Origin of the sequence: Tunturibacter empetritectus, assembly GCF_040358985.1 — a bacterium.
Lineage (GTDB): Bacteria > Acidobacteriota > Terriglobia > Terriglobales > Acidobacteriaceae > Edaphobacter > Edaphobacter empetritectus.
In genome coordinates this window covers 2,932,277-2,989,947 of record NZ_CP132932.1, presented here as the reverse complement: position 1 = coordinate 2,989,947, position 57,671 = coordinate 2,932,277, and the positions used below count along the sequence as shown (strand labels likewise).

Here is a 57,671-nt window from a genome sequence, read left to right as displayed (position 1 = left end):
CAGCAATCTTGCCACGATGCGAAACGTTGGTTGGATCGTCCAACCAACGTTCGAACAGTATTTATGCCCGGAAGATTTGCTTCCGGTCTGTGCAGCTTTTACACTAAGGGTTCAGCTATTCAGCGGTTGCGGTGTGACCGTTCAGCTTGAGTTCTGGTTGGACGGGGAGGTTCAATGCGTCGGTTTCTCACGTTAGTCTTTCTTTTGCTTTTCACGATTCCTTTTGGTGTCTCGATCTCGGGTTGCTCCAAAAAAACAGCCGCGGTCTTCTGCAACGGCGGTGACACCGGCCCTGTCGTCGGTCAGATAGCGACCATTAACCTCCAACCCAAGATCTTCGGCATATCGTTGAACTTTGCGCAGATCGGTCAGGTCAGCTCACCGTCCGCCATCGATTGCAAGGGCACCACTGTAACGGTGTCCGGCTACACCTACGCCACCTTCCTCCCCAATGGACAGCCGGATATGACCATCGCCGACGTGCAGCCAACCACCGGCCGGCTCTGCGCAGGCACCTGGAACAGGAACACCGGCGGCGGCATCGCCGACTTCACCACCTGCAACCCCACCAACAAATCCGGAACAGTCTACGTCGTAGTCAACGGCAACGGAGTCAGCAGCAATCCGCTCCCGATCTTCATCCATCCCGTGGTCACCAACGTGACCCTTGGAGCGCTCTCAACCGACTGCGCCAATGATCCGGCCACCAACTGCAGCCCCGCCGCGTTCGATACACAGACTTCGACCTGCACGCAAACCACCAACGGCAACGGCTGCTGTGCCGTCCCCGTCACTCCAACCGCCAACGCAGTCGCGGCAACCGGTTGCGTCTCCCAGTCCGTCACCAGCCAACTGGCGGCCAGAGTGCTAGCCGGAAATGGTGCCAACATCAGCTGCCAGGTCGGCCATCTCTCCTACGCCCCGCAGACCGCATCCGTCGTCACCATCGACGAGAACGGCGTCGCCACCGCGCAGCAGCCCGGATCCACCGTCATCACCGCAAACATCTCAAACGCAGGAAGCTCCGCTGGCTTCTTCTCCACCTGCCCTCCGACCTCGATCGCTCTCACCGCTCCCATCGGAACAGGCAACGCCACCAGCGTGACCGTAAATCCCAACAATGTGCAACCGATCAACGCGGTGGCAACGGATCAGTACGGAACCATCCTCACTGGCCTCACCCTTAACTTCGAATCCACCACCCCTACAACCATTCCCGCTGCGTCAGCCGCCTCGGTGACCCCCATCTTTCCGGGCGCAGCCGCCATCACCGCAGTCTGCCAGCCCCCCACCTGCAATCCGTCCCCGTTCAACCAGATTGGCCTCTTCGGCAACGGAAAAGCAGTCACCTCGAATCCAGTCCTCGTCACAGCCCCTGGCGTCAACAGCACCAACCTCTATATCGCGAGCACCAACTCGTTCTATCTCGTACCCGTCGACTTCACGCAGCCTCAACTCGGAAACCCGGTGCGCCTGCCCTATCAGCCCAACTCCATGGTCATCAGCAACGACGGCAGCTCCATCTACATGGGAAGCTCCTTCGAACTCATGACCTTCAGCGCGACCACAAACAGCTTAGCCGCTCAGGACATCACCGTACCCGGCAATGTGATCGCACTCTCGCCGGACGGTACCACCCTGGTCATCACCGACCCCATCCGCCAGTTCGTCTACCTCTACAACACCAGCGGCAAAAGCACCGGAACCACCGGAACCACCACCAGCAGCGCCGGCATTCAGACTCAGTACGGCGGCGTCGCCACCCATGCCGTCTTCTCGCCCGACAACTCCACCGTCTACATCACCCTCGGCGACTATAACTCCTCCACCGGCGTCACAACCCCCAACAACACCCTGCTAGTTCACTCCACCTTCACCGGCTGGTACCAGACCACCTCCTCTCAAGCCACCACCGACGTTGCAATCGGGGTCCCAAGCGTCGGAGCCTTCTTCGGCGGCAACCCAACCACAGCCCGCTCCTACTGCCCGGTGACAACGATCGTCGGAGGCGCCGCCACAACCTCCTCGACCACCACCAACCTCTTCTATCCTGACGCCGGCGTCCTCGGTCCGCAGACCGACCGCATCGCCACCACCAACGATGGCCTCCATGTTCTCGGCGCAACCGTTACGCCCGCGCCGACCCTGACGGACCTCGCGATCGGAGTTCCACCCGGCGGTACCGTTCCGAGCCTGCCTATTGGTGCCTGCCCCGGTCAAACACCCATAACGACACCGCAGAAGTTCACCACCTCCACCGCCTTCACCGGCGCGCTCCCCGGCGTCACCGCCTCGGCCATCACCGGCGTCTTTCCCACCTCTGACTCTAAGATCGCCTTCGTCACCTACCAGGGCAGCGGAGCCGTTGTACCCACCTACATCCCCCAGACCACCGGCGCCGGAACCCTGAGCAGCATCCCCCTGTCGACCGCGCTCGGAACTCCCATCGCGCCGATCGTCGGCGTGGTCAGCGCAGACAACCAGACCTTCTACGCTGGCACCACAGGAGACAACGCCGTCCACCTCATCACCAAACAGGCCGACGGCACCTACAAGGACACGACAACCCCACTCGCACCGAAGTTGCCGGATGTGAATGGAAACATCGTCGCTCCAAACCTGCTGGTGCAGAAGCCGCGTAAGGCGACCTCCTAGAAACTGGTCCTGCCGGACGAGCGCCCTGCGCGGGCGGCGGTCACTTCGTGACGCGTATACCGGTCTAGGCAGCACATAACACTAACGGTCCTCCCGTTGGTCGGCACGAAATCCATCTTGCGACCAACGGGAGCACCAAGCGAAGCGGTATACAAGTCACGAAGTGACCGCCGCCCGCGCAGGGCGCCCGTCCGGCAGGACAGCTTCTACGCTAGCCGCCTCTTCAACAAATCCCGCGCAATCGCATCCAGCACGCCATTCAGAAAGTGAATCGACTCCGGCGCCGCGTACCGCCGTCCAATCTCCAGCGTCTCGTTGATGATGATCGCAGCAGGCGTATTAGGAAATCCCAGCATCTCCGCCACCGAAGCCCGCAGCAGATTTCGATCCACCACCGGCATCCGCTCCAGCCGCCAGTTCTGCGCATGCTCTTCAATCAGCTTGTCGATCTCCTCATCCCGAGTCGTCGCAATGCGGTAAAGATCCTCCGCAAACCCACGCGTCTCGGCATCCACATCTTCCACCGATGCCCAGAAGAGCTTCTGCACCTGCTCGGGCGACTGCTTGCCCAGATCACCCTGAAACAACATCTGCATCGTAAGTTCGCGCGACTTGCGGCGTGTCCCCATTATTTTTTCCCCTGGCCGTTCTGCGCCGCGAGCTTGCGCTGGATCGACACCATCTCAATCGCCGCGCTGGCCGCCTCAAAGCCCTTATTTCCCGCCTTCAACCCCGCGCGGTCCAGCGCCTGCTCCAGCGTCTCGCAGGTCAGCACCCCGAACGCATGCGGAACCCCAGTCTCCTGCTGCGACTGGCCAATCCCCCGCGCCACCTCGTTGTAAATCGCTTCATAGTGCGCCGTCTCCCCACGCAGCAAACACCCCAGCGTGATAATCGCATCGAACCTCTTCGACTCCGCCAGTGTGCGCGCAGCCGACGGCACCTCCCACGCCCCAGGAACCCGAAAAATCTCAATGTCCGCTCGCGCCGCGCCGCTGCGATGAAGCGCATCCAGCGACCCCTGCAGCAGCCTGTCGGTAATCACCGTATTCCAGCGCGTCGTCACCACCGCGAAGCGCATATCCACCGCGCTCAGGTCGCCCTCCACAGCCTCAGGCTGGCCATGCAGCGGATTCTCCGACTGCCAGAACCCAAGCCGCAGCTCAGTCGTAATTTGAACCGTGAACAGTCTGCTGTTCCAGTGCGTCAGCTCCGCAGCAGAGAGAATCTCCGGAACCTCCTCCGTGCGATAGCTTGCGAGCAGCCACTTTTCTACGAGCGAACGGATGTGGTCCAGCTGCGTAACCTCGATCAACACCGTCGGCACCGCGGGCTCTCTACCCGTAACAAACTCAAGGTTGCCGATCGGCGCAAGAAAGGCAGCGCCGCGACCCTGCGCATCCTGCCATCCGTTGCCCTGTTCGAAACCAAGAGCGGAAAACAGGCTCGAGACACGGTCAAACTCAGCCCCCGATGCAATCGCGCTGACGTGCGTAATTCCCTTAATCATAGATTCGATTGTATCGTCTGGAGTGCGGGCACCACATCGCCCACGAGATCGCCCACGAGATCGCCCACGAGATAGCCAGAGGAGAGGTCTGTGAACTACGAGACGTTGCTGTACGAGGTAAAGGATCAGGTAGCGCGCGTCACGCTCAACCGCCCCCAGGTGCTCAACGCCCTGAACACCCAGGTCTTCAACGAACTAGAAGCCGTATTCTCAACACTCGCCGCAGACCCCGCCGTCCGGGTCATCCTCCTCACCGGCGCAGGCGAAAAGGCCTTCGCCGCCGGCGCAGATATCAAAGAGCTCGCCGCCACAGACGCCGCAGCAGGAGAGGCTAAAGCCCGCCGCGGCCAGAGCGTCTTTCGCCTCATTGAGACCTGCGGCAAGCCCGTCATCGCCTGCATCAACGGCTTCGCCCTCGGCGGCGGCTGCGAACTGGCCATGGCCTGCACCATGCGCCTCGCCAGCGAGAATGCGCGCCTCGGGCAGCCCGAGGTCAAACTCGGCCTCATCCCCGGCTACGGCGGAACCCAGCGGCTCCCACGCCTCGTCGGCCAGCCCATGGCCCTCAAACTCCTGCTTACCGGCGAGATGATCAGCGCCGCCGAAGCCCTGCGAATCGGTCTGGTAGAGGAAGTCCTGCCCGCAGAAAAACTCATGGAGCGCGCCGAAGCTCTCGCCAAAACCATCGTCACCATGGCCCCCCTGGCCGTCGCCGCATGCCTCGAGGCAGTCCGCGACGGCAGCGAGATCGGCCTCGAAGAAGCCATCGACATGGAAGCAAAGATCTTCGGAAGGCTCTGCGGAACCGCCGACAAAGAAGAAGGCACCAAGGCCTTCCTGGAAAAACGCCCCGCCGTGTGGACAGGACGATAACCACTCGTCTTCATCAAAAATTGCCAGGAACTTTGACCTTTTGATCGTCGCCATCGCTTGATATGCTGGTGTTCGTGCCCTCGCTATCCCGACATTCGCTGTCCAGACACTCGCCGCCCGAAAGCTATTCGCTGCTACGAGACGCGCTCCTTCCCGCCGCTCTTCTGCTTTCGCTCGCCCTCTCCGGCTGTTCCCGGCCCGCGATCCCAGCCATTCCCAACGTCGCCGAGCAGAACGCCCTCGCCGCCGAACACCAGCAGGAGAACAACCTCGCTCGCCAGCAGATGGAGCTGATCCCGCCCCCATCGAAGACCCGCTACATGGCCGTCAAGAGCCTCACTCTCTGGGAGAATCCCTACCTCACCGTGCAGGGCGAGATGGCAACCCTTCACGTAGTCGTCGCCGACAGCAACACCAGCGGCCTCGGCGTTGGCGGAATGCTGCGGCCCATCGGCGCCCGCCGCCGCGACCTGAACGTGCGCGTCATCGACCTGCCTACCGCGCTCAACGCCATCCCCGAAAACTCCTGGCCCTATGGTCGCGTCGTCGCCGTCGAAGAGGCCCACTCAGTCCCTGTAGCCGCACGCCCCGAGGTTCGCCGCAACGTGGAAGCCGTCATCAAAACCCTCAACGACCTAGGCGTAGTCGTCTACGAGTGGAGCGACAACGGACGAAGCTAACCCAGCAATCATCCCTCTTCCTGCACCGTTGCGCTAACCTGTGAGTACCGCAAATCTCAAGAGCTGGGTGAACGATTGCAACTCCATACGACGGCACTGATAGTCTTCTGTTTTTTCTTCCTGCTCGTAACGCTCGCCGGATTCTGGGCCGCGCGATGGCGAAGGCCGAAGGCAGGAATGGGCTCCCTCGAAGAGTGGGGCCTCGCCGGCCGCAGCTTCGGCACCTGGATCACCTGGTTCCTCATCGGCGGCGACCTCTACACCGCCTACACCGTCATCGCCGTGCCGGCCGCACTCTACGGAGCAGGCGCCATGGGATTCTTCGCAGTCCCCTACGCCGTCATCGCCTACCCTTACATGATGCTCGTCCTGCCGCGCCTCTGGACAGTATGCCACCGCCACGGTTACATAACCTTCGCCGACTTCGTCAACGGCCGCTACGGCAACCGCTGGCTCACCATCGCCATCGCACTCACCGGCGTCCTCGCCCTTATGCCCTACATTGCACTGCAACTGGTCGGCATCCGCGTCGTCATCGGAGCCATGGGCATCCACGGCGAGTGGCCCCTCGCAGCCGCCTTCGTCATCCTCGCCGCCTACACCTACTCCAGCGGCCTCCGCGCCCCAGCCGTCATCGCCATCGTCAAGGACGTCATGCTCTACATCATGGTCCTCGCCGCGCTGATCTACATCCCCCACAAACTTGGCGGCTACGCACGAGTCTTCGAGATCGCCAACCAGCTCCTCGCCCATCACACGCCATCCGCCACGATTAATTTGAAACAAGGCCAGTTCCTCGGCTACTCCACCCTCGCCATCGGCTCCGCCATAGCGCTCATGCTCTACCCCCACACCGCCACCGCGGTCCTCAGCGCGCAGAGCGCCAACGTAATCCGCCGCAACGCCGCCATGCTGCCTGCCTACAGCTTCCTCCTGGGACTCATCGCCCTCCTCGGCTATCTCGCACTAGCCGCCGGAGTCGTCACCAAAGATCCCAATCAAGCCGTACCGCTGCTCTTCCTCAAGATGTTTCCCGAGTGGTTCGCTGGCTTCTGCCTCGCCGCAGTTGCTATCGGAGCACTCGTCCCCGCAGCGATCATGTCCATCGCCGCCTCCAACCTCTTCACCCGCAATCTCTACGGCGCACTGATCCGACGAAAGATGCTCCCCGAAGAAGAGTCCCGCATGGCCAAGATCGTCTCGCTCGTCGTAAAGTTCGGCGCACTCATCTTCGTCCTCAAGCTCCCCGCACCCTACGCGATCGAGATGCAGTTGCTAGGCGGAATCTGGATGGGACAGCTCTTCCCCTCGGTCGTTCTCGGAGTCTTCACGCGCTGGTTCAATCCCTGGGCACTGCTCATCGGCTGGGCGGCAGGCATGTTCAGCGGCACAGCCATGGCGGTGGCGCTAGGGCTGAAGAGTTCGGTCTACCCGCTTCATCTCTTCGGCAGCACCTACCCCATGTACGCAGCCGTACCCGCACTGCTGCTGAACCTCGCCGTCTCCACAGCATTGACGATCTTATTCCGCGCAATGAAGTTGAACGCAGGAACCGACGTCACCGACGCCGCAGCCTACATAGGCTAGCTCTGTCCCGGACGGGCCTCCTGCGCGGAGAGCGGTCACTTCGTGACGCGTGTACGATCTTGGCGAACCAGACAGCATCGCCCTCTCGTTGGTCGGCACGAACTCCAGCTTGCGACCATCGGGAGCACCAACCGAAGGGGTATACAAGTCACGAAGTGACCGCCGCCCGCGCAGGGCGTACCTACTCCCACTCAATCGTCCCAGGTGGCTTCGAAGTAATGTCATACACTACCCGATTAATCCCCCGCACCTCACTCACAATCCTGCTCGAGATCGTCCGCAACACCTCATAAGGCAGCGGAGCCCAATCCGCCGTCATCCCATCCTCGCTCTCCACCGCCCGCACCGCACACGTATTCGCATACGTCCGCTGATCCCCCATCACACCCACACTCTTGACCGGCAGCAACACCGCAAAGCTCTGCCAAACCTTCCGATACAGCCCAGCCTTCTTGATCTCATCCACCACAATCTGATCGGCCTCCTGCAGCATCGCCACGCGCTCCGCCGTCACCTCGCCCAGAATCCTCACCGCCAGCCCAGGCCCAGGAAAAGGCTGCCGCTCAATGATCTCTTCCGGCATCCCCAGATCCCGCCCTATCCGTCGCACCTCATCCTTGAATAAATCCCGCAGCGGCTCAATCAACTTCAGCTTCATATCCGCCGGCAGCCCACCCACATTGTGGTGGCTCTTGATCGTATGGCTTGGCCCATGCACACTGCTCGACTCAATCACATCTGGATACAGCGTCCCCTGCACCAGCCACGCGACCTCATGCCCCGCGCTCTTCTCCGTTTCAGCACCCGCGGCAGAGGACTCCCAGATCTTCTTAGCCTCATCATCAAACACAGCAATAAACTCGTTCCCAATCACCTTTCGCTTCCGCTCCGGATCGGTCACACCCGCAAGCTTCTCCAGAAACCTCTGCGAAGAGTCCACCGCGACAACATTCAGCCCCAGCTGCTCGCGCATCGTCGTCTGCACCTTCAGAAACTCGTCCTTCCGCAGCACGCCGTTATTCACAAAGATACAAGTCAGCCGATCCCCAATCGCACGCGCCACCAGCACCGCAGCCACACTCGAGTCCACGCCTCCACTCAGCCCGCAGATAGCATGCCCCGTTCCCACCTGCGCCCGCACCCTCTCCACCGTCGACTGAATAAAATGCTCCGGCGTCCAATTCTGCTCCGCCCCGCAGATATCCAGGCAGAAGTTCTTCAGCAGCTCCATCCCCTGCCGCGTATGCGCCACCTCTGGATGAAACTGCACCGCCCAGATCCTTCTCGCCTCATCCGCAATCCCCGCCACCGCATTCGAGGTCTTCGCCGTCAGTTGAAATCCCACCGGCAGCGTCTCCGCCTCATCCCCATGCGACATCCACACATCTAGCGACCCGGGGAGCCCTTTGAATAAAGGAGTCTCCGCCACCACTGTCACCTCAGCATGCCCATACTCCCGCGCCGCCGCTCCTACCACCTTGCCACCCAGATGATGAACAATAAACTGTAGCCCATAGCAGATCCCCAGCACCGGCACGCCCATCGCCAGCACACCCTCATCTGCATTCGGCGCATCCGCGTCATACACAGAGCACGGCCCACCCGAAAGAATCGCACCCTTCGGGTTCAGCGCCTTCACCTGTTCCAGCGGGGCCGTACAAGGCAACACAACAGAAAATACATTGAACTCACGAATACGCCGCGCAATCAGCTGCGTATACTGCGACCCAAAATCCAGAATGACGATCGTTGAGGTATCCACTTACCCAGTGTAAATGCGGCGGCGGCGACGCCGTCTTCTCAGTAGAGCCCCGGCCTGCGGCGATACTCTGAGTTCCTCAACCTCGCACTCTCCATCCCGCTCACCACGCCAATCGCCACCATGATGATCGCGATAGCAACAATGTAGGACTCAGGAATGTGACTCAGATACGCCATGTAGGAGACACCGGCGATCAGCAACAGATAAGCGGCAGCATAAAGGGCAGAGGACATGATCTCTCTCCAAAGGGGGAATGAGGGGGCCCATGCACAGATAGGATGCCGGATTTTCCGCCCGTAGAGGAAAAACTTTAGTACCCGAAACGCCCGCAAATCCCGCTAGCTCGGGTCTCTACGTCGAGTCGTCTGCACACCGGTCACGATCCCAACTCCCAGCATGATCACCGCAATCGCAACAATGTAATGCTGCGGAATATGCATCAGGTGTGCCAGATAAACTACACCCGCGATCAGAATCAGATAGCCAATCGCATAGATCCCAAACGACATAGTCAATCTCCCTCGCTAAGCAGATTCCCGTATGATGCAGAATCGCCGTCCCGGCGAGAGAAAGTCTTCTTAGAGACTGTCCTGCCGGACGAGCGCCCTGCGCGGGCAGCGGTCACTTCGTGACGTGTGTACCTTTTCTTGCACCTACGATCTCTTGTGGTCCTCCCGTTGGTCGGCTCGGAATTTAGCCTGCGACCATCGGGAGCACCAAGCGAAGCGGTATACAAGTCACGAAGTGACCGCCGCGAACCGGGGTCCCCACAAACAGGTCTTCGTTTGAGGGGTGGCCTAGCGCAGGGCGCCCGTCCGGCAGGACATAGTCTCTCAATCTTCGTAAGCTCGCCAAAGCTGCAGATAAGCCACCTGCCGCGCCACATGGAAGAAGTCAGATCCAAGAAAATAAAGGACCGTAACCCCCACCCACCACCAAAACAAAAACTCCGGCGTCGTCACACTCTCAAACGGCAGCGGAGTCGCCGAAAACACCATCGCCAGCACAATCAACGCGATCTTCACAATCCCCATCACCAGGTTGATCTCCACCAGCTTCGACTTCAGCGGTCCCAGCCGAAACGCCGCCACCAAACTCCCCACCACCCCCAACCCACGCAGCATCGCCACCAGCGGAGCCACCGACAGCGCCCAACTCACCACCGCCCACAGCGTAAACAGCCCCAGCGTCGCCACAATCACCAGCGAAAAATATCCCACCAGGTTCGGCTCCCCACCCAACGCAATCGGCCCCGTCACCGTCCACTCCGCCACCCGCTCCATGCACCAGAACCACACCGCAAAACTTCCCAGCAGCGCCACCACCCGCACCGCCTGCAAAACAATCAGCGTCCCCACGCGGGCATGCAGCCGCTTATCCGCCCGCCGCAACACCACAGTCCGTCCCACAGCCGACACAATCACCCACACGACTACCAACAACGGCGCCAGCCACAACGCCACACCCATCACCTGCGGCAACAACAACGCCATCGCCTTCGCCAGCGTCTGCGCCGACCCCAGCGGATCCACCACCGTCATACTCTTCAGCGCCGCATAGTCCAGCGGCGTAGCCTGCAAGATCTTCAGCCCCTCATACCGCAGCAGCAGCAGCGCCGGAATCCCATAAGCCCACCGCCACAGCACCTCCAGCGCCGTCAGCGAAGGCCGCCGCCAGCACTCCGACAGCGTATGCACAAACGACTGAGTCCCCCGCACCGGCGTTGCCACATTGCCCTGAGCCCTGTCCCCTAGGCCCTGCACCTACTTCACCACAAGATTCACAAGCTTACCCGGCACCACAATCACCTTCACCACAGTCTTCCCTTCAATCCGCGCTATCACCTTAGGATCAGCCAAAGCCTCAGCCTTCACCGTAGCCTCATCGCTCCCCGCCGCCACCTTAACCACCGTCACCAGCTTCCCATTCACCTGCACAGGAATCTCAATCTCCTCATCCCGAGCAAGCTCCTCATTCACTTCAGGCCACACCGTGCGAAACACCACACCCTCGCCACCAATCTCCTCCCACATCTCCGCCGCAAAGAACGGCGCAAACGGAGCCAGCAACAAGATCAACCCGCGAAACACCTCAGCCACAGCCGCAGGAGAGATCTCTCCCGCATCCATCGCCGCTTCGTTCGCCGTAATCTCGTTCACCAAAATCATGATCGAAGAGATCGAAGTATTGAAGTGCCACCGCCCATCGAAGTCCTGCGTGATCTTCGCAATCGTCTGGTGCAGCCGCCGCAACAACGCCTGCTCCTTCGCAGAACTCTCTCCCCCGCGCGAACCACCAGCCGCCGCCCGAGCCGCACCGGAGTACTTCGTCGTCAGCCTATACACCTTACTCAGAAACCGCGAGATCCCCGCAACTCCTTCCTCCTGCCACTCCAAGTCACGATCCGGCGGAGCCGCAAACAGCGCATACATCCGCGTCGCATCCGCGCCATACCGCGCAATCATGTCGTCGGGCGACACCACGTTGCCCTTCGACTTCGACATCTTCGCGCCGTCTTTGATCACCATCCCCTGCGTAAACAGCCGCTGCGCAGGCTCATCGTTCTTCACCAACCCAAGATCCCGCATCACCTTCGTCCAGAACCGCGAGTAGATCAGATGCAGAATCGCATGCTCCACCCCGCCGATGTACTGATCGATCGGAAACCAATAGTTCGCCTTGTCCGAATCAAACGGAGCCTTCGAGTTCTTCGCATCCGTATACCGATAGAAGTACCAGCTCGAGTCAACGAACGTATCCATCGTGTCCGTCTCCCGCCGAGCCGCCCCGCCACACTTCGGACACTTCGCATTCACAAACTCAGCCACCCGTCCCAGCGGCGACCCGTTCGTCTGCGTAATATCGATCTGCTCCGGTAGAAAAATCGGCAGCTCGCTCTCAGCCACCGGCAGCGGCTCCTCCGGCGAGCACCTGTCGCAGTACACCATCGGAATCGGCGTCCCCCAGTACCTCTGCCGGCTCACCCCCCAGTCCTTCAACCGATACGTAACCGTAGGCGTGCCAAATCCCTTCACCTTCGCAAACGCAGCCATCTTCTCCTGCGCCTCCACACAACCCAGCCCAGTCCACTTCCCCGAGTCGATCAGCACCGCCTCGTCCTCAGCGAGATAAGGAAGCTCCCCCACCACATCCTCAGCGCCGTCATCCTGAGCGGAGCGAAGGATCCCCGTATTTTGTTCTTGTTTCTCCTTCGTCGCGTCAACAGAAGCATCAGCAGGAGCAATCACCCGCCGCACCTCTAACCCATACTTCCGCGCAAACTCAAAGTCCCGCTCATCATGCGCCGGCACGCTCATAATTGCGCCCGTCCCATAGTCCGCCAGAATGTAGTTCGCCACCCAGATCGGCACCCGCTCGCCATTGAACGGATTCACCGCAAACCGCCCCGTATTCACGCCATGCTTCTCAATCGCACCCAGCGCATCGGACTCTCGCGCCTTCTGCTGCTCAGCCAGTAGCTGCTCAATCTGCACCCGCAGCTTGTCATCCTCCAGCGCAAACGCCTTCGACACCGCATGCTCCGGCGCAAGCTGCACCGACGTCGCCCCAAAGATCGTATCCACCCGCGTCGTAAACACCGTGATCTTGCCTTCTACTCCCTCTTCCCTACCCCCTATACCCTGATCGACCGCAAAGTCGATCAAAGCCCCCTCGCTCCGCCCAATCCAGTTCCGCTGCATCGTCCGGACCTTCTCCGGCCAACCCTCCAGCTTATCCAATCCCTCCAGCAACTCATCCGCATACTTCGTAATCCGCAAAAACCACTGCGTCAGATCCCGCAGCTCAACAACCGTATCCTCATGCCGCCAGCAGCGCCCACCGATCACCTGCTCATTCGCCAGCACCGTGCAACACTCCGGACACCAGTTCACCTTGCTCTTCTTCCGATAGGCCAACCCCTTCTCAAACATCTTCAAGAAGAACCACTGATTCCACCGGTAGTACTCCGGCAGACAGGTCGTCACCTCAGTCGTCCAGTCGAACCCCATCCCCAGCCGCTGAAACTGCTTCTTCATCGCCGCAATATTCGCAAACGTCCACTCCCGCGGCGGCACGCCGTTCTTCAGCGCCGCATTCTCCGCCGGCAGTCCGAACGCATCCCACCCCATCGGGTGCAGCACGTTATACCCACGCATCCACATATGCCGAGCCAGCGCATCGCCGATCGCATAGTTCCGCACATGCCCAATATGCAGCGCGCCGCTCGGATACGGCAGCATCTCCAGGCAGTAGTACTTTGGCTTCCCCGAATCATGCGCCTCTGCCGCATACAGCGTCGCATCCGCATCCCACCGGGCCTGCCACTTCGGCTCGATCTCAGCCGGGTTATACCGCTGCGGCTGAGTCAACTCCGCACCGGAAGAACTATCCTCAATATTCAATGTTTTCCCGCCGATTTCGCTCGTTCGTCTCTCAGGCATACTCTTACGATTGTACCGTCCACCCCACCTCTCCAGGCGACCTAACCACACAGACTCCCTCCCACACAACCACTCTCTCTGCGCTCCTGCTCGGCGTGCCGCTTGCGTTGAAGCCGCCAAATCCCTATAAAGGCCTGACCGGCAACCGGAGTAGCGGCACGCTCCTTTCCAAAAACCAGTCACAGGCTTCCACCGAATCGAGTGTGCGACATGAATAAGAGACAGTTCCTCAAAGGCTCCGGCTCCATCCTCACCGCCGCCATGCTCTCACGCTTCGCCTCAGCCTCCGAGCAAGACGCCGCCCACCAGACCGCCCCGCGAACCAACTGGGCCGGCAACCTCACCTTCCACACCGACACCCTCTACCAACCCAAAACCGTCGAAGAAGTCCAGCACATCGTCAAAAGCTGCGACAAGCTGCGCGCCCTCGGCCGCGGCCACTCCTTCAACGCCATCGCCGACAGCACCCACGCCCAGATCTCCCTCAAGCAGCTCGACTCCATCGACATCGACGCCAAAGCCCGCACCGCCACCGTCGGCGCAGGCGTCACCTACGGCAAACTCGCCCCCATCATCGACGCCCAGGGCTTCGCCGTCCCCAACCTCGCCTCGCTCCCTCACGTCTCCGTCATCGGAGCCTGCGCCACCGCCACCCACGGCTCCGGCAGCAACAACGGCAACCTCGCCACCATCGTCTCCGGCCTCGAGCTCGTCACCGCCGACGGCACCCTCCACACCCTCTCACGCACCAAAGACCCCAATGACAACAACGACCCCTTCCTCGGACAGATCGTCAACCTCGGCGGCCTCGGAGTCGTCACCAAAACCACCCTCGACCTCCAACCCACCTTCCAGGTCGCACAAGTCGTCTACGAAAACCTCTCCTTCTCCCAACTCGAACACCACCTCGAAGAGATCTACCTCAGCGGCTACAGTGTCAGCCTCTTCACCGACTGGCAAAACCATCGCGCCACCCAGGTCTGGGTCAAACGCCGCGTCGAACCCGGCGCTACCTCCGTGAAATTCGAGCCCGAGTTCTTCGGCGCAAAGCAAGCCACGAAAAAACTCCATCCCGTCGCCGGCCACTCCGCCGAAGCATGCACCGAGCAGTTCGGCGTCCCCGGCCCCTGGTACGAGCGCCTCCCCCACTTCAAACTCAACTTCACCCCCAGCAGCGGCGCCGAGATTCAAACCGAGTACTTCGTCCCCCGCGAGCACGCCTACGAAGCCATCCTCGCCGTCGAACAGCTCCGCGACCGCATCACCCCGCACCTCTACATCACCGAGCTCCGCACCATCGCCGCCGACAACCTCTGGCTCAGCATGGCCTACCAGCGACCCTCCCTCGCCATCCACTTCACGTGGAAGCCTGAGAACGACGCCGTCCAGGCCCTCCTCCCCCTCATCGAAGAAAAGCTAGCTCCCTTCAACGCCCGCCCCCACTGGGCCAAGGTCAACACCATCCCCCCCGCAACCCTCCAGCGTCTCTACCCCAAGACGCCCGACTACAAAACCCTCCTTACCCAATACGACCCACAAGGAAAGTTCCGCAACCAGTTCCTCAACACGAATATTTTTAGCTCCTGAAACAATGTCCCCATCGTCCTACTACGGTGCAACCGTCGTCTCCACGTGACGTTGTTCCACGATCTTGTAGCCAGCAGGAGCCGCAAACACTGCAGGATCGGGCTCACTGAGACTCAAGTCTTCAAATTCAACAGTGGTTCGGCCACGCCTCGGATCGTCGTCGATGCGAAGCAGAGTCAGACTCAGCGCCTTCGAACTCCATTGCTCATCGATCACTTCCATCGGCAGCTCATTTCCTTCTTCCCCCGCAGGAATCGTCCGAACCCTTCTCACCCCTTCGACCTGAACTCCGGCAACTGTCTTGCTTCCCAGGCTCTCTATCCGCACTTCATCGTTCTTTTGGGTTCTAGCTGCCACCTGCGCCCGCTTCATCTGTTCCGCAGCCTCTTCCGCCGTCGGCGGCTTATGATTCGGCTCATGCATGAGATGGACATGCACAACCTTCGACACCATATCGTCTATCTGCCAGTTCAATATGGTCTTCGTCGTTGGATCGAAGACCGTCACCGCCAGCACTGCCTTTAGCCGGCCATCCTCAGCGTGCGTACACCCGATAGGAGCCTCATTCAAGGTTTTCCCTTTGGAGTCTCGCGCCTGATGAACGATTTGGGAGCTACGAATCGCGTTTCCATCTGGAAGCTTTTGTTCGAAGCTCGTCCTCAAGGCAGCGCTGTAGGGGGCGCCCGTAACATTTTGCTGACCTAAGCCTGCATAACTCATAACCCCGAGCGCACATGGAATCGGACTCTGTGCCCTGGCTATCGTCCCTGAGACCAGTAACGCTGAAACCGCAGCGATCGTCATACAACAAGTGTTAACGCGCATCGTATCCCTCGATCAAATTCCAGGATGCTGAAGCGCACCTAGCCTAGCAAGCCCCCTTCTGCGAAGCAACTAGATTCCCTACCAAATAAGCCTCATCCCGCCGCCAGTGTCCGCAGCACCCCAACATTTCGCGCCTCATCCCCCGGAGCGTCCACCGGCGTCTCCGCAATAAACGCCGCATGCTCAAACCGCTCATCATGCAGCAGCCGCCGAAACACCTCCGCCCCAATCGTCCCCTCCCCGATATGCTCATGCCGGTCCAGCTTCGAGCCCATCGCCGCCTTCGCATCATTGCAGTGCCACACCTTCACCGCATCGAACCCCACCGTATCCTTCACCAGCAGCATCGTCTCCACATACCCATCGGGCGACACCAGGTCATACCCCGCCACGTGCACATGGCACGTATCCAGACACACTCCCACCGGCGCACAAGCCTTCAGCCGCTCCACCAGCTCCGCCACCTGCTCCAGCTTTCCGCCAAGAGAAAACTCCGCCCCAGCCGTGTTCTCAATCAAAATCCTGAAGTCCTTCCCCTCCCACGCCACCCCATCAATCGCCTTCTCAATCGACTCCGCCGCCAGCCGCAATCCCTCCTCGCGCGTAAGCCCCTTCCAGCTCCCCGGATGCAGCACCAGATACTCCGCCCCCAGTGCCAGCGCCCGCTCCACCTCTCCGCGAAACGCCGCCACGCCATTTACCCGAACGCTCTCCGTCTGGCTGCAAAGATTGATCAGATAGCTCGCATGAATTGCCACCGGCCCCACATCATGCTTCGCCCGCAGCTCTCTCATCTTCGCCGCGTCCTCAGGCTTTACCGCCGCCGCCCGCCACTGTCGCGGGCTCGAAGAGAAGATCTGAAAGGTATTCGCCCCCGCTGCCACGGCCCGCTCGACGGCAGTCCACGTCCCACCCGCCGTCCCCACATGCACACCAATCCGCTTCTTCCCCGTCATTGCGATCGTTGAACTCTTCATTCCTCAAGGCTACCGCAAACGAACTCCATCCCGCGTCATAAGGTATACAAGTCACGAAGTGACCGCGTCGCGCGTAGCGAGCCCGTCCGGCAGGACATCACCCATCCATCCCACGCAACCACTCTCGCCTCACACCGAGGAGTGCTATGCTGGCCCCGCCATCATTTCGCGCAAAGAGGACTCACCATGGCCGCCCCGCAGAACTTCAAGAACCACGCCCGGTTCTACCCACTCTTTCACTTCATCATCCTTCCCCTGCTCCTGCTCAACCTCGTCTTCTCCATCTACATCACCATTCACCGATGGCCCGCTTACCAGCACACCAATCTCTGGTGGATCGTCATGTCCATCGTCTTCTTCCTGATAGCCGGCGCAGCCCGTGGCTCCTCCCTCAAAGCCCAGGACCGCATCATCCGCCTCGAAGAGCGTCTCCGCCTCCAGGCACTCCTCCCCCCCGCAGACCGCGCTCACATCGACGAGCTCACCGTCCCCCAGCTCATCGCCCTCCGCTTCGCCTCCGACGCCGAGCTCCCCGACCTCGCCCACCGCGCCCTCACCAAAAACATGGATCCCAAGGCCATCAAGCAAGCCATCGTTAACTGGCGACCCGACCACCACCGCATCTAGATCCTGAACTGCTTTCGCAGATCTGCCAGATTCGCGCGCCTCGCCTCCTATGCTCGCAATCGTCGCCTGACGAACGAAGCTCCGGACAGTATCACCGTCCGGAGCACAGAAGAGCGCTTCCGATCTCATCTCTCTTCATTCGCTCTTCAAACCGCGTCCGCAACCCGCACCTGCAGCAACCCCGCAAACGCCGACCGCACCCCATAAGCCACCAACCCCCAAAGCACGGTGACAAACAAAGCCATCGGCAACCCTGCCGGAGCCATCAGCGCATGGAAGCAAATGATATTCACAATCACCGGCGCCAGCAGCGTCAGAGCCAGCGGCACAAACCGATTCGCCAGCAGCAGCACCGCAGGAATCAGCTGAAGGAGAAAGATGATTACCAGATAGTGCGACTCAAACAGCGCAAACATAAAATCCCCAGCGACTCCCGAAGGAGGAGGCATCGGGATGAAGTGCAGAAAGCCGTTCAATCCAAAGACAAGAAAGATAAAGCCCAGCAGATACCTGGCAACCAGCGATGCGATCTTCATACCAATACCTCCTCTTTCAAAATCAGCTAAGCACACCTAGCTATTAAGCAGTCGCCGCAACGATTAAGCCGCCACAAACTGCGAACGAATCGCCTCAACATGCGGCTTCAGGAACGTCGCCCGATCCTGCCCATGCATCAGCGCAGCAGCGCCACCGGCCGACACGAACTTCGTATCCGTCACGCCCAGGAAGCCAAACACCGAACGCAGATAAGGCTCAACATGGTTGAACGAAGCCATCACCGTCCCCGCGTCATAAGCCCCACCCGAGGCAACCAGGAACGTAGCCTTCTTCCCCTGCAGCAGACCCTTAGGCGTTCCGTCCGCATACGAAAACGTCTCGCCCACACGAGCAATCTGGTCGATCCACAGCTTCAGCACCGAAGGAATCGCGAAGTTGTGCATCGGCACCCCAAAGACATACTCATCCGCCGCCCGCAGTTCACCAAGCAGCGTGTCCGACACCTCAAGCACCTGCTTCTGCTCCGCCGTCCGACTATCCTTTGGCGTATACACAGCCCCAACCCAGGCAGCATCGATCGTCTTCAAATCGCTTGAAGTCAGGTCGCGGGTAATCACTCGTCCGTTCGGGTTCGCCTGCTTCCAGTTCTGAACGAACTCCTCGGACAGGTTGCGGGAGACCGAAGTCTCATGAAAGGGGCTGGAATTCACAACAAGTAAAGTGGGCATGGCGAAATCTCCTATACGACATCTGACGTTTAAACAACTTGTGTCGATTCATAAAAACACGACAAATGTCGTTTAAGCAACTAACGCCGTCAAATTCGAGTAAAATAAAGATGTCGGTCAGAGAAAATGTCCAGCGTCCCCGTAAAACTCGACAAGATCTCACAGCAGGTTCCAGACCCCGTCCCTGAGTTCCTGCCCGAGCGGACCCTCGAACGAACCACGGACCCGCGCATCCTTCGCACCCGCAAACTCCTCCAGCAGGCCCTCGTCAACCTCATGAAAGAAAAGCAGTTTGACAGCCTCTCCGTGCAGGACATCGCCGAAGCCGCCACCATCAACCGTGCCACCTTCTACGACCACTACCCCGACAAGTTCGCCCTGCTCGAATGCACCGTCGGCACCCGCTTCAACGAACTACTCTCCGAACGCGGAGTCACCTTCAACGGCACCTGCACCTCCGCCCTGCGCGCCATCGTCCTCGGAGTCTGCGACTTCATCGCCTTTTCAGAGCACCCTTGTTCGACCAAAGCTGGCCAGATGGAGCCCCACATGGAGTCCGCCATCATCGCCGTCGTACGCCGCATGCTCCTCGAAGGCCTCGAAAAGCACGCCTCCGCCGCACCCACCTCCCCCCAGATGATCGCCACCACCACCGCATGGGCCATCTACGGCGCCGCCAAAGAGTGGGCCCAAACCCCCAACCGCCCCCCCTCCAGCGAGATCGCAGACACCATCGTCACCCTCGTCCACCCCGTCATGACCCCGGTCGAACCGCCCACCGTCTCAGCCTGACCCATCTGATCGCAGGGGCGCACATTCCCGCACGCAATAACTTCGCGGCCAGTAACCTTCTACTTCGGACCAGATCCACCGCGGCCGCCGCTTCCGGAGGACCCGCCGCTCCCCGAAGGAGCACCCAAGCTATGAGAAGCGACCGATGACGCCGAAGATCCCCCATACGATTCCCCTCGCGATGCTGGTGCATTCGATGTATTCGCACTCTGCATCGGCGCTCCCGCCCGCAATGTAACCGGCCCGCTGTTCCCACCATGACTCGATGCCATGCCCCCCGCAGATGGCACGGCAGCATAGACCTGCATACTTGCCGATCCGTGCTGCTCCACATGGCTCGAAATCTTGTTCAGGCTTCCCAGCGATCCCCTCGGCACGCCCAACCCCGCCGAGTTCTTCTGGAACACAAAGTTCCCCGGCTTATCTTCCTTGGAGAAGACCATTGGCGTATTGTTCGCAAGCACCAGCGAACCCGCACCCGCGGTCGGCGCCTGCGGCGAGGCCGCACGCAAGGGCGAATGCACCGCTGTCCCAACCAGCCCCCCTGCCACGCCACCGCCACTCGCAACGCCGCCACTCGCAGCATTGTTCAATCCATTAAACGCGCCACCCGGCTGCCATCCCCACCCATATCCCGGGAAGAACGACCAGTTGCCCGAGTGATACGGCAGCCATCCCCACGGATACGGAGACACCCACGAGTAGCCCGCGCCCGGGTATAGCGCCCACACGCCATTCAAGTAAGGATTCCATCCTGCGCCAATTAGATACGGCTGCCAGAAAGATCCAAACGCTCCGCCATTGATAAAGTTCCCGTAGTAGTTCAGGTCACTCAAGCCATAGGTAGAGCCCCCGGCCACCAACGCATTCGCCTGCGAGTAGCGCGCATGATAGTCGTTCGCCTCCTTATCCCACGCATCAGATGGCGCTTCCTCGATCTTCTTCACAACAGCCACCTGCTCTCCACCCAGCGTCAGTGACTCCTTCTTCGTCACCAGCGTCGTCTCTGCGCCGTGCTTCGCCTCCACGCTTCCGTTGAAGACCGAGACAACTGTCTTCCCGTCAGCCACCGTCATTCGCGCATGCGTCGACGGCGAAACCGTCATCGTCTGATCTCCCGCCCGCAGCACGAACTCATTCCCCTTCGTGCTTTGCAGGTTCACATACACCATCCCCCGCACCACCTGTATCGTCGAGGCCTTGGCTCCCGAGCTGCGCAGCGCCAGCAGCGGAAACTCCACCAGCGAGTTCGGCGCCACACGCAGCGTACTGTTGTCCTCAAACTCCACCTCAGCATATCCATCGGCGGTCCGAAGTCTCTGGCCTTGAACAATCGGCATATTCGGCATCGTCTCTTCAAAGCCGTTGCCCGTCTTACGATCGAGTGAGAGTGTTCCCTTCACATCACTCAGCCGCACAATCCTTACGTGCGAATCGCCCGGCCGCGCCCCATTGTCTACGGGCACGCTCGCCGCTGCCACATCAGACGTAGGTGTACCAGCTACCGGGACACGAGCCTTTGGCACATCAGCCGTCGTCATGTGTGCGGTCGTCACATGAGCAGCCGATGCAGAATCCACATCCAGAGGGTTACTTTGCTCCCCGGCCGCTCCACTCTGTGCTCCAGCCGCCACAACTCCCGCCACCGAAAACGCCATCGCGAGAAACACTCGGTACACGAATCCGATCTTCATCAGCGGCCTCCAAACAATAAAAACAGTTGCAACTTCAGGTGCGGGCAGTATACGTCCGCGACTACTGCAATAGCTTCACCAAAACTCAAATAGTCTAGGCCTTTTTCACCTCGACGCCTGAAATCAAATCCGCGCAACAATACGCGTCCACGCCAACCAACCCGTCGCATGGCTAAATCATCAGGAATATGGCGTTTGCGGACGAACTAAACCTATGTCGAAAACTGTCCTAACGAACAGTGACCGCGGTCGCAACGTACCTCCATGAATATTTGTTCCGTATCAGCGGACTTCCTATACGCCTATTTATGAGGACTGATGGCCTCGAATAACTAAAGTTCGCATCCTACTTGCATTATCGTTCGTTTCGACAATCGATAAAGTTGTCAATCCCGTCCCATATTGAGGAACGAACATGCGAAATCGTAAAGAAAAGTTCTCAACCTTCCGCCTGTCCCCGAAACTACCAACCCTGCTAGCCGCATGTTTCGCGACCCTGGGATTGTCTGGATGCTTAGTGGCCGGATACTCGAGTGGTGGCGGCTGGTTCGTTTGGCCGGGCAGTCTAGGGTTGATCGTGATCCTTCTGCTGATAGTCTTTTTGCTAAGGCGCCGGTAGTAACTTGGAGCTCACTTCAATCGGCCAAAGATCAAAATCGGAAACTCCAACGCTCGACATTGCCGCCTATGAAACAAATCAGTTGGCTCTTTGCCATGCTCCCGCTGATGACGATCAGCATGTCGGCACAAGATCTAAATATAAATCCCACAAGACCAACGATCGCCAACAGTGCAGCCATCCAAAGCCAAGGTGTCGCGCAGGTTGAGGTAGGCTACGATGCCTATCCCCAGAACCCACCAGGCAATCAGCAGACGTTAGATACGTTGTTCACTTATTCTCTACTGCCTAGACTCAGGCTGGATTTCGACTGGTCTCCGTTTAATCATCAACAACAGGACGGAAGCATCACCAATGGAGTCGGAACGATTCAGTTCGGCGGGAAGGTCGAGGCGAAAAAGGAACAATACCATAGGATTGCGCCGGGACTCGCATTGCAGTATGAGGCAGAGCTTCCCACTGCCTCGGCAAGCCCGCTTCAAGGCTACGGTCAACAAGCGATTCTGCTCCTCAATCACCACTATGGAAAGAACGGGGATGTGGACGTCATCGTAAACGGCTCGATAGTCCAGTCTGATTGCCAAACGACTACAGGGTGTCGTTATGGCGGACAACAGTCATTCGCTCTCAGTTATCACATTCAGAAGGACACGCGTCTCTATGCCGAGGCCTTTGGTCAGAACACGTCGCAATCCAACACCCCGCCAGGCACCTATATTTTTGGCGGCTTCTATCACCAGTTTGGCGATGCCTTTGGCATTAATGGGGGCTTGCGCTTCGGCGTCAGTGATCACTCGTCAACCATCGGTACGACAGTCGGGCTGGTCTTCGGAAAGCGCCTTAAAAAAGACACGTTATCCAGCCAATAGAACTCTGTGCTCCAGCCGCCACAACTCCCGCACCGAACACACCATCCCGGGAGACACCCTGTACACGAATCCGATCTTCATCACCGAACTCTCAAGAAACCGTCACACCTGGGAAGGCTCCATACAAAAAGAGCCGTCATTCTGACCCTGAGCTTGCCGAAAGGGAAGAATCCCCGTATTTCGTCGTTGCTTTGCTTGCACCTTCTGCCGTTGCCGAGCCACCATCCTGCAGCGAACGAAGATACCGCTCAACCTCCGTCTTGCCGCCGTACCTGGCCCAATCCGCCGGTGTCCCTCGCCACAGCACATCCTTCCTATCCAGCCTCGCACCTCGTTCGACGAGAAGCTTCACCAGCCGTTCATTCCCCGCGCCAGCAGCCTGGTGCAACGGCGTCGTATGAGAGTGCCCTCCAACCGGGTTGTAACGGTTCGGATCCTCCCCCGCATCCAGCAGCAGCTTAACGATCTCGACCTGACCGTACTGCGACGCCAGGGCCAGTGCAAGATGACGATCCTCCCCATCGGACGCTGCAAGCAGACGGCGAAAGTCATCGACCCTGCCCAGCGCGGCCGCGACCGGCAGATCGATCTGTGCGCCGCGCGCTATCAATGCATTCACCGCGTCAGCCTCTCCATGCAAGGCAGACGCCCGCAGAGCACTCTCAGGATTCGCACCGCGATCGCAAAGCAGATCGATCAAATCAAGCTTGACGCGACACTCCCGAGCGACACTGCCGGTGCAGACGAGCATGAGAGTCTCCTCAATAGCGGAACGCTCCGCACCGGCATCGAGAATCACCTTGGCTACCTCGACAATGCTGGCAGGCAGACTGCCATGGCGAACCGGATTCTCCGCCACAAACTCCAGCAGCGTGGGATTCCGAAAGTAGTTTCCCCCCTCAAAGACAACATGCTGATGGACCAGCCTGGGATGCTGCTTCAGATGGGAACGCAAACCCGCCACATCGCCGGCGTCAATCAGCTTCACCGCAAGACGAAACGCCGCATCCTCAATTCGTTCGTGATGCGGCAAGCTGATTTGGCCAGTGAGCGTTGGTCTCTCAATATGCGACTTCAACCGAACCCAACTCTGGAAACCATGCTCACGAGCGATCGTCACCTGCGCATCGCTCAACTTGAACGGGGCGCGAAAAATCTCAGCATCTTTCGCACGCAGAAACCGTGGATGAAACTCTCGAATCTGCTGCGCGACGAGCGGAGCATGCTCAGCGTGGCCACGAAGCAGATCCTTGGCTTGATGCTTGAGGTGGTCGAGGTCGGGCTTGGCTGGGAGCTGTCGAACCGGCATGGCGAACTTCCTCTCGTATGCCCAGGTCCGCACATTGCGGGCAGAAAGTAAGTTCGTGGCGCTATTTGTAAAGCAAGGTGGACTTCTGTCCTCTCCGCGGACCGGATGCGCCCTCTGCGCTACCGGCAAGCGTACCACAAGGCCCGGAACACCCTCTACCTCGACCGACCCCCAAAAACTGTCAAGCCCCTAAACCGCCTAAGTCGTTGATGAACAACAACCTCCGCCTTGCACATTAGTTATCCTCCCGCTTCTATAATGGAAACAGAGATATCACCAAGTCATCGCATAAACAAAACCGAGGATGGCTGGCAGGCATGAAAACCTTACTTACGTTTCTTATACTCAATTCCTCAATCGTCATGACGGGACAACAGACGCAGGAAGCTCAGGCGCATCGATATTGGGTCGATCCATCCACAGAACTAATGTGGGCCGGAAAAGACGTGAGCTACCACAAGGCAATGAAGTACTGCAACGACCTACGGCTGGCTGAGTACTCAGACTGGAGACTGGCGACGATGTTTGAGTTGCAGCCAATCTTCGATAGAAGCGCAGAAGCTCCAGGGAGGGCGGGCGACGGCAAGGGCGGCAATCCTCGGAACGTTACTTGGCATGTAAAGGGAAATCTATTTTTGACAGGAAATGAATGGAGCAGCGGTCGCATACTCGACGACCGGGGAAAGCCGTCCGGGTACGGTTACTACTTTGATTTCAATGAAGGAAAGTCGAACGACGACCAACTCGATTACTCGTCAGGAAAGCGTGCGTTGTGTGTGCGGATTTCAGCAAAGAAAGCTGCAAACCACTAATTGTCTTACTGAGGGTTCGCCTAACTGGGATTAGCTAAGTAACTTCACTAGCTTGCAAGTTTCACAAAACAGATATTTTGCGAATAAGCCTCCTGCAATCAATAGCTTGCAGACACCAATCCACCGCAAACCACTCAAAATAAAAGACATCCCTGCAAAAAACCCCCAGGGGGGGGGAGGGGTCAAAACGAGATTCGAAAGGTGACACCTGAAACAACAAACAGCACACCACCGAATCACCACAACGCACCACCGAAACACCACGAAAGCACCGCAAAAGAACACGCCTTTACAAGCATTTTTGCCCCGATGCGTTTTACCATAGAAAAATGACCGAAGTGGAAGCCCAAGAAGCCCAAAAAGACCAGCCGACAAGCGGACACGCATCCAAATACACCCGCAACAACCCCTTCCTCTCCACCGTGACCTACAACCGCCTCCTCACCGGCGAAGGCTCGGAGAAGGAGACCCGTCACGTCGAGCTCACCATCGAAGAGGGCATGACCTACACCCCCGGCGACGCTGTTGGAATCATCCCCGAAAACCGCGCTATCGCCGTAGCCGAGGTCCTCGAAGCCCTCCACTTCACCGGCCGCGAACGCGTCCTCGACCACTACAAGGTCGAAATCAGCCTCGAAGAGGCCCTCCGCACCCGCCTCGGCATCGGCAAACTCTCCCGCGGCTCCGTAGGCCAGTACGCCAAACTCGCCCCCACCAACGAACGTCTCAAATGCCTCGTCGGCCCCGAAAACAAGGCCCGCGCCGAGGAGTACTGCTGGGGACGCGAGTTCGTCGACCTCGCCACCGACTTTCCCAAGGTGGTCACCGACCCCCAGCAGCTCTTCAACATCCTCCAGCGCCTCACCCCCCGCATGTACTCCATCGCCTCCAGCCAGGCCATGCACAAGGACAACGTACAGACCACCGTCCGCGTAGTCCGCTACGAGGCCCACGACCGCGACCGCCAGGGGGTGGCCTCCGGACACCTCGGCGACCGCGCTGGCGAAGGCACGACGATGCCCATCTTCCTCCACTCCAACAACAGCTTCCGCCTCCCCGAAGACACCACCAAACCGGTCATCATGATCGGCCCCGGCACCGGTATCGCTCCCTTCCGCGCCTTCCTCGAAGAGCGACAGGCCACCGGCCAGAGAGGCGACAACTGGCTCTTCTTCGGCGAACAACGCGAGGCCATGGACTTTCTCTACAAAGATCAGTTCCAAGCCATGCACAAGGACGGCGTCCTCACCCGCCTCGACACCGCCTTCTCCCGCGACCAGGCCCGCAAGGTCTACGTCCAGGACCGCATGCAGGAGCGAGCCAAGGAACTCTACGAGTGGCTGGAACGGGGAGCCTACTTCTACGTCTGCGGAGACGCCACCCGCATGGCCAAGGACGTAGAAACGGCCCTCCTAGACGTCATTGCCCGCGGCTCCAACGGCACCCTCGACCACGCCGCCGAGTACCTGGCCGCCATGAAAAAACAAAAGCGCTATCAGCGCGACGTTTACTAAAACCGCCCGACCTTAGAGGGGGGATGTGACAAGCTTGCACCAAGCCGTCCTCCCCCTATCGCAAAAATAAGAGTTCACAAATTTACCAACCAACACTGTTCTTGAGCAGAACGGCGAAATCATATCCTGCTTCAAACTCCGACAAGCTGATGCACTCGGACCGCATAGCGTCGGCGAGTTCTTTCGCCTTACCAAAAGCATGATTACCCGACTCAGTGTCGATAACCAGACCGGGACATTGAATCCTGGCCCCTGCCTGCAACGCGTCACGCCAGGCGTCATCGCTGCGATAAGGAACATTGGCCCTTCCATCGGTAACAAGCAATAACAGCGTCTCGGACGTCACCAGTTCATTCGCCAGTTCAAGCGCATGCGCAAGAGGGGTACGCCCGCCAGTCGGCAAATACTCCAACGCAGCAACCACCGTCGCAACGTCGCTTGTAGGAGCAACCAGAATCTCGGCAGTTTCTCCCCGAAATACGATCACGGCCACCTCGTCACGACGCCGCAGGGAACGTTCCATGAGCCCCCCCACCGCTCCCTTCACCACTCTCATCCGTTCCCGCGCTGCATGCGACCCGCTTGAATCCACAACAACCAAAAACCGCGTTCCCACTAACGGCTCACGCACCTTCTCATATAAATCCTCAAGACGCGGACTCGGTCGACCAGTTCGGGCAACGGCTTCCAGCACGGAAGAGCGAGAATCTAACTCCGCGGGGCTCTCGCTCTTTCTGCTTCTGACAACGGGACCCGGTGCAGTCCCTTTGCGCCCACCCATCGCTCCGCTTCTACCGCCATTCGCGGTCCAATGCAATTCGGGTGTTCTGACTGACAAAGAAGAAAAGCGCTGCTCGGTCATTTCATCGGTCTCTTCGCTCTCCCTGCTCTGCGCCGGTGTTTGGGGTAATGGTGAAGGAGAAGTCTGTGGAAGAGGTGGCTTCTGAGGGGAACGCGTTATCCGATGAGCCAAGGCGAGTGGCAGAACCGCCCCGATATGTTCCTCTGCAACCTCTTCACAACCCAGCAGCGCCGCCTGTGCGCAGCTCGCACGCGCTATGGCGAGATCCGCACGCAGAGATAGTACTCCATGTTCGCAAACGATCGTGCTGATGTGCTCCAACATAAGGGTAGAACATTGCACAGATCGAAGCATTACCCTCGCAGCTGCTATCCGCTGCTGAAGATATATCTGCTGCTCCATCCACCGGGCCGCAAAAAGTGAAGGGTCGGCGTCATACATCAAGCGCCGTTCAACGACCTCCCGTCTTTCAGTCGCCAATCCGCTGGCAGTAATATCCGCAACGAGGGCAAACCGATCGAGCAACTGTGGCCGCAGCGATCCCTCTTCCGGATTCATGCTTCCCATCAAAACGAATCGTGCTTCCTGCACTGCGCTAAAACCTTCCCGCTCGACTGTGCTCACGCCGGTCGCAGCTGCATCCAACAACGCGTCGGCAAGATGGTCAGGCAAAAGGTTGACCTCATCGACATAAAGAACGCCACCGTTTGCCTCTGCGACCAGGCCGGCCCGAAGCGCCGGTTCACCCTTCAACGTACTCCCTAAGTCCATCCCGCCTAAAAGGCGATCTTCCGTTATGCCTATGGGAAGATTGACGAAGCGGCCAGGCTTTGGGAGCAACTCGGCGAGCGCTCGCGCCGTCGTGGTCTTCCCCGCGCCTTTGTCTCCACGTAGGAGCACTCCCAGGCGCCAATCCACAGCAGCGAGAAGCAGCGCCATCTTCATCTGCTCCTGGCCGACAATCGCCGCGAACGGATAAGCCGGGCGAGTCATACTGTAATCCTGCTAGTCTCACCGCGTGCTTCTAACAAAGTTTCGCTGTCAAGCAGAACCTCACGTAGCGCATCGAGTGTCTCAGGTTTAGCGTCCTCCCAAAGCCCACGTTCCTTGGCTTCGAGCAAACGTTCGGCGATCGCATTCAACGCCCACGGATTTGACTGTTTCAGAAAGCTCTGCGTCTCACGATTAAGTGCATACTCTTGTGCCAGTCCTTCGTAGACAAAATCTGGAGCTATATGTGCCGTCGCATCAAAACCGAAGATATAGTCGACCGTCGCGGTTAGCTCCAGCCCACCTTTGTAACCGTGACGCTTGACGCTCTCGATCCACTTCGGATTGATGACACGCGAACGATAGACACGCAGAGCCTCTTCGCGCAGGTCACGTACACGTACGGCGTCCGGACGGGAGCTATCGCCGAAATAGGCCTTGGGTTGTACTCCTGTAAGCGCTCGGATGGTAGCCACCATGCCGCCGTGAAACTGAAAATAATCATCAGAGTCGAAGATGTCATGTTCTCTATTGTCCTGGTTATGTAACGCAACCTGAACACTCTTCAATCGCTCGGCAAAGATGTGTCGCGCATCCACGCCATTCGCCGACTTGCCATACGCGTAACCGCCCCATTCGAGAAACACCTGTGCGATATCCCCGTCAGTCTTCCAGTGATGTGTCTCCATCAGCGCTTGAATGCCAGCTCCATAAGTACCTGGTTTCGCTCCGAAGATTCTAAATCGCGCAGAAGCCTCCGCCTCTTCGGCTCCCTGATCACTATTTTTCTCAAGATCCCGCAGATAATGTTTCTTAGGAAAGTTCATCTCCAGCGGCTCATCCTGCTGAATGACCAGCGCGACCGCATCATCGATCATGTCAATAAGATGAGGAAACGCATCTCGAAAAAACCCGCTGATGCGAAGCGTGACATCCACGCGCGGCCTGCCGAGTTTTTCCAATGGAATCAAGATGATTCCTTCCGGGCGTCTGGATTGTTTATTCCACACCGGCTCCACACCGAGCAACGCCAGAACCTCGCTTACGTCGTCACCGTGCGTACGCATCTGCGAAGTACCCCACGCACTGAGCCCGACTGTCTCGGGGTACTGGTTTTCTTCAACACGATAACGCTCTATCGCCTCGCGTGCGAGTTGCTGACCTACGCGCCACGCAGCTTCAGAAGGCAGGGCACGTGGGTCGACTGCATAGAAATTTCTGCCAGTCGGAAGAATATGTGCCATCCCACGTGTCGGTGCCCCAGCTGGGCCCGCAGGGATATAACGGCCTTCCAAAGCATCAAGAACATGCTCCACCTCTTCACCTGCTCGCTCAAGATTTGGAACAATCTGCAGGCAGGCGAATGTGAGCGCACGCGAGACTTCGTCCGAAGCACATCCGACGACGGCGTGCTGCAACTCTTCGAGACGATCAACACGGAAGCCAAGCTCTTCAAGCTTCGTATAAAGATTTAGAGCCATTCGATCCAGCACATCAAGAACGTCAGCGTTTGCGTAACAAACACTGTCAGACAGAGTGATGGCAACATCTAGCTTCTTCCCGGGAGCGTCAAGAAGTTCCCGATAATCGAAATTTAGATTGCGGGCGATCGCATCGAGTAGGCTGGGCGATCCGACGTTCTCCAGTCGAGTCATCGATCGAAGCATCTCCGGAAGCGGTGGCATGTTGCCAAGAATGTGCAGACCATCGCGTATCTGCGCCATGCCGAGTTCGCACAGATACCCATCGATGTCCTCGATCAGATGGGCAACCTCACTTCCGCTCATCTCCGCCAGCGTGACCGGAACTCCTTCTGGCGTGAGTTCGTCATCCCAATCATGTTTGTGATCGCCATGGTCACGCGATAGTAGATTCTTTAGATCGAGATCCGCTTTCAGATTCGCATCCTGAATCAACTCCCAAATCTGTTGCTGAATGAAAGGCAGCTTCGACGGATCAAGCTTTTCCACCGCATAGTACTCATTCACCAATTGATTCAGTGCTGCGAGCGGTCCGTAGGTCTCTGCACTCGTCATGGGTGGCGTCAGATGATCCACAATGACCGCATGGCCTCTTCGCTTCGACTGACTTCCCTCTCCCGGATCATTAATGATGAACGGATAGATCAGCGGCATGTCTTCGAGAAGTAGATCGGGAAAGCACTCTTCTGACAGACCAACAGATTTTCCTGGCAGCCATTCGAGCGTTCCATGCTTTCCAACATGCACGATTGCATCGGCACCCCATCCACCATGCTCCACGGAAGTCCCCAGCCATTGGTAGAACGCCGTGTAATGATGAGTCGGCGGAAGATCAGGGGTGTGATAGATGGCATCAGGATTCAGGCCGTACCCCCGCGGCGGCTGGATCGCAATCAGTGCGTTCTCGAGATGCATTGCTGCAAACAAGTAATCGTCATTATCACTAAATGGTTCAAAGTTCATCGCGGCAATCTTGGTTGCAACTTCGCTCATCAGCTTCTTGTCAATCTTCGGCGAAGTCGACCGCAGCGTGTATCCGCGATCAGCGGGCTGCCCCCACATATCTTTCATCCGTTTCTCTGGGACATCAGGAAAGCGTTCGAAACGTCGCCGATACAGCGTGCGCGAATATCGATGAGCACGTTGCCCATCGAGGGGATGCGCGTCGTCATACGTTCCACGCGAAAGAAGATCGTGAATCAGATCATCGGCCGACTCCGGCAAATCTCCGACACTATACCGGCGTCCCTTCATGGCACGGAGCAGATTTAGTAAGCTCGCCGGCGAATCGAGACCAACTGCATTTCCCACCTGCGCAGCCTTCGTCGATGAATTTGTAAGCACAAACGCGACGCGCTTGTAAGGATTGGCCAAGGTCTGAAGTCTCGCAAGTCGGACAGCAATTCCGGCCACTCGATCGGCGCGCTCTTGGTGAGGCACATACAGATCCCCGGACTGAGCATTTCCCCGTTCCTTGAACGAGACCGGCACAGAGATGATGCGGCCATCGAACTCCGGCAGTGCTACATTGATCGCCGTGTCCAGTGCATTTAACCCGCGGCGCGAGATCTCCCAGTTTCCCCTTGGCATCCCGCTCGGGATCGCCTGAATAACGGGAACGCCCAACCGCTCCAGGATCGAAATATTCTTGCCGGCAAGCGTTACATCACCGGTGTTTATCTCGCCCAATGCGAAAGATAACGTAGTGACAATAATATTGACGCGTCGTTCCACTAGCCTGAGCGCCGCTGGGAAACCATCCTCCAAAGCCTTCATGCTCGAGGTAAAGATACAGAGTGCATTCAAGCCGTGAGACTCCAGGGCTTCAGCGAGAGTGTTAACGAATGCAGTATTTCCACTGAGAAGATGAGCGCGATAAAACAGAATCGCCGCGGTAGGCTTCGCGGGATCTGCGCGTTGCTGCCAGTCTTCATACTCCGCATGCTCCAGATCTTGCATGTAAATTCCGTGCTCTGCGGGAGTCGTAGGTTTCTCATAGCCGTGCCCGGTCAGCAGAAGACGGTCGGACAAAAACTTCAGGCACTCCACAAGATTCGATGTGCCACCGCGCTCAAGATAGGCCGTCACCGACGCGACTACATCCGGATCGACGTTCCCGGCACTGAGAAACTCGGGATTCATCTCGCCGGTACCGCTCACCACCACGAGGTGTCGGTTCTGCATAATGCACTTAGAGCGAAGAAGAGGGAACCCTGCGACAGAGTTCAGTGGTCCATGCAAACGCAACACAATAATCTGAACGCGGACTAAGCTTCCCTCTAGCAGCGCCACCATCTGTTCCTCGCTGCGCAAGCCGTTTAGCGAATAAGGAAAAACATCCAAATCTGGGGGAAGTGCTGCGCGCGCGTTCTGAAGCGTCATCAGATCGGTATCTGCATGCGTCAGGAGTGCAATGCCATGCACCTCTGGTTGTACGCTCTCGGCAGCAACCGAGGCTGCAACCGCAGGTCGCACATCCCAGTCGTAAAAATTAAAGACGTACTCAAGCAACTCTTCGGGCGGCTGCAAAAAGCGATCTGCTTCCAACATCGCAGCGATGTACTCAAATATCTGCTTCACCTGCCAGGGGCTGTTGACAGAATGAAACCACACCGATCGCCCATCAAAGACCAGGCTCGCAACATTCGACAGCACACACGGTCCGAGGCATCCAGCCTTCGTCAGATGGACCGTATTGCGCATCTTCCGGCGAGTCCACTCCTCTTTATAGGTTTCGACCGGGACCTGCGCATAGCCGCGCTCTGTTCTTCCACAGCAGCATCCTGAAAAACAATAAGAGAGGTGTGCGCGTCGCAGCACTATATTGACCGGCCGCCCATCCGCCCGTACTACGCGTTGGCGATGCATGTCAGCCAAGACTTACCCCTCTTTCTGATGCCATGGCAGCAGGTTCGAGGTAGTAAGTCCAAATACGAATCTGTATGGAAATGACGATCATGCAACTTCCTGTTCTCCGCAGAAGTCTGCCGGTACTCTCGGGTAGGTCTCCTGGCTTGGAGGTTGCAGGAACTCTGCACGCCGCTTTACCTTCCCCAGCCATTGGCCGAGTGGTACTTCAAAGCAGCTTTCCTCACTTACAGTGGCGGAACCGCGCCGGCTCTTCACCGGACTTCCCTGTTATGCCCTGGTGGGCACCCGATATAGATCTCGTTATACCACAACGAAACCGCACAGATATCGCACTAGCGTCAGAGTCAAAGCGCGAACTCGCAAGCCGATACGTTGCCTAGACCAACGCATCGACAGTCATCACGCGTAGATCCGGAGAGACTAAAAGCTTCGCCTCGGTCCGCGCCTTAACCTCAGCGACATTCATGCCTTCTACGACTTCGGTCAACACCAGCCCTTCAGCGGTCACCCGAATCCAGCAAAGCTCCGTCACAATATCATGCACGACACTCTGTCCAGTCAGTGGTAGCGTGCACTCCTTCAAAATTCTCGAAGCTCCATCCTTCGTCTGATGTTCCATTGCAACAATCACTCGACGCGCCCCCGCCACCAGATCCATGGCGCCTCCCATGCCCTTCACCATCTTTCCCGGAATCGTCCAGTTAGCGAGATTGCCCTGCTCGTCCACCTGCATCGCCCCAAGGATGCTCATATCCATGTGGCCGCCGCGGATCATCGCAAACGACTCCTCACTCGCAAAAAACGAACACCCCGGCAGCTCCGTCACCGGCTGCTTCCCCGCGTTGATCAGGTCAGGGTCAGCATCCTCGTCGCTAGGAGGCCCACCAACCCCTAGCATTCCGTTCTCCGACTGAAACATCACATCGATGCCCGCAGGCACATATCCTGCAATCATCGTTGGCAGTCCAATGCCGAGATTTACATAAAACCCATCATGAAACTCTCGTGCAATCCGCCGGGCGATCCGCTCTTTCCCTGTCACAACCCACCTCCGGATTGAATAAACTTCGACTCAATTGGCTTTCGATAGGCCGCGCCCACCACAAGCCGGTTTACATAAATCCCCGGAGTGACAATGTGATCCGGATCAAGCTCACCCGGCTCAACGAGCACCTCGACCTCCGCAATCGTCATCTTCGCGGCAGTCGCCATCGCCGGATTGAAGTTCCTCGCTGTCTTGCGATAGACCAGATTCCCCAATCGGTCTCCCTTCCAGGCTTTGATCAGCGCAACATCGGCATGAAGCGCCTGCTCCAGCACATAAGTTCTGTCGCCAATCTTGCGCGTCTCTTTGCCCTCAGCCACAACCGTACCTAACCCTGTCGGCACATAGAACGCCGGGATACCTGCGCCACCTGCGCGAATCCGTTCCGCGAGCGTCCCTTGCGGAATCAAGGTTAGATCCAGCTCTCCCTTCAACACCAGGGTCTCCAACCTACGATTTTCACCCACGTAGCTGCCGATGTGCGAAGCAATCATGCCCGCCTCCAGCATCAACCCCATGCCAAAGCCGTCAACGCCCATGTTGTTGCTTATCGTATGCAGTCCGGTAATCCTGAGCTTCACCAAGGCGGCGATTAGATTCTCTGGGATCCCGCAAAGACCAAAGCCGCCAAGCATGATCGTTGAACCTGGCGCAACATCTGCCACAGCATCGTCTGCAGTCGGAACGACTTTATTCATCGGATAAAAACCTCGCGTGCGGCGGAAGAGCACACGCCGCGTTGGGGCGAATCGTTATTTCGCTTTCGTAGAAAAAGTAAAGGTCGTCGTGCTGTGAAGCACCTCGCCCGGCTTCAACTCCGTGGTCGGAAAGGAAGGATGGTTCGGCGAATCAGGAAAGTGCTGCGTCTCGAGACAGAGCGCCGTGTTCTTCGCATTGCTCTGCTGTGCGCTGCCATACGCCTCACCTTTCAGCGAATTGCCGGTGTAAAACTGAACTCCCGGCTCAGTGGTCGTCACGGTCAACACGCGTCCGCTCGCAGGATCGTACACTCGAGCCGCTGTCTTCACTTCCCCATTCTTGCCCCGCAGCACCCAGTTGTGATCATAGCCGCCGCCGATCTTCAACTGTTCGTTGTCCTCGTTGATCCGCGCGCCAATCACCGTAGACTTACGGAAATCAAAGGGCGTGCCCTCTACCGAAGCGAGCACCCCCGTAGGAATCAGACCCACATCCACCGGCGTGTACTGGTCTGCCGGAATCATCATCTGCTCGTCAAGAATCGTCTTCTTCGGATCCCCCGAAAGATTGAAGTACGAGTGATTGGTGAGATTCAATACCGTGTCTTTGTCAGTCGAAGAGCTATAGTCGATGCGCAATGCACCGTGATGAACCGTGTACCGCACGTGTACCGTCAACGTTCCTGGATACCCCTGATCGCCGTCCTTGCTCACCAGCGTCATCTCCACGCCATCCGCGATGGCTCGCCCCTTCCACACCAGGCGATCGAAACCAACCGTGCCACCATGCAGCGAGTTGGCGCCATTGTTCGTTGGGATCTGATACTGATGGCCATCCAGTGAAAACTTCCCCAACGCAATGCGATTCCCATACCGCCCCACGATAGCGCCAAAGTAAGTCGACTTATCCGCAACGTAACCATCCAACGCGCTGTAGCCCAGCACCACATCGGCCATCTTCCCGTCGCGATCCGGCGTCTTGATCGAAACCACGCGAGCCCCGAAGGTCATAACGGTTGCTTCGATCCCTTCGCTCTTCAGCGTGTAAAGATCCACCGCCGTACCATCCGGGGCCGTCCCAAAGGGAGTCTTCGTTACCGAGCCGTGTGCCGCCATCGCAGTTGTCATGCTAAGCAGCATAATCTTTAGCCATCTCATCGTCATTCTCCCTCATCACTTTTCCTGCCTGGCATCCAAAATATTGGTCGGTTTGCCGCAGAATATTCTTTGCATCAACTGCCTTCGCCACTATACGTGAAGCCCTGCTCACGCGCGAAACAGCGGTAAGATGGAGCTTCGAAGTTGATCGCGGGAGCGCGGTCGCGACCGGGCAAAATAGAATTCTCTTCGTCCTTCCGCTCGCTTCCCTGGACAGCATGAGTCCCGCGAGTAGAGACGCCGCAATCTCAACCTCTCTCGAAAGGGTCAATATGTCCGGTTTCAGCATTCGGCGAGCTCAGCTTTCAGATCAAGACGCAATAGCAAGGATGTGTTCGCAATTGTGGCCAGAGACATCGAAAGAAGAACACCGCAAGGAAGTCGGCGTCCTTCTGCGACCCGGTCTTTGCTTTGCGGAGCTCTGCCCTCGACATTTTTTGTTTCGCTTGATGAGCATGGAGCGCTCACCGGCTTTCTTCAGGCAGGTCTGCGGCCCCACGCCGACGGCTGCGACACCTCACAACCCGTTGGCTTTGTCGAGGGCTGGTTTGTTCATGAGCGCTTCCGAGGTCAGGGCATCGGCAAAGCTATGATGTGCGCTACTGAAGATTGGGCACGTCATCATGGGTGCAAGGAGGTCGCCTCGGATACTTGGATCGACCACGTAAGCTCACAGAAAGCTCATGAAGCACTCGGCTTCGAGATAGTCGATCGATGCATTCACTTCCGCAAAGCACTTTGAGTAAGACCTAGACCGCACCATGGTCAGCAACAAGAACCATCTCCCACGGCTGCAGGATCTTCACCGATGCCATTCCCGCCGCAGTAGCCGCCTGAATCCCCATCTTCGTGTCCTCAAAGACCAGGCAGTCTTCCGGCCTCACCCCCAACCGCTTCGCCGCAATGAGAAACGGCTCCGGGTCAGGTTTGCTTCGTTCATAATCCCCCGCGCAGACCAGCGTTTCAAATCTATCCAGCAGCCCCAGTATATCCAGCGAGGCCGTCACCGAGTCCCGCGTGCTCCCCGACACCACGGCAAACGGGATATGTCCGTGACTCAACTCGATATGCTCCAGCACCTCTGGGACAGCCTTTAGCTCTGGGAGAATCTTGAAGTACAGCGCTTCCTTGCGCCTCGCAATCTCCTCCACCGGCATCCTCAAACCGTCTCGCACATTCAACGTGGAGATGATCTCAGCTACCGGCATCCCACCCCACGCATAGAATGTCTGCTCTTCAAACTCGCAGTTCCACTCCGCCAGAACCCTCTTCCACGCCACGTAGTGCAGCGGCATCGAGTCAACGATCGTCCCATCACAATCGAACAAGTAAGCTTTGAAAGGCCCCTTCGGCAACTTCAACTGCGGCTCCGCAACTCCCATCAATCCGTCCTTCTCCCGTCTAATCTTCACCATGGCAACAAACGTGACGGCTGCTCTTCTAACTGCCCTTAAAGATCAGAGGCGACAGGCACGACCAGAAAGCTCTGATTGCGCCCGCCGCCAAACTGTCCACAATAACCAAGCTACTTCAGCTCATAACCGGCAAAAAAGTACCCAATCTCAAACGCCGCGGTATCTTCGGCATCCGAACCATGGATAGCGTTCTCTCCAATCGAGGCGGCAAACTTCTTGCGGATCGTTCCTTCCTCCGCCTGGGCCGGGTTGGTCGCGCCCATCAGCTTGCGGAGATCGGTAATGGCGTTATCCTTCTCGAGCACCATCGGGAAGATGGGGCCGCTGGACATGAACTCCGTCAGTTCGCCGAAGAATGGCCGCGCTGCGTGGACGTGGTAAAAGCCCTCGGCCTGTGCCTTCGAGATCGAAAGCCGTTTGATCGAAACGATCTTAAACCCCGCCTTTTCAATCTCGGCAAGGATAGCTGCGGAGTAGCCCTTACGAACGGCGTCCGGCTTGATGATGCTGAATGTGCGTTGTGACAACGTATTTCTCCTAGGTGAGTCTCTACTACTTAGTGTAGAACAAGGCCAGCAAATCGCACCTGTTCGACCTTGACTGCAACTTCTCCTGGAGCATGGATGCATGCGAATGTTCCAAAAGACAGCTTGGATATGGTTTTTGGGCTTTGCCGCGTGGCTTGCAGACGCGCTCCTCAGCCTGCGGCTGCATAACATTCTTCATGCGCGCGTCGCTCTTATGGTGGCCATTGTTTTCTTCACCGCTGGCCTCTTTTACCGTAGGCAGACCTGATAGCGGCCGCCTCTTATTGCTCCTACTAAACTTCCGTTTCACCATCAATCGACAATTGATGCATATATATCGTAGGTGCGTCCAGCCTGGGCAAGATTTGGCAACATAAGGTCCATCGCGCGGCGATAGAATTGTCAAACTATGGCCATTCGAGCTCGTAACAGCACAATGATGACGCCTGCGCAAATCCTTTCGGGCTGTCTGATTCTGCTCTCAGTCTCGTTACACGCGCAGGTCCTTCCTGCGGGCGAAGCGATTGTTCGCATTCAGCATCGTTACGCTTCCGCTCCTCCTCCAAATACCGTGGATACGGTTAAAGCGGGCGATCCGAATACCCCTGTTACCGGCATCGCAACCACCTTTCTGGACACAATGGATGTTCTACGTGAGGCTGTGCGCCATGGAGACAACCTAATAATCACCCATGAACCGACTTTTTATAATCACCTCGACGACACAAAGTTCTTTACCGACGATCCGGTCTACAAAGAGAAGCTGGCGTTTATCGAACAGCATCATTTAGTGGTCTTCCGGCTCCACGATGAGATCCACGCCGACACAACCGATCACATCCTGGCGGGGATGTATGAGGCGTTAGGATGGGAGAAATTTCCGCATCCGTCCGGTCCGCGCGGGCAATACTTTGTCACAATTCCTCAAACAACCCTGGCAGAGCTATCGACATTCCTGCAAACGAGGCTTCATATTCAAACTCTACGTGTCGAAGGAAACCCCAAACTTGCGATCACCCATGTTGCGTTTCTTCCTGGAGCCTCAGGACTCGAGAAGCAGGTCCTCGCTCTACGCCAACCCGAGGTTGAGGTTCTAATCGCAGGTGAAGCAAGCGAATGGGAGGCGGTTGAGTACGTCAGGGATGCCGCCGCACAGGGTAGACCGAAAAGTTTAATATTGCTGGGGCATCAGGTATCAGAAGAGCCAGGAATGGAGCAGTGCGCAAAGGAGCTACGGGAGCTATTTCCCGGCGTGAACGTTGACCACATCCTTGCGGGGCAGCCGCTGTGGAATCCTGAACATGGACCAGTCGCAAAGACTCCGTGACGAATCCAAATCCTGAATGAACTCGCCCCCAGATCTAGAGTGTGAGAGGTATGAGATGGCCTGATGCGGGGTAGGGTGGAGCGGCGGTGGACAGATCCACTAGCTCCTGGTCATGCGTTTCAGCGTATAGCTTGCCATCGCAATAAGAGATCCGTTTGCCAGGAACTGAAGGGACGCGGTCGCCAGGGATTACGACACCAACCAGATTTGCAGGGTCGGCGGCGGCGACAGAGATAATTGCACTAGACTCGCGGGTCCGGGAGGCGCGAAGGGATTCGACGGCCTCGGGGAGCGCGTATTGCTCGCCGCCAAAGCCAGACAGGAATCGGCCGCCGCGGATCTCACCGCGGGCTTCAAGTCGGCGAAGCATAGGGAGAAGATCGCGCCATCTGGGAGCGTTCGATTCACAGACGAGCAGGTCGCGAAACAGAATGCCGTAACGATTGAGAAGTTGGCGTGCAAAGGACTCCAGGGCAGCTTCGGTGCGGTGAGCCTGCTCGACCGCCGTCGGTGCGGCGTGAAGCTCCGCGTTGAGTAGCGACCATCTCCCAGCCGAACTGCGTGCCGTGCGCCTGGTTGCGGTCTCGGTTGTGATGGATCTACGACGAGGATCCATGCAGGCGCGAAGTTGGTCGAAGCCATCTGCGGCTGCGAGGCCCGCGGTGGCGAGTTCCCACAGAGCTTGCTGGCTTTGCTGCCGGGTGAGATTCGCGATGCGCTGAATATCGTTGGCGAAGCAGGCGCCACGCTGCTGAAGCAGCGTTCGAAGTTGCAGAGCCGCGGGGCTGAGCGCCGCCGCCAGCTTGCCCTCTTCTACGCACTGTAGAGCCAGTGCATAAGGAAGCCAGTCTGCCGTCTCACGAATGTAGAAGGTAACGGGTGCAGCAGAGGTGGGAATAACCCGCCGCGGGAAGGCTCCATCGCCAGCAGACCACGCTGGATGAGGTGAGATACGCCCCCAGCCTACCGCTCCAGAGAGGCACAGCGCATCGAGCCAGCGAGGATCATATTTGGCAACGCGTGAGGGGAGGAGGGTGCGCTCCCACTCGACAGCAGGAGCTTCAAAGCCCTCGAGTTGCCGAAGAGCTTCGAAGACGCCCTCTTCGCCGGAGAGCTGAGTTTGAGGAGCAAGGTGTTGCCAGTTGAGAAACCAGCGCATATAGACGGCGGGGGTGACAGCCTCAACCTGCTTACGAAGGGTGGCGACAGTGCGTCGGTGGATGCGCTGAAGAATGCGGCGTTCGCACCACTCAATATCGTGGTTTAAATCGGATCCAGTTGATAGCGCGGGATGCTCGAAGGCACCACGTATGAGGAGACCTTGCATTTCCATCGCAAGAAAAGCTGAAAAGATCTCCGCAGGCTGAAGCGATACGATGTGAGCAAGAGCGTTGGCGGTGATGGGTCCTGATATTTGTAACCATCCCTGAACTAGTTTTTTCAGGGCTTCTTCTTTTGTAACTGAACCGGTTTGATTAGACGCGGTTTGCCACAACGCATCGACATAAGACAGCCGTTCTGTAGCGACCCAGCCCAGACTTCCCCTGCAGTCGATCGCATGGACGCGGCCTACACCTGCAAGCCGATCGTAGAAGACCTGCCAGCCCTTGGTTTCAGATGTCCCTATCAAGTGCAATGGTAAGACTATGAGCGAATGCAAAAGATCGTGGAGTTCGTGTTCGTTGCGGAGATCCGGCCAAATCTCTTTGTGGATGTCTGCAATGGCGGCTGGGTCCAGCTTGCCGGGTTGGTCCGGGAGGTTTCGCCCAAGTGAAGTAGCGCGTGCGCGGCGCTCCTCTAAACCAGCTTCGTCCAGATAGGCGTACGGATTGGCGTTGAGAAGTTCATGCGCGAACTGGGATGGAGTTGGAGTATCAACGGCTAGGCAGCGGATAGCGCCTTCCTTGATTCCTCGAAGCAGCTCGATAAGCCCTTCAAGATCCATCGCCTCCTGGAGTACGTCTTGCATCACCTCGTTGACTAGGGGATGGTTAGGGATCTGAATATCTCCAACGATAGTCTCGAAGCAGGCGGCAGCCTGTGGGAAGACCGAGGCCATGAGATCTTCGGAACGAGTGCGCTGAATCTGAGGGGCTATTCGTTTGCCTTTGTAGAAGCGGAGAAGCTGCAGGCTGCGGCCGGCAGCCCATCGCCAGCGGTTTTTGAAGATGGGCGACGCGATGGAGGCTTGCTCTAGAAGCTCTCTAGCCGTGTATTCGGTGAGGAACTGGAAGACATCGGCGAGGGGAAAGCTGTGCTGCTCGGCAAGGGAGATGTTAATGCCATTGTCGGTAGCTGCAGCCTGAAGCTCGAAGTTAAAGCCACGGCAGAAACGTTTGCGCAGGGCTAGCCCCCAGGCCTTGTTGATGCGGCCACCGAAGGGAGCATGAAGGATGAGTTGCATGCCGCCGCCATCATCGAAGAAGCGCTCGGCGATGATAGTAGTTTTGGACGGAACGGCCCCAAGCGCAGCGCGACCGGCTACGATGTAAGCGATAAGTTGCCGGGCTCCGCTGGCGCAGACGCCGCACTCCTGCATAAGCCATGCGGTGGCTGCGGCGACCTCTGGCTGTAAGGGAGACAAATAGCCGGGGTCTACGCCAAAAGTGAGAGCAGAGATTTGCTCGCGAAGCTCACTTACTCCATCCGAGAGAACGGCGGTTCGCTGCGGAGCCTCGCCCTCCCAGAAGGGCAGGCTGGGAGGTGCGCCGTGGGCATCTTCGACGAGGACGCGTCCGGAAGCTTCGACGCGCTGGATACGCCAGCTTGAGGTGCCCAGGAGAATGACATCGCCCGGGCTGGAGTCGACGGCGAAGTGCTCATCCAGAGTCGCGATCTGGACGCCCTCCGGTTGGAGAATGACGCTGTAGAGAGCCGTGTCAGGGATGGCACCACCGTTTGATATGGCGATCATGCGAGCGCCACGGCGAGGATGGAGATGCTGCTGGACTCCGTCGCGAAGGAGATAGGCGCCATAGCGGCCGCGGGTAGACTCGATCCCCGCAGTGAGTAGGGTGAGGAGATCGTCGAAGGCGGGGCGGGTAAGATTGCGATACGGATAAGCGCGGCGGAGTACGTTGTAGAGGGCGTCTTCTTCCCATGGCTCGGCCCCGCAGGCAGCGACGATCTGCTGCATAAGCACGTCAGCGGGTTGTGGCGGAATTTGTAACTGATCCAGTTCGCCGGCACGCATCTTCCTGGTCAGGGCGGCTTGCTCGAGGAGATCATCGCGCGTGGTCGCGAAGAACCTCCCCTTCGGAGTTGCTCCACGCCAGTGGCCTGCACGTCCCACACGCTGCATGGCAACCGCCACCGACCGAGTCGTACTGATCTGGCAGACGAGGTCGATGTCACCGATATCGATACCCAGCTCCAGAGACGCGGTGGCTATCAGAATCTTGATTTCGCCATTCTTGAGACGCTGCTCGGCGTCGAGCCGGAGGGTCCTGGAGAGCGAGCCGTGATGTGCCGCTACATGCTCGGGACCAAGACGGCTTGCGAGTTCAAAGGCTATCTTCTCAACAAGGCGCCGGGTATTGACGAAGACGAGCGTTGATCGATGGTTTTGAGCATAAGCCGCAAGCTTCTCGAAGATCTCTTCCCACATGCCGCTGTTGGTAACGGAACTAAGCTCGTCACTTGGAACTTCAATCGCGATGTCGAGTTCGCGGCGCTGACCTACCTGTACGATGGTGGCGGGTTTGCGATCTTCATGGCTGCCAGTAAGAAAGCTGGCCACCAACTCAATTGGATTCTGTGTCGCCGAGAGGCCGATTCTTTGGGGTGCCATAGCGAGACCGGTGAGGAACTGACCGTGACTGAGATGGTTTTCGCCTGTGACAAGAGCGTCGAGACGTTCGAGCGAAAGAGCCAGATGGGCACCGCGTTTGTCGTCGGCTACAGCGTGGATTTCGTCTACGATGACGGTTTGAACACGGCGGAGGTGTTCCCTGCTCTTGCCGGCGGTAAGAAGGATATAGAGGGATTCGGGAGTAGTAACGAGAATGTGAGGCGGGTTGCGGAGCATGGCCGCGCGTTCTTTTGGAAGCGTGTCGCCTGTCCGGACGCCGGTGCGGATCTCTGGACAAAGATACCCGCGCTGCATAGCCAGCTGCTGGATCTCGGACAGGGGGGCAGCGAGATTTTTCTGGACGTCGTTGGAGAGGGCCTTGAGAGGGCTGACGTAGAGAACCTGCGTGCAGGGCGCCAGTCGACCTGAGATCGATTGCCGTAGAAGCTGATCGATGCATACTAAGAATGCTGCGAGGGTCTTTCCTGAGCCGGTTGGCGCGGAGATGAGGGTTGCATTACCGTCGAGAATACCAGGCCAACCGTAAGTCTGCGGCTCGGTAGGACTGCCGAATTTAGAGAGAAACCACTCTGCCGTGACGGGGTGTGCCCATGAGAGTGATTGCGGAAGTTCCAGCGACATTCGCTGATTGTAGCGCGGTTTTATTCGTTCTTTCTTCGCCGCTTTGTTATCTACATGTTGCCTGTGCCAACGTCGGAAGCGGCAGCCACAATGCTCGATTCGTCGAGATACTGCTCGATTACTTTTTCAAGAGTACCCTGGGCCGAGAGGATGAAGTCAATGGCATCCCGGCCGCCACCGAAGCCGCCGGCATTCTCGGTAACGTAGTGGGCCACAGATTTTACCTGCTGGCGGGCATTGGCCGTGGCTATTGCAAGGCCGCACTGACGCATGACCGAAAGATCGACAATATCGTCCCCAACATAGGCAAGCTGGTCGAGCGTGTAGCCGGTCTTCTCGAGGATTTCATTGATCGCGTTCATCTTGTGAGATTGGCCCTGATAGATGAACTCTAGCTTCAGATCCTTGGCCCGGATGGCTACCGTCTGGGACTGGCGCTTGGTAATGATTCCGATGCGGAGGCCGCCGAGACGCCCCAGAGAGATTCCAAGACCATCGTGTGCGGAAAAGCCTTTTGCCTCGATTCCGTGGCCGTCTGAGTTCGGAATGACGAAGATCTGTCCGTCGGTTAATACTCCATCCACATCGAAGATAAGCACTTTGATCTTTCTGGCTCGGGCGTCAGTGGTCATGGCTTGATCATAGCCTGATCGCCCCCATGAGCAGAAACTGCGGGTGTCCTACAATCGTTCCCTAAGACGCTGCGGAATAGATCAGCTTCCGGCTTATCTCATGTTGTAAGGAAATTCGAATACGAGACCAGCTATGGGTAGGACAATATTTACGAGTTGCTCGTGTTTAGCGCGTTCGAAGTAGACGCGGCCACGAGCCACTTCGTTCGGAGAAAGAGACATTGCTTCGAGAGGTTGTTCGCTTGCCAATTGCTCTGCCGTTTTAGTTTTTCCTTCCGCGTAGGATTGGTCGGCGGCAGGGGCCACCCCGGTTAAGGTAGTGGTTTGTCGGGGGAGCAGGGAGGAGCCAAGCTGGGGGGTGGGGGATGTTGGAGGCTGTGGGGCCGGAGCTGCGGCAGGGAGGTCCTTCAGGTCACTGGGTGAAACATAGAGGAGGATCTTGGGCTTGGGAGTGACAACCTCTACTCGAAAGTCCTCCGGGGTCACATTCTGGGGAAGGATAGTGTTGTTGGCTATGCTGACATCGGCACGGGTGTAGGGCCCCTCCTGCGAGACCGAGACCATGACGGTGAAGCGCGGGGAATTAATAACCTTATAGTTGCGGCCGTAGAGCTTCTTGCCGAAGCAGTTTGCATCGGGCTGGCAGGTGATTACGTTATCGGGAAGGATCGTTTTGGGGACGCTGGCGGCGAAGATAACGGTGGGGGAGGTAAGGGCGAGGAGGAGGGAGATTTGCTGCATTCGAGTCATGGGGAGACCTCCTGCTGGTTCGCAGTGCAGGTAACTTAGCAGTTACCAATGAGGTGCTGAATCACTCGATAGTTGTATAGCGTGGTGCTGTGACGTGGCAGATGTGGAGTGGGAATTGCGAAGGGCTGCAATGGACGCCTGACGTCCATTGCAGCCCTTGTATACCTCTTGTTGGGCGCGGAACTGCTCACCCTGGCTCTGCAGCTCTCCGCGGATATGAGTGGGGTTAGGCGGGCTGGATGTTTGCAGCTTGCTTGCCCTTGGGGCCAGTAGTGATGTCAAACGTTACGCGTTGACCTTCCTGGAGAGACTTGAAGCCACTGGAGTTGATTGCAGAGTAATGCGCGAAGAGATCCTCTCCACCGTCTTCCGGGGTGATGAAGCCAAAACCTTTTGCGTCGTTGAACCACTTAACTGTTCCGTTTGCCATGATGCGTCCTACTTTCATAAGGCGATATTTCGCCATTGCTTATAAGCGTAGCAGGATGTGAGCGAATTTCAATCAATATCGTTATATGTTTTCTTCGAAACGCGGCTTCATTTTCAACCTGAATGGCCACGGAGGGGCGTTTTTTTGAACTTTCGTGTCCGCTGAGACCCCCTCCCCTCCCCTTGGGGGTAATTTTGTAAGCAAGTCCAATGAATAGAACGGCTTAGTGGGCCATAGTGTCGCTAAAATATTGTATCCAAGAGACTTACGCACAAAATACTTGTTTTGTTCAGGTTACGAGTCGTTCTAAGCTTTGGAGCCTGTTGTTTAAGTCCGGGATGACTCTCGCCGCTTTGCGTCGAAGATTTTCCCGGGCGAACTGGTGCGTGCATCGATGTGGCTGATTGTGGTGTGTTCGTGGAGCGTTCGTAGTTCCTTGTGGACAGGTTAAAGACGAAAGGCTGCTGCAGCTTTCGCTGCGGCAGCCGCGGGTTTTGATCTCTACTTTAATTATAGCGAATTGGGTATAACTCATACGCCAAATTTGGTGAAGATTTTTTCGATTATTTTTCGGCAGGGAAAGTTTGGCCTGCCGGTCTTAGTAGTTTTTGGGTTTCAGCGGCTAGGATAGGCATTGCCCTTATGACGACTTCAAAATCGAGCTCCGTTCTTCTTTTGGCTAAAAGCGCTATCACTGGTGCGCTTGGCGGCCTGCTATTTGGCTTTGACACGGCTGTGATCGCTGGGATTACCCATGCCTTAACGGACAAGTATCAACTATCGCCGGCGAATCTTGGGTTTACGGTTTCGATCGCGCTTTGGGGGACGGTGATTGGGGCGATGGGCAGTGGTGCCCTTGGCCAGAAGATCGGCAGCCGCAAAGCACTGCGGTGGATGGCGGTGTTGTATGTGATCTCGGCGCTGGGGTGTGCGCTGGCGGGGAACTGGAGCACCTTTCTGTTCTTCCGGTTTCTGGGTGGCTTGGGGATTGGCGGCTCATCGGTGCTGGGGCCTGTGTATATCGCGGAGCTCTCGCCGGCGAAGTGGCGTGGCCGCATGGTGGGGTTGTTTCAGATCAATGTGGTGGTGGGAATTTTGCTGGCGTATCTTTCGAACGCGATTGTGGCGCACTTTGCGCTGGGTGCGATTCAGTGGAGGGTGCAGATTGGAGTGGCGTTTGTGCCTGCGCTGCTGTTCCTGATTATGCTGCTGAGCGTGCCGCAGAGCTCGCGCTGGTTGATTACGCAGAACCGGATCGCCGAGGCGACGTTGACGCTGACACGGATGGGATCGCCTGACTCCGAGGCGGAGGTGCAGGAGATTATCGAGTCGATTCGGCAGGAGAGGCTGGAGTCGGCGACGAAGCTGTTCTCTGCGCAGAACCGGCTGCCGATCTTTCTGGCGATCTCGATTGGGATCTTCAATCAACTGACGGGCATCAACGCGATTCTTTACTACCTGAACGATATCTTTGCCAGTGCTGGGTTCAGCCAGGTGTCGAGCGATCTGCAGGCGGTGGCGATTGGCGCGATGAACCTGGTGGCGACACTGGCTGGAGTCTCGCTCATCGATAAAGTAGGGCGGAAGAAGCTGTTGCTGGTGGGCGCGGTGGGTTGCGGGTTATGCCTGCTGGCGGCGGCGATGATCTTCCAGACGCAGTCGCATCAGCAGTACCTGCTGGTAGTGCTGATTGCTTATATTGTGTTCTTCGCTTTCTCGCAGGGCGCGGTGATCTGGGTTTATATCAGCGAGGTGTTTCCTACGAGTGTCCGGTCGAAGGGACAGAGCCTTGGATCGTCCGCGCACTGGATTACGAATGCTTTGATAGCGGGTGTGTTTCCGATTCTGGCGAGGTACTCGAAGTCGATTCCGTTCTTCTTCTTTGCGGCGATGATGGTGGTGCAGTTCCTGGTGGTGTTGTTTGTTTATCCGGAGACGAAGGGGTTTACGCTGGAGTCGATGCAAAAGCATTTGCATGAGAAGGTGAAGCCTGCGGCTTGAGTTTCTGGTTGATTTGGTGAATGCAAAACGCAGATCCCCTTCGGGGATGACAACTAAAAGGCAACGGCAAAAGCAAAGCAATGCGGGAGTCTCTCCACTACGTCGCGCGATGAGACTGCGTGACTTCGGTTGAGATGACGCTTTATGGGAGTTCCGATGCGCGCTCCGCATCAGGGGGAGAAGCGACGGCGAGAGCAACGGCAGCGAAAGCAACAACAACGCCAACGGCAAATACGGGGATCCTTCACTACGTTCAGGATGACGACTCAATATAGTAGGAAAGGGAGATAGTCGATGCGGTTAGGGTTGTTTACGCCGATATTCAATGGGTTGTCGCTGGATGCGTTGCTGGTGGAGTTGAAGAAGTATCCGCAGATTGAGGCGTTGGAGATTGGGACCGGGGGATGGCCTGGAAATAGTCATCTTGATCTTGATGCGCTGCTTGCGAGTAAAGAGGCGGCGCGGGCGTATCGGTCGAAGTTGGAGGATGCTGGGCTTTCGATCAGCGCGCTGTCTTGCCATGGGAATCCGGTTCATCCGAAGAAGGAGATCGCTGGGCGCGACGATGAGCTGCTGCGGAAGACGGTGAAGCTGGCGGAGCAGATTCATGTGCCTGTGGTGGTTACATTTTCTGGATGCCCGGGTGGATCTGCGCAGGATGTGACGCCGAACTGGGTTACGGCGGCGTGGCCTCCGGAGTTTTCGGAGGCGCTGGCATGGCAGTGGGAGGAGCGGTTGATTCCCTACTGGAAGGGTGCGGCTAAAGTTGCCAAGGACGCTGGGGTGAAGATTGCGCTTGAGGCTCATCCGGGGTTCTGTGTGTACAACCCGGAGACTGTGCTGCGTTTGCGTGCGGCTGTGGGTGATTCGGTTGGAATCAATTTAGACCCGAGCCATCTGTGGTGGCAGGGGATCGATATTCCTGCGGCGATTGCTGCGCTGGGGGAGGCGATCTTTCACTTTCATGCGAAGGATGTGGCGATCAACGCTGCGATGCGCGATGTGAATGGCGTGCTGGATACGAAGAGCTATCGTGAGATGGCGAAGAGGTCGTGGTTGTTTCGTTCGGTGGGGTGGGGGCATGGGGAGTTGGAGTGGAAGCGGATTGCTTCTGCGCTGCGGCTGGTGGGGTATGACTATGTGATAAGTATTGAGCATGAGGATGCTCTGGCTTCAACGCAAGAGGGGCTGACTTCGGCGATTGGGATGCTTTCGCGGGTGTTGCTGAAGGAGCCTCCGGTTGAGGCTTGGTGGGCTTAAAAGATAGTGTCCTGCCGGACAGGCGCCCTGCGCGGGCAGCGGGCGTTCACACGCCTTTTTAAGGCTTCGCGTGGTCCTCCCGTTGGTCGGAATCATCTTCCTTCGCGAAGCGGTATGCAAGTCACGAAGTGACCGCGCCACGCGTAGTGGGCCCGTCCGGCAGGACATTTCTTTTACGCGAAGGCTATCTGCCTGATGGACTACAAACGCAGATTCCCTTCGGGAATGACAACAAAAAACGAAAGCGACTCTTACTGCGGCGTTGCTCTAAAGAGGGGATTCGATTGGTATTGCTCCGGCGCTCTCTCTTGCCGTAACTGTTGCGCTTTCCTTGTCAGTGAACGTGACCAGGAAGAGGACGAGGACTGCGGCTGATGCGCCGGCTGCTACGAGCCAGATCGATTGCCACGAGTGTATGGGTGCGCCCGTTGTCGATGCGGTGGTGTAGCGTTCTACGACAGCTCCTGAGAGCCAGGAGCCTACGAACATGCCTGCTCCATAGGTGATGAAGGTGATGAGGCCCTGCGCTGCTGCACGGAGCGCTGCGGAGGCTTTGCGGTCGATGTAGATCTGGCCGGTGACGAAGAAGAAGTCGTAGCAGATGCCGTGGAGCAGGATGCCGAGCCAGAACATCCAGACTTTGCTGTCGGCGTTGCCGTAGGCGAAGAGGAGATAGCGCAGCACCCAGGCAGACATGCCTGCTACGAGCATGTACTTGACGCCGAGGCGGCGGAAGAACCAGGGGATGAGAAGCATGCAGAAGAGCTCGGACATCTGGCCGCCGGTCATCTTGCCTGCGGCGTTGTGGACGCCTGATTCGTTGAGGAAGAGGTTAGTGAAGGCGTAGTAGAACTGCAGCGGAATGCAGATGAGGAAGGAGGCGATGGCGAAGACGGCCATGGAGCGTTCGCGGAGGAGAGCGATGGCTTCGCGGGGGAAGATGCTGGAGAGGGTGAAGCGGCCGTCGCGGGCGAGGGGCGGAGTGTCGGGGAGGGTGAGGCAGTAGAGTGCCATCAGGATGGAGAGGGCGGCGGCTAGTTGGAGGGGGCGTGCGGTGGCTTCGAGGCGGAGGGTTCCTACGAGGAGGCCGGCGGCGATCCAACCGGCGGTGCCGAGGACGCGGATGGGGCCGAACTCCAACTTGGGGTCGGACATCTGGCGGAAGGCGAGCGAGTTGGTGAGGGCGAGGGTGGGCATGAAGCAGAGGCAGTAGAGCAGGAGGAGCGGGTAGATGGCGCTGAAGGCGATTTGTTGCGAGGCGAGGAAGAGGAGGATGCCGCCGAGGAGATGGAGTGCGGCGAGGACGCGTTGGGTGGCGAAGAGCTTGTCGGCGATGAGGCCGACGAAGAAGGGGGCGATCATGGCTCCGACGGCGGTGGTGCCGGCGGCGAGGCCGATCTGCTGGCCGGTGAAGTGGAGCCCGGAGGCGAGCCAGGTGCCGACGGTGACGTACCAGGCTCCCCAGATGAAGTACTCGAGGAACATCATGGCGCCGAGTCGTACACGGATCTGCATGTTCACGTTGGTGGATTTCCCTTCTGTTGCGTGGTGCCTGGTTGATTCTATGGTAGAGCGAAGGCTACGTAGGCTGCTCCCTGCGGGCCTTTGGGGTTGCGGGCGTTGCTGGTGGCGATGACGACGTACTGGCGGCCGTCGACCATGTAGGTGGCGGGGGTGGCGTTGCCGGCGTATGGTAGGTCGCCTTGCCAGAGGAGCGCGCCGGTGTGGCTGTCGAATGCGCGCAGGGTGTGGTCGAAGTTGGTGGCGGCGATGAAGACGATGCCGTTGGCGGTGACGATGGGGCCGCCGTAGTTTTCGGTGCCGGTGTCCTTGAGGCCGTTGGCGGCGAGTTCGGGATAGTTGCCTAGGGGGATCTTCCAGAGGTAGCGGCCGGTGTTGAGGTCGATGGCGTTGAGGGTGCCCCAAGGGGGTTGAACGGCGGGGTAGCCGTCGGGGTCGAGGAACTTGCGGTAGCCGGTGAAGCGATATTTGGCGAAGCCGCCGGGTGGGGCCAGGGCGGATTCGACTTCTTTTTTGGAGGAGTTGTTGGAGGTGACGGCGGCTTCGATGATGGGGGAGGCACTGTCGCCGAGGAAGTGAAGGAGATGGGCGGTGTCGGCGTCGGAGAGCTTGTGGAAGGACGGCATGCGGCCTTTGCCGTTGTGGATGTTGGAGAGGATCTGCTGATCGGTGAGGCGAAGGCGGACGCCCAGGAGGCCGGGATAGTTGGAGGGTGCGCCGAGGAGGTCGTCGCCGTGGCAGATGGCGCAGTTTTTGTCGTAGATCTTTGCACCGGCGATCTCGTTGCGGTTGGCGGATTTTGGTGCGGAGGTTGCTGGGCTGCCGGTGTCGCCGGTTTTAAGGTACTCGAGGACGGCGGTGAGGCGGGCGGCTTCGACGTTGGGGAAAGAGGGCATGCGGCCTTTGCCGTTGTGGATGATCTCGGTGACCTGGGCGTCGGAGAGGCGCTTTTGCTCGTCGATGAGGGACGGGAAGGCTGGGGGACTGCCTTTGCGGTCGCCTCCGTGGCAGATGGAGCACTGGCTTTGGTAGACGTTGGCGCCGAGGCTGCCGCCGGGTTTGTTTTCGGTGAGGCCGCCGGTCCAGGGGATGTCGTTGGCGTTGATGTAGATGACGCCGGTTTTGATGTCGACGGCTGAGCCGCCCCACTCGGCGCCGCCGTCGAAGCCGGGGAAGACTACGGTTTGCTTGTCGACGGTGAAGGGGACGAAGATGCCGTTGCTGATGAAGGATTTGAACTGCTCAGTCGCCCAGGCGTGCGCTTCGGGGGTGCGGGTGGTGAGCATGTCGGCGGTGAGAAGTTGGCGGGCGTAGGGTGCGGGGATGGATGGGATGGGCTGAGTGGGGGAGGCTTTTTCGCCGGGGGTGGTGGAGGCAGGGAACGGCTTTTCTTCGATCGGAAAGAGCGGCTTACCGTTGGTGCGATCGAAGAGGAAGAGATAACCCTGCTTGGTGGTTTGGGCTACAGCGTCAACCTGTTTGCCGTGAGAGCGGACGGTGACGAGAGAGGGGGGCGAGGGGAAGTCGCGGTCCCAGATGTCGTGATGGACGCCTTGAAAGTGCCAGAGGCGTTGGCCGGTGTTGGCGTCGAGCGCGAGAAGGGTGTTGGCGTAGAGGTCGTCGCCGATGCGGTCGAAGCCATAGAAGTCGTTGACCGCGGAGCCAGTGGGAACGTAGACGATGCCGCGGGTTTCGTCGAGGGCCATGCCGGTCCAGTTGTTGGCGGAGCCGGTGACCTTCCATGCGTCTTTGGGCCAGGTCTCGTAGCCGGGTTCTCCGGGAACAGGAATGGTGTGGAAGATCCAGCGGAGATTGCCGGAGTGGACGTCGTAGGCGCGGATGTCGCCGTGCAGTGCAGGCTCGGTCTCGGGCGCGCGAAAGCCAACGATGATCATGTCTTTGTAGATGAGGCCTGGAGTGGTGAGGGCGGCGAAGGATTGCGTGACGTCTTTTTCGTTGAGATCTTTGCGGAGGTCGATCTTTCCGCCATCGCCAAAGCTGGGGATGAGTTTGCCGGTGGCGGGATCGATGGCGTAGAGGTTGGTCAGGAGACCAGCGAAGAGGATGCTTTGGGCTCCGTCGGTCCAGTAGCTGAGCCCACGTGTGGGCTGGAGGCCGGGGGTTCCTGTGCTGAAGGTCCAGAGATTTTTTCCTGTGGCGGCGTCGAGCGCGATGACCTTTTGCATGGGCGTGAAGCCGAAGAGAATGCGTCCGACGATGAGCGGATTAGTCTGGAGGCCGCCGGGCTCTCTGGTGTCGAAGGTCCATGCGACTTTGAGCTTGTGGACGTTGGTGCGATCGATCTGATGGAGAGCAGAGTAGTGATCGTCTGCGCTCTGGCCGCCGTAGACTGGCCAGTCTGTGCGTGGTGCTGCGTGCTCCTTTGCTTGTGGGCTGGCAGCAGCGAGAGTGTGTTCGCGGCTGCCGAGGGTCGACGTGAGGACGCCTGCGAGTAGAAGGGGAGCGAGTTTGCCTGTGATTGAACTTAGTCTTTTCACTTGGCCCATGGCTAGTCCGTGTATTTGATGATCTGCATGAAGCCGTAGTCCATGTGGAGTTGTTGATGGCAGTGCAAGAGCGAGTCGCCTGGGTTGTCTGCGAGGAAGTCTACAGCGACGGTTTGGAGCGGCATGACGTTGACGGTGTCCTTGATGAGTCCGCTGAGGTGCTGGTCGTCGATCCTAGTGACTTCAAAGCTGTGCCGATGGAGGTGGATGGGATGCTGATCGCCGCTGGCGTTGCGGAAGAGCATGCGATAGCGTTTGCCGTGCTTGACCATCAACGGTTTGACGTTGGGCCATGCATCGCCGTTGATCGTCCAGGTGTCGAACTTCGAACCGTTGAGCGTGCCGGCGTCGCGGAAGGTGAGGGTGAAGGTTTCTTCGGGCTCTGCGACTGCATCTGTGGCGGCGAATCGGGTATAGTCCCATTCGGTAGGTTGCGGGTCGCGCCAGACGGGTTCGCCCGATTTGCCGGCGTACTCGACAACAACTCCCAATCCGATGTCGCGGCTCTCCTTGAGGGTTGAACCGAGGATCCAGACGCCTGGGGAGTTCATCTCGACGATGACATCGACACGTTCTGCGACGGCGAGGGAGAGCACTTCGACGGTGTATGGAGTGGGGACCGGATTCCCGTCCATGGCGACAACCTTGAACGTATGGCCGGGGAGAGCGAGCACTGCATTTTCGGTTGCGCTTGCGTTGAGGAGACGGAAGAGAACGCGCTCTCCTTGCTTGACGCGGATAGGCTCGCCTGCGCCGAGCATGTGCGCATTGATGGTGGCGTGATCGTAGCCAACGTCGGAGCCGGTGGTCTGTGGCATGTTCTGCGATTCGGCTCGCATGGTTTCGACCATGGGGACAAAGTGCGGCCCCCAATGATGGATTGCGAGATTGATCTCTTTGTCGTGACGGCCTGGGTCGGGTGCACCGTCAACGAGGAGAAATCCGAACTGGCCGGTGTAGGCTGCGAGGGAGAGATCGCCCATGGCCATGGCATGGGTATGGTACCAGCGGGTGCCTGAGGGGTTTGGCGTGAGGTGATAGCGCAGGGTCGCTCCGGGTGCGATCAACGGAGAGCCTTCTTCTACAGCGCCGTCATTCAGGGTCTCGGTGGTGAGGCCGTGCCAGTGGACGAGGTCAGGGTTTTTCGAGGCGTTGGTGACGTCGATCGTAACCGGCTTGCCTTTTTTAAAACGGAGCAGAGGGCCGGGGACCTGGCCGTTGTAGGCGACGGTGTTGATCTGGACGCCGCGACCGATGTCCAGAGTGCAGGGCTCGATGCGCAGGCGCAGATCGGCGGCGTGGGATTCTGCGGCTGGCGCTGTCCAACCGCGGTGTGGAATGGCGGCGTTTGCCAGGGCTGCACCGGTTGCGGCCAGAAACTTTCTGCGGTTCATCAGAACTCACTTCGCGATCGGAATGATTCTTGTGGTGTCTTAGAGTAATAAGCGTTTAGTGGCGGCGTTGTCCAGAAGGTTGATATTTGCTGAGCCTTGGAAGTATTTGCTGGTGGGGTTTCCGATGCGTTTTTTTTGGATGTTTTTGCGCTGCAGGCAAGACGAACCTTGTAGTAGAAGATGGAATGTCTGGGGCCGCGTGCGATGTTCGTGCGAATATAGGACCATCTTTTCTACCTGACGTATGAGGATCGCTTCCTTGAGATCGATTGCCGCTTGTCTAATTTCTGTTGTTTTGACTTCCGCACTTTTTGCTCAGCCAAATCAGTTGCCGGTTGCCGATAAGGCGCTTGCGCGTGAGATCTTTCAGCAACTGATCGAGACTAATACGACGGACTCGGTTGGGAGCACGACGGTGGCGGCCGATGCGATGAAAAAGCGGCTGCTCGATGCTGGGTTTGCGGAGTCGGATGTGGTGGTGATGGGGCCGAATGACAGGAAGGGCAATATGGTGGCGCGATATCGAGGACGCGCTGGCTCAACGTTGAAGCCGGTTTTGATCATCGGGCATATCGATGTGGTCGAGGCGAAGCGGTCGGACTGGACGACGGACCCGTTTCAGTTTGTTGAGAAAGACGGCTATTTTTACGGACGTGGAACGCAGGATATGAAGGACAGCGATGCTGCTGTCGTCGAGAGTTTTATTCGGATGAGGCGGGAGGGTTTTGTTCCTGATCGCGACATCATTGTTGCTTTGACTGCAGACGAAGAGGGTGGGAAGTCGAATGGAGTGGATTGGCTGCTGAAGAATCATCGCGATCTGATTGATGGCGGGTTTGCGCTGAATCCGGATGCAGGGGGACCTGAGTTGGAGAAGGGTAGAGCTGTCAGCATGGACATTGAAGCGACGGAGAAGCTTTATGCGGACTATCGTGTGACGGCGACGAACCCTGGTGGGCACAGTTCCCTGCCCCGGCCTGATAATGCGATCTACCACGTTGCGGATGCGCTTGGGCGACTGGAGAAAACAACTTTTCCTTTAGAGACGAATGAGGTAACGCGAGTTTATTTTGCGAGTAGCGCGAAGACGAAAGATGGGCAACTGGCAAAGGATCTGAACGCCGTATCGGGGCCTGTGCCGGATGCAGCGGCGGCGCAGCGGTTGTCGAAGGACCCGATCTACAACTCACTGCTGCATACGACCTGCGTTGCGACGATGATGTCTGCTGGACATGCGCCGAATGCGTTGCCGGGGAGCGCGGTCGCCAATGTCAATTGCCGCATCTTTCCTGGACATTCGCAGGAGGAGATTCGCCAGGAGTTGATTCGGATCTTTGCCGATCCGACGCTCAAGGTGCAGTATGTCACTGATGGGGGAGAGGTGTTCGAAAAGGGGTCGGACCGTAAGTCGATGGCGCCGCCCCCGCTGGACCCGGTGGTGTTACGTCCGCTTGACGCGATTGTGAAGTCGATGTGGCCAGGGATTCCGGTGATTGCGGAGATGGAGACGGGCGCTTCTGACAGCGTGTACACCATGAACGCGGGTATCCCAAGCTATGGGTTCTCGGGCATGGGCGTGGATCGGGATGACGTCCGTGCGCATGGCCGCGATGAACGCATTCGCGTTGTCGATTTCTATAACGGGGTGGAGTTTGAGTATCTGTATCTGAAGGCGCTGACCTCGCAATAGGCTTGCTACGGAAGGATTTTTTCTTTGCAAGACTTCTTTATTTTTTTCTGGGCCGCGCGGGGAGGCCTGCGTGCCTGAGCAGCCATGCCTCCTGTTGCCGGTAGACGGGTGTGGAGAGAACCATGCTGGTGGTGGGCATTCCGTAGGGGAGCAGACGCTCGATGAGGGGCTCGAGTTGATCGATGGAGGCGAGGCGAACTTTGATGAGGAAGGCTTCTCCGCCGGTGATGTGATGGCACTCCTGTACGGCGTCGATGGTGGGGAGGAACTTTAGGAAGGGACGGTAGTGGGTGTTGTCGCAGGTGAGCCGGATGAAAGCCATGACGGAGTAGCCGAAGGCCTTTTCGTCGAGCAAGGCGCGGTATCCGAGGATGACTTTGGCGCTCTCGAGCTGATGGATTCGCTCGGCTACGGCGGAGGGGGAGAGGCCTACCTTGCGGCCTAGCTCGGCATAGGAGGTTCTGGCGTCTTCGGCGAGCATGCGGACGATGTTGTAGTCGATGGGGTCCAGATCCTGAGCCATGGGTTTGCTCCTATGTTTCCTAGCAATTAGACATCAGAAGGGACGATTCATTAGTTTTGAGTCGCAGAGGTATCTGGTGTGATACGCGTTAGGAATGATTGATTCGTTGGATTCCTGGTTGCTTTTTTGGCGTTTGCTCTGATCTAGGAGCTTATTTCCGGTTAGTTTGCATGGCTTCCTCGACTGCGCTTCTCTATGCTGATCGTTATGGTTGAACTTGATGGAAGATCGTTGACGATTGATGAAGTTGTTCGTGTTGCGCGGAGTGGCGAGTCCGCTTCGATTGCGGCGGCGGCACTAGGCCGCATGAAGATCTCGCGCGGCAAAGTGGAGGAAGCGCTTCAAAGTGAGACTGCGGTTTACGCGTTGAACACAGGCGTGGGACTGCTGGCGAATGTTCGGCTTGAGGCCGATGGGATTGAGCAGATGCAGTTGAACCTGGTGCGTTCCCACTGCTGCGGGGTGGGCGAGCCGCTGGCCGAGGATGTGGTTCGGGCGATGATGTTGATCAGGGCAAATATTCTTGCGATGGGCTTGTCGGGGATTCGGCCGGTGGTTGCGGAGCGGCTGTGCGACCTGCTGAATTCCGGTATTACACCGGTGGTTCCGATGCGTGGAAGTGTTGGCGCGAGCGGGGATCTGGCGCCGCTTGCTCACATGGCTCTGGTGTTGATCGGGGAGGGCGAGGCCTTTTTTGCTGGCGAGCGGCGGCCGGCTGCGGAGTGCTTGCAGCGATCCGGTCTGGAGCCGTTGAAGCTTCAGGCGAAGGAGGGGATTTCGCTGCTGAACGGGACGCAGGCGATGCTGGCGATTGGATGTCTGCAGTTACGTGACCTTGACGACTTGTTTCAGTCGGCACAGATTGCTGCGGCGCTGACCTTACAGGCGCTGCGTGGCACGGCGGCAGCCTATGATAAGCGGCTTCATGCGGCGCGTCCTCATCCAGGACAGGTTCATAGTGCGGCTTCGCTTCGCAATCTGCTTGAGGGATCGACGCGGCATCGTTCGAGCACGAGCGTTCAGGATGCATATTGCCTGCGCTGCGTTCCGCAGGTACATGGTGCGGTGTGGGATTCGTTGCGTCAGGCGGAACGGGTGTTCGCGATTGAGTTGAATAGTGCGACGGATAATCCTTTGCTGTTTGAGGATGATTTTGTTTCTGGCGGGAACTTTCATGGAGCGCCGCTGGCGCTGGTGCTGGATCAGCTTGCGATTGCTCTCTGCCAGTTGGCGGGCATCTCGGAGCGACGGACCGAGAGGTTGATGAATCCGAGTTTGAACGAAGGGCTTCCTGCGTTTCTGGCTACTCGGCCGGGGATTGAGTCGGGATTGATGATGGCCCAGGTGACATCGGCTGCGCTGGTCGCGGAGATGCGGGTTCTGGCTACGCCAGCCTCTGCGTGCTCGATTCCGACGAGTGGGAATCAGGAAGACTTTGTGAGCATGGGAATGACCGCTGCGCTGAAGCTGGTGCAATCGGTAACGCACTGCAGGATGGTGTTGGCGATTGAGTGGCTCACGGCCACGCGGGCGCTTGACCTTCGCGGCGATCGTTTTGTGTCGCCTTTACTGGATGCGGCTCGTGATGCCTTTCGAGTTGATTGCCCGGCGTGGGAGGGAGATCGCGTCTTGTCCGGGATGATGGCTGCGGCGGATGCGTTTCTTGCGAAGATCCATTGGGCCTCGACGTTGAACACGCAGGAGGTCGCTCACGCATGAGCGTTTACACCCCTATTCGTGCACCTCGCGGGAATGTACGTACAGCACAGGGTTGGATTCAGGAAGCGGCCAAACGCATGCTGATGAACAACCTCGATCCGGAGGTGGCTGAAAAGCCGGAGGAGTTGATCGTCTACG

General features: G+C 58.1%; 45 protein-coding genes and 1 riboswitch (1 of these 46 cut by a window edge). Of the genes, 17 read left to right on the top strand and 28 right to left on the bottom strand.

Annotated elements, in window-relative coordinates:
• Positions 1 to 174: 174 nt before the first annotated feature.
• A complete protein-coding gene (locus RBB75_RS12280) occupies positions 175 to 2,655 on the top strand; it encodes a hypothetical protein (protein ID WP_179636938.1) in 2,481 nt (826 codons plus the stop codon).
• Between the two features lie 206 nt (positions 2,656 to 2,861).
• On the opposite strand, the gene nusB is transcribed toward RBB75_RS12280, so the two are convergent.
• Complete coding sequence (gene nusB / locus RBB75_RS12275) at positions 2,862 to 3,284, bottom strand: transcription antitermination factor NusB (RefSeq protein WP_179636936.1); 423 nt, start codon at positions 3,282 to 3,284, stop codon at positions 2,862 to 2,864.
• Positions 3,284 to 4,165, bottom strand: coding sequence for a 6,7-dimethyl-8-ribityllumazine synthase (ribH, locus tag RBB75_RS12270; protein ID WP_179636935.1), 882 nt, complete (start codon positions 4,163 to 4,165; stop codon positions 3,284 to 3,286). The genes nusB and ribH overlap by 1 nt, the downstream gene beginning before the upstream one ends.
• A gap of 90 nt (positions 4,166 to 4,255) precedes the next feature.
• On the opposite strand from ribH, the gene RBB75_RS12265 reads away from it, so the two are divergent.
• The 3 genes from RBB75_RS12265 (at position 4,256) to mctP (ending at position 7,305) form a co-directional block, all read left to right on the top strand.
• Positions 4,256 to 5,038, top strand: a complete 783-nt coding sequence (locus tag RBB75_RS12265; protein ID WP_353068253.1) for an enoyl-CoA hydratase/isomerase family protein — start codon at positions 4,256 to 4,258, stop codon at positions 5,036 to 5,038.
• A gap of 74 nt (positions 5,039 to 5,112) precedes the next feature.
• Positions 5,113 to 5,718 carry a hypothetical protein gene (locus RBB75_RS12260; protein ID WP_353068252.1) on the top strand — a complete coding sequence of 202 codons (606 nt, stop codon included), beginning with the start codon at positions 5,113 to 5,115 and terminating at the stop codon, positions 5,716 to 5,718.
• A 75-nt stretch (positions 5,719 to 5,793) separates the two neighbouring features.
• Complete coding sequence (mctP, locus tag RBB75_RS12255; protein WP_179636931.1) at positions 5,794 to 7,305, top strand: monocarboxylate uptake permease MctP; 1,512 nt, start codon at positions 5,794 to 5,796, stop codon at positions 7,303 to 7,305.
• Between the two features lie 181 nt (positions 7,306 to 7,486).
• Here the strand turns inward: mctP and guaA are convergent, their stop codons facing one another.
• The 5 genes from guaA to leuS form a co-directional block, all read right to left on the bottom strand.
• Complete coding sequence (gene guaA, locus RBB75_RS12250) at positions 7,487 to 9,067, bottom strand: glutamine-hydrolyzing GMP synthase (protein ID WP_179636930.1); 1,581 nt, start codon at positions 9,065 to 9,067, stop codon at positions 7,487 to 7,489.
• Between the two features lie 38 nt (positions 9,068 to 9,105).
• Complete coding sequence (locus tag RBB75_RS12245; protein WP_179636928.1) at positions 9,106 to 9,300, bottom strand: hypothetical protein; 195 nt, start codon at positions 9,298 to 9,300, stop codon at positions 9,106 to 9,108.
• 105 nt (positions 9,301 to 9,405) lie between these two features.
• Entirely contained in the window at positions 9,406 to 9,576 is a 171-nt protein-coding gene (locus RBB75_RS12240; protein ID WP_179636926.1) for a hypothetical protein, read from the bottom strand.
• Between the two features lie 324 nt (positions 9,577 to 9,900).
• Positions 9,901 to 10,830, bottom strand: a complete 930-nt coding sequence (locus tag RBB75_RS12235; RefSeq protein WP_353068251.1) for a hypothetical protein — start codon at positions 10,828 to 10,830, stop codon at positions 9,901 to 9,903.
• Positions 10,831 to 13,509, bottom strand: coding sequence for a leucine--tRNA ligase (leuS, locus tag RBB75_RS12230; protein WP_179636924.1), 2,679 nt, complete (start codon positions 13,507 to 13,509; stop codon positions 10,831 to 10,833).
• 210 nt (positions 13,510 to 13,719) lie between these two features.
• On the opposite strand from leuS, the gene RBB75_RS12225 reads away from it, so the two are divergent.
• Positions 13,720 to 15,096 (top strand): FAD-binding protein, encoded by a 1,377-nt coding sequence (locus RBB75_RS12225; RefSeq protein WP_353068250.1) that lies wholly within the window; start codon positions 13,720 to 13,722, stop codon positions 15,094 to 15,096.
• Positions 15,097 to 15,117: 21 nt separating this feature from the next.
• Here the strand turns inward: RBB75_RS12225 and RBB75_RS12220 are convergent, their stop codons facing one another.
• Together RBB75_RS12220 and RBB75_RS12215 are read right to left on the bottom strand one after the other, a co-directional pair.
• Positions 15,118 to 15,666: a hypothetical protein gene (locus RBB75_RS12220; RefSeq protein ID WP_353068249.1), complete on the bottom strand. Its 549-nt coding sequence runs from the start codon at positions 15,664 to 15,666 to the stop codon at positions 15,118 to 15,120.
• A gap of 347 nt (positions 15,667 to 16,013) precedes the next feature.
• Positions 16,014 to 16,898 (bottom strand): deoxyribonuclease IV, encoded by an 885-nt coding sequence (locus RBB75_RS12215; RefSeq protein ID WP_179636918.1) that lies wholly within the window; start codon positions 16,896 to 16,898, stop codon positions 16,014 to 16,016.
• 186 nt (positions 16,899 to 17,084) lie between these two features.
• Here RBB75_RS12215 and RBB75_RS12210 point away from each other — a divergent pair, with 186 nt between their 5' ends.
• Entirely contained in the window at positions 17,085 to 17,525 is a 441-nt protein-coding gene (locus tag RBB75_RS12210; RefSeq protein WP_179636916.1) for a DUF6526 family protein, read from the top strand.
• Positions 17,526 to 17,671: 146 nt separating this feature from the next.
• Here RBB75_RS12210 and RBB75_RS12205 read toward each other — a convergent pair whose 3' ends face one another.
• Positions 17,672 to 18,061: a hypothetical protein gene (locus RBB75_RS12205; protein WP_353068247.1), complete on the bottom strand. Its 390-nt coding sequence runs from the start codon at positions 18,059 to 18,061 to the stop codon at positions 17,672 to 17,674.
• 63 nt (positions 18,062 to 18,124) lie between these two features.
• Positions 18,125 to 18,751 carry an FMN-dependent NADH-azoreductase gene (locus RBB75_RS12200; protein ID WP_353068246.1) on the bottom strand — a complete coding sequence of 209 codons (627 nt, stop codon included), beginning with the start codon at positions 18,749 to 18,751 and terminating at the stop codon, positions 18,125 to 18,127.
• 126 nt (positions 18,752 to 18,877) lie between these two features.
• Here RBB75_RS12200 and RBB75_RS12195 point away from each other — a divergent pair, with 126 nt between their 5' ends.
• Positions 18,878 to 19,543: a TetR/AcrR family transcriptional regulator gene (locus tag RBB75_RS12195; RefSeq protein WP_179636910.1), complete on the top strand. Its 666-nt coding sequence runs from the start codon at positions 18,878 to 18,880 to the stop codon at positions 19,541 to 19,543.
• A gap of 59 nt (positions 19,544 to 19,602) precedes the next feature.
• Here the strand turns inward: RBB75_RS12195 and RBB75_RS12190 are convergent, their stop codons facing one another.
• On the bottom strand, positions 19,603 to 21,237 hold the full coding sequence (locus RBB75_RS12190) for a FecR family protein (protein WP_353068245.1): 1,635 nt from the start codon (positions 21,235 to 21,237) through the stop codon (positions 19,603 to 19,605).
• A 510-nt stretch (positions 21,238 to 21,747) separates the two neighbouring features.
• On the opposite strand from RBB75_RS12190, the gene RBB75_RS12185 reads away from it, so the two are divergent.
• A complete protein-coding gene (locus RBB75_RS12185) occupies positions 21,748 to 22,725 on the top strand; it encodes a hypothetical protein (protein ID WP_353068244.1) in 978 nt (325 codons plus the stop codon).
• Positions 22,726 to 22,861: 136 nt separating this feature from the next.
• Here RBB75_RS12185 and RBB75_RS12180 read toward each other — a convergent pair whose 3' ends face one another.
• On the bottom strand, positions 22,862 to 24,034 hold the full coding sequence (locus RBB75_RS12180) for an ankyrin repeat domain-containing protein (protein WP_353068243.1): 1,173 nt from the start codon (positions 24,032 to 24,034) through the stop codon (positions 22,862 to 22,864).
• Positions 24,035 to 24,351: 317 nt separating this feature from the next.
• Between RBB75_RS12180 and RBB75_RS12175 the strand changes: the two genes are divergently transcribed.
• Positions 24,352 to 24,846: an Lcl domain-containing protein gene (locus RBB75_RS12175; RefSeq protein WP_353068242.1), complete on the top strand. Its 495-nt coding sequence runs from the start codon at positions 24,352 to 24,354 to the stop codon at positions 24,844 to 24,846.
• Between the two features lie 329 nt (positions 24,847 to 25,175).
• Positions 25,176 to 26,360, top strand: coding sequence for a diflavin oxidoreductase (locus tag RBB75_RS12170; protein WP_179636903.1), 1,185 nt, complete (start codon positions 25,176 to 25,178; stop codon positions 26,358 to 26,360).
• Positions 26,361 to 26,442: 82 nt separating this feature from the next.
• On the opposite strand, the gene RBB75_RS12165 is transcribed toward RBB75_RS12170, so the two are convergent.
• From RBB75_RS12165 to RBB75_RS12145, 5 genes are all read right to left on the bottom strand, one after another.
• Positions 26,443 to 28,155 carry an AAA family ATPase gene (locus tag RBB75_RS12165; RefSeq protein WP_179636901.1) on the bottom strand — a complete coding sequence of 571 codons (1,713 nt, stop codon included), beginning with the start codon at positions 28,153 to 28,155 and terminating at the stop codon, positions 26,443 to 26,445.
• The gene (locus RBB75_RS12160) at positions 28,152 to 31,775 is read right to left on the bottom strand and encodes a cobaltochelatase subunit CobN (RefSeq protein WP_353070387.1); all 3,624 of its coding nucleotides are present in this window, start codon (positions 31,773 to 31,775) and stop codon (positions 28,152 to 28,154) included. Before RBB75_RS12160 ends, RBB75_RS12165 begins: the two co-directional genes overlap by 4 nt.
• 840 nt (positions 31,776 to 32,615) lie before the next feature.
• A riboswitch (cobalamin riboswitch) is annotated at positions 32,616 to 32,808 on the bottom strand.
• Positions 32,809 to 32,880: 72 nt separating this feature from the next.
• Positions 32,881 to 33,546: a 3-oxoacid CoA-transferase subunit B gene (locus tag RBB75_RS12155; RefSeq protein WP_179636899.1), complete on the bottom strand. Its 666-nt coding sequence runs from the start codon at positions 33,544 to 33,546 to the stop codon at positions 32,881 to 32,883.
• Positions 33,543 to 34,247 (bottom strand): CoA transferase subunit A, encoded by a 705-nt coding sequence (locus RBB75_RS12150; protein WP_179636897.1) that lies wholly within the window; start codon positions 34,245 to 34,247, stop codon positions 33,543 to 33,545. Before RBB75_RS12150 ends, RBB75_RS12155 begins: the two co-directional genes overlap by 4 nt.
• 54 nt (positions 34,248 to 34,301) lie before the next feature.
• Positions 34,302 to 35,405, bottom strand: coding sequence for an aldose epimerase family protein (locus RBB75_RS12145; protein WP_257030843.1), 1,104 nt, complete (start codon positions 35,403 to 35,405; stop codon positions 34,302 to 34,304).
• 331 nt (positions 35,406 to 35,736) lie between these two features.
• Between RBB75_RS12145 and RBB75_RS12140 the strand changes: the two genes are divergently transcribed.
• Entirely contained in the window at positions 35,737 to 36,147 is a 411-nt protein-coding gene (locus RBB75_RS12140; RefSeq protein WP_353068240.1) for a GNAT family N-acetyltransferase, read from the top strand.
• Between the two features lie 7 nt (positions 36,148 to 36,154).
• On the opposite strand, the gene RBB75_RS12135 is transcribed toward RBB75_RS12140, so the two are convergent.
• Together RBB75_RS12135 and ndk are read right to left on the bottom strand one after the other, a co-directional pair.
• Positions 36,155 to 36,820 (bottom strand): HAD family hydrolase, encoded by a 666-nt coding sequence (locus RBB75_RS12135; RefSeq protein ID WP_257030842.1) that lies wholly within the window; start codon positions 36,818 to 36,820, stop codon positions 36,155 to 36,157.
• Between the two features lie 110 nt (positions 36,821 to 36,930).
• Positions 36,931 to 37,347 (bottom strand): nucleoside-diphosphate kinase, encoded by a 417-nt coding sequence (gene ndk / locus RBB75_RS12130; RefSeq protein ID WP_179636893.1) that lies wholly within the window; start codon positions 37,345 to 37,347, stop codon positions 36,931 to 36,933.
• Positions 37,348 to 37,756: 409 nt separating this feature from the next.
• On the opposite strand from ndk, the gene RBB75_RS12125 reads away from it, so the two are divergent.
• The gene (locus RBB75_RS12125; protein WP_179636891.1) at positions 37,757 to 38,674 is read left to right on the top strand and encodes a Nif3-like dinuclear metal center hexameric protein; all 918 of its coding nucleotides are present in this window, start codon (positions 37,757 to 37,759) and stop codon (positions 38,672 to 38,674) included.
• Positions 38,675 to 38,708: 34 nt separating this feature from the next.
• Here the strand turns inward: RBB75_RS12125 and RBB75_RS12120 are convergent, their stop codons facing one another.
• The 4 genes from RBB75_RS12120 to RBB75_RS12105 form a co-directional block, all read right to left on the bottom strand.
• A complete protein-coding gene (locus tag RBB75_RS12120) occupies positions 38,709 to 43,106 on the bottom strand; it encodes a DEAD/DEAH box helicase (RefSeq protein WP_353068239.1) in 4,398 nt (1,465 codons plus the stop codon).
• Between the two features lie 50 nt (positions 43,107 to 43,156).
• Positions 43,157 to 43,738 (bottom strand): KdsC family phosphatase, encoded by a 582-nt coding sequence (locus RBB75_RS12115; RefSeq protein WP_179636887.1) that lies wholly within the window; start codon positions 43,736 to 43,738, stop codon positions 43,157 to 43,159.
• Positions 43,739 to 43,831: 93 nt separating this feature from the next.
• On the bottom strand, positions 43,832 to 44,488 hold the full coding sequence (locus RBB75_RS12110; protein WP_353068238.1) for a hypothetical protein: 657 nt from the start codon (positions 44,486 to 44,488) through the stop codon (positions 43,832 to 43,834).
• Between the two features lie 226 nt (positions 44,489 to 44,714).
• Positions 44,715 to 44,918, bottom strand: a complete 204-nt coding sequence (locus RBB75_RS12105; protein WP_020712649.1) for a cold-shock protein — start codon at positions 44,916 to 44,918, stop codon at positions 44,715 to 44,717.
• 642 nt (positions 44,919 to 45,560) lie between these two features.
• Between RBB75_RS12105 and RBB75_RS12100 the strand changes: the two genes are divergently transcribed.
• Together RBB75_RS12100 and RBB75_RS12095 are read left to right on the top strand one after the other, a co-directional pair.
• On the top strand, positions 45,561 to 46,919 hold the full coding sequence (locus RBB75_RS12100) for a sugar porter family MFS transporter (protein ID WP_353068237.1): 1,359 nt from the start codon (positions 45,561 to 45,563) through the stop codon (positions 46,917 to 46,919).
• Positions 46,920 to 47,213: 294 nt separating this feature from the next.
• Positions 47,214 to 48,179 carry a sugar phosphate isomerase/epimerase family protein gene (locus RBB75_RS12095; protein ID WP_353068236.1) on the top strand — a complete coding sequence of 322 codons (966 nt, stop codon included), beginning with the start codon at positions 47,214 to 47,216 and terminating at the stop codon, positions 48,177 to 48,179.
• Between the two features lie 267 nt (positions 48,180 to 48,446).
• Here RBB75_RS12095 and RBB75_RS12090 read toward each other — a convergent pair whose 3' ends face one another.
• The 3 genes from RBB75_RS12090 to RBB75_RS12080 are packed head-to-tail and all read right to left on the bottom strand — an operon-like array spanning position 48,447 to position 53,601.
• Positions 48,447 to 49,694, bottom strand: a complete 1,248-nt coding sequence (locus RBB75_RS12090) for a nucleoside permease (RefSeq protein ID WP_353070386.1) — start codon at positions 49,692 to 49,694, stop codon at positions 48,447 to 48,449.
• A 47-nt stretch (positions 49,695 to 49,741) separates the two neighbouring features.
• Positions 49,742 to 52,198, bottom strand: coding sequence for a c-type cytochrome (locus RBB75_RS12085; protein WP_353068235.1), 2,457 nt, complete (start codon positions 52,196 to 52,198; stop codon positions 49,742 to 49,744).
• An 11-nt stretch (positions 52,199 to 52,209) separates the two neighbouring features.
• Complete coding sequence (locus tag RBB75_RS12080; RefSeq protein ID WP_353068234.1) at positions 52,210 to 53,601, bottom strand: multicopper oxidase family protein; 1,392 nt, start codon at positions 53,599 to 53,601, stop codon at positions 52,210 to 52,212.
• Positions 53,602 to 53,845: 244 nt separating this feature from the next.
• Between RBB75_RS12080 and RBB75_RS12075 the strand changes: the two genes are divergently transcribed.
• Positions 53,846 to 55,291: a M20/M25/M40 family metallo-hydrolase gene (locus tag RBB75_RS12075; RefSeq protein ID WP_353068233.1), complete on the top strand. Its 1,446-nt coding sequence runs from the start codon at positions 53,846 to 53,848 to the stop codon at positions 55,289 to 55,291.
• A 37-nt stretch (positions 55,292 to 55,328) separates the two neighbouring features.
• On the opposite strand, the gene RBB75_RS12070 is transcribed toward RBB75_RS12075, so the two are convergent.
• Positions 55,329 to 55,814 (bottom strand): Lrp/AsnC family transcriptional regulator, encoded by a 486-nt coding sequence (locus RBB75_RS12070; RefSeq protein ID WP_179636873.1) that lies wholly within the window; start codon positions 55,812 to 55,814, stop codon positions 55,329 to 55,331.
• Between the two features lie 195 nt (positions 55,815 to 56,009).
• Between RBB75_RS12070 and hutH the strand changes: the two genes are divergently transcribed.
• Both hutH and hutU read left to right on the top strand, forming a co-directional pair.
• Positions 56,010 to 57,533 carry a histidine ammonia-lyase gene (gene hutH / locus RBB75_RS12065; protein ID WP_353068232.1) on the top strand — a complete coding sequence of 508 codons (1,524 nt, stop codon included), beginning with the start codon at positions 56,010 to 56,012 and terminating at the stop codon, positions 57,531 to 57,533.
• Positions 57,530 to 57,671, top strand: partial view of a urocanate hydratase gene (gene hutU, locus RBB75_RS12060; RefSeq protein WP_353068231.1) — the 5' end (the start) only. Its footprint extends 1,553 nt past the window's final position; the window shows 142 of its 1,695 coding nt (coding positions 1–142); the start codon lies at positions 57,530 to 57,532; its stop codon lies beyond the right edge, outside the window. Before hutH ends, hutU begins: the two co-directional genes overlap by 4 nt.

Coding starts and splice junctions, on each gene's coding strand:
- RBB75_RS12245 (WP_179636928.1), bottom strand. CDS start 9,300: ATGTCCTCTGCCCTTTATGCTGCCGCTTATCTGTTGCTGATCGCCGGT.
- RBB75_RS12080 (WP_353068234.1), bottom strand. CDS start 53,601: ATGAACCGCAGAAAGTTTCTGGCCGCAACCGGTGCAGCCCTGGCAAAC.
- RBB75_RS12115 (WP_179636887.1), bottom strand. CDS start 43,738: ATGACCACTGACGCCCGAGCCAGAAAGATCAAAGTGCTTATCTTCGAT.
- RBB75_RS12120 (WP_353068239.1), bottom strand. CDS start 43,106: ATGTCGCTGGAACTTCCGCAATCACTCTCATGGGCACACCCCGTCACG.
- RBB75_RS12175 (WP_353068242.1), top strand. CDS start 24,352: ATGAAAACCTTACTTACGTTTCTTATACTCAATTCCTCAATCGTCATG.
- RBB75_RS12165 (WP_179636901.1), bottom strand. CDS start 28,155: ATGACTCGCCCGGCTTATCCGTTCGCGGCGATTGTCGGCCAGGAGCAG.
- RBB75_RS12215 (WP_179636918.1), bottom strand. CDS start 16,898: ATGAAGAGTTCAACGATCGCAATGACGGGGAAGAAGCGGATTGGTGTG.
- RBB75_RS12180 (WP_353068243.1), bottom strand. CDS start 24,034: ATGCCGGTTCGACAGCTCCCAGCCAAGCCCGACCTCGACCACCTCAAG.
- RBB75_RS12160 (WP_353070387.1), bottom strand. CDS start 31,775: ATGAATCCCGAGTTTCTCAGTGCCGGGAACGTCGATCCGGATGTAGTC.
- leuS (WP_179636924.1), bottom strand. CDS start 13,509: ATGCCTGAGAGACGAACGAGCGAAATCGGCGGGAAAACATTGAATATT.
- RBB75_RS12090 (WP_353070386.1), bottom strand. CDS start 49,694: ATGCAGATCCGTGTACGACTCGGCGCCATGATGTTCCTCGAGTACTTC.
- RBB75_RS12210 (WP_179636916.1), top strand. CDS start 17,085: ATGGCCGCCCCGCAGAACTTCAAGAACCACGCCCGGTTCTACCCACTC.
- RBB75_RS12190 (WP_353068245.1), bottom strand. CDS start 21,237: ATGAAGATCGGATTCGTGTACCGAGTGTTTCTCGCGATGGCGTTTTCG.
- RBB75_RS12110 (WP_353068238.1), bottom strand. CDS start 44,488: ATGACTCGAATGCAGCAAATCTCCCTCCTCCTCGCCCTTACCTCCCCC.
- RBB75_RS12105 (WP_020712649.1), bottom strand. CDS start 44,918: ATGGCAAACGGAACAGTTAAGTGGTTCAACGACGCAAAAGGTTTTGGC.
- RBB75_RS12145 (WP_257030843.1), bottom strand. CDS start 35,405: ATGAGATGGCTAAAGATTATGCTGCTTAGCATGACAACTGCGATGGCG.
- RBB75_RS12135 (WP_257030842.1), bottom strand. CDS start 36,820: ATGGTGAAGATTAGACGGGAGAAGGACGGATTGATGGGAGTTGCGGAG.
- ribH (WP_179636935.1), bottom strand. CDS start 4,165: ATGATTAAGGGAATTACGCACGTCAGCGCGATTGCATCGGGGGCTGAG.
- RBB75_RS12280 (WP_179636938.1), top strand. CDS start 175: ATGCGTCGGTTTCTCACGTTAGTCTTTCTTTTGCTTTTCACGATTCCT.
- RBB75_RS12150 (WP_179636897.1), bottom strand. CDS start 34,247: ATGAATAAAGTCGTTCCGACTGCAGACGATGCTGTGGCAGATGTTGCG.
- RBB75_RS12185 (WP_353068244.1), top strand. CDS start 21,748: ATGCTTAGTGGCCGGATACTCGAGTGGTGGCGGCTGGTTCGTTTGGCC.
- nusB (WP_179636936.1), bottom strand. CDS start 3,284: ATGGGGACACGCCGCAAGTCGCGCGAACTTACGATGCAGATGTTGTTT.
- RBB75_RS12100 (WP_353068237.1), top strand. CDS start 45,561: ATGACGACTTCAAAATCGAGCTCCGTTCTTCTTTTGGCTAAAAGCGCT.
- RBB75_RS12070 (WP_179636873.1), bottom strand. CDS start 55,814: ATGGCTCAGGATCTGGACCCCATCGACTACAACATCGTCCGCATGCTC.
- RBB75_RS12195 (WP_179636910.1), top strand. CDS start 18,878: ATGTCCAGCGTCCCCGTAAAACTCGACAAGATCTCACAGCAGGTTCCA.
- RBB75_RS12095 (WP_353068236.1), top strand. CDS start 47,214: ATGCGGTTAGGGTTGTTTACGCCGATATTCAATGGGTTGTCGCTGGAT.
- RBB75_RS12170 (WP_179636903.1), top strand. CDS start 25,176: ATGACCGAAGTGGAAGCCCAAGAAGCCCAAAAAGACCAGCCGACAAGC.
- RBB75_RS12240 (WP_179636926.1), bottom strand. CDS start 9,576: ATGTCGTTTGGGATCTATGCGATTGGCTATCTGATTCTGATCGCGGGT.
- hutH (WP_353068232.1), top strand. CDS start 56,010: ATGCTGATCGTTATGGTTGAACTTGATGGAAGATCGTTGACGATTGAT.
- RBB75_RS12125 (WP_179636891.1), top strand. CDS start 37,757: ATGGCCATTCGAGCTCGTAACAGCACAATGATGACGCCTGCGCAAATC.
- RBB75_RS12200 (WP_353068246.1), bottom strand. CDS start 18,751: ATGCCCACTTTACTTGTTGTGAATTCCAGCCCCTTTCATGAGACTTCG.
- RBB75_RS12225 (WP_353068250.1), top strand. CDS start 13,720: ATGAATAAGAGACAGTTCCTCAAAGGCTCCGGCTCCATCCTCACCGCC.
- RBB75_RS12205 (WP_353068247.1), bottom strand. CDS start 18,061: ATGAAGATCGCATCGCTGGTTGCCAGGTATCTGCTGGGCTTTATCTTT.
- RBB75_RS12075 (WP_353068233.1), top strand. CDS start 53,846: ATGAGGATCGCTTCCTTGAGATCGATTGCCGCTTGTCTAATTTCTGTT.